The sequence below is a fragment of the Nocardioides okcheonensis genome (assembly GCF_020991065.1).
GTDB lineage: Bacteria > Actinomycetota > Actinomycetes > Propionibacteriales > Nocardioidaceae > Nocardioides > Nocardioides okcheonensis.
The window spans coordinates 4,065,007-4,120,349 of record NZ_CP087710.1 but is presented as its reverse complement, the minus strand read 5'-3'; the positions used below and the strand labels follow the sequence as shown (position 1 = coordinate 4,120,349).

The 55,343-nt window shown below is 72.4% G+C and carries 57 protein-coding genes, 1 tRNA gene and 2 pseudogenes (2 of these 60 only partly in view); 21 read left to right on the top strand and 39 right to left on the bottom strand.

Translation table 11 applies throughout. The annotated features are described in order from the left end of the window. From atpD to argS, 20 genes are all read right to left on the bottom strand, one after another. Positions 1-1,205 carry the 5' portion of a F0F1 ATP synthase subunit beta gene (gene atpD, locus LN652_RS20065; protein ID WP_230442345.1) on the bottom strand. It extends 247 nt beyond the left edge of the window, so only the first 1,205 of its 1,452 coding nucleotides appear in the window; the start codon lies at positions 1,203-1,205; its stop codon lies off the left edge, out of view. 2 nt (positions 1,206-1,207) lie between these two features. Next, positions 1,208-2,125, bottom strand: a complete 918-nt coding sequence (locus LN652_RS20060; protein ID WP_230442344.1) for a F0F1 ATP synthase subunit gamma — start codon at positions 2,123-2,125, stop codon at positions 1,208-1,210. Positions 2,126-2,129: 4 nt separating this feature from the next. Then, a complete protein-coding gene (gene atpA, locus LN652_RS20055) occupies positions 2,130-3,770 on the bottom strand; it encodes a F0F1 ATP synthase subunit alpha (RefSeq protein ID WP_230442343.1) in 1,641 nt (546 codons plus the stop codon). Positions 3,771-3,845: 75 nt separating this feature from the next. Beyond that, positions 3,846-4,640: a F0F1 ATP synthase subunit delta gene (locus tag LN652_RS20050; RefSeq protein WP_230442342.1), complete on the bottom strand. Its 795-nt coding sequence runs from the start codon at positions 4,638-4,640 to the stop codon at positions 3,846-3,848. Continuing rightward, the gene (locus LN652_RS20045; RefSeq protein ID WP_230442341.1) at positions 4,640-5,197 is read right to left on the bottom strand and encodes a F0F1 ATP synthase subunit B; all 558 of its coding nucleotides are present in this window, start codon (positions 5,195-5,197) and stop codon (positions 4,640-4,642) included. The genes LN652_RS20050 and LN652_RS20045 overlap by 1 nt, the downstream gene beginning before the upstream one ends. Positions 5,198-5,238: 41 nt before the next feature. Further along, positions 5,239-5,448: an ATP synthase F0 subunit C gene (atpE, locus tag LN652_RS20040; RefSeq protein ID WP_030482691.1), complete on the bottom strand. Its 210-nt coding sequence runs from the start codon at positions 5,446-5,448 to the stop codon at positions 5,239-5,241. 94 nt (positions 5,449-5,542) lie between these two features. After that, positions 5,543-6,331: a F0F1 ATP synthase subunit A gene (atpB, locus tag LN652_RS20035; protein WP_230442340.1), complete on the bottom strand. Its 789-nt coding sequence runs from the start codon at positions 6,329-6,331 to the stop codon at positions 5,543-5,545. Next, a complete protein-coding gene (locus tag LN652_RS20030) occupies positions 6,328-6,585 on the bottom strand; it encodes a hypothetical protein (protein WP_230442339.1) in 258 nt (85 codons plus the stop codon). Before LN652_RS20030 ends, atpB begins: the two co-directional genes overlap by 4 nt. A gap of 29 nt (positions 6,586-6,614) precedes the next feature. Next, entirely contained in the window at positions 6,615-7,085 is a 471-nt protein-coding gene (locus LN652_RS20025; RefSeq protein WP_230442338.1) for a hypothetical protein, read from the bottom strand. A 49-nt stretch (positions 7,086-7,134) separates the two neighbouring features. Beyond that, positions 7,135-8,349, bottom strand: a complete 1,215-nt coding sequence (locus LN652_RS20020; RefSeq protein ID WP_230442337.1) for an MraY family glycosyltransferase — start codon at positions 8,347-8,349, stop codon at positions 7,135-7,137. 6 nt (positions 8,350-8,355) lie between these two features. Beyond that, positions 8,356-9,003 (bottom strand): L-threonylcarbamoyladenylate synthase, encoded by a 648-nt coding sequence (locus LN652_RS20015; RefSeq protein ID WP_230444780.1) that lies wholly within the window; start codon positions 9,001-9,003, stop codon positions 8,356-8,358. A 454-nt stretch (positions 9,004-9,457) separates the two neighbouring features. After that, complete coding sequence (gene prmC / locus LN652_RS20010; RefSeq protein WP_230442336.1) at positions 9,458-10,306, bottom strand: peptide chain release factor N(5)-glutamine methyltransferase; 849 nt, start codon at positions 10,304-10,306, stop codon at positions 9,458-9,460. Between the two features lie 10 nt (positions 10,307-10,316). Then, complete coding sequence (prfA, locus tag LN652_RS20005; RefSeq protein ID WP_230442335.1) at positions 10,317-11,390, bottom strand: peptide chain release factor 1; 1,074 nt, start codon at positions 11,388-11,390, stop codon at positions 10,317-10,319. An 87-nt stretch (positions 11,391-11,477) separates the two neighbouring features. Then, positions 11,478-11,702 (bottom strand): 50S ribosomal protein L31, encoded by a 225-nt coding sequence (gene rpmE / locus LN652_RS20000; RefSeq protein ID WP_121140724.1) that lies wholly within the window; start codon positions 11,700-11,702, stop codon positions 11,478-11,480. Positions 11,703-11,838: 136 nt separating this feature from the next. Beyond that, a complete protein-coding gene (rho, locus tag LN652_RS19995; protein WP_230442334.1) occupies positions 11,839-13,734 on the bottom strand; it encodes a transcription termination factor Rho in 1,896 nt (631 codons plus the stop codon). A 173-nt stretch (positions 13,735-13,907) separates the two neighbouring features. Then, a complete protein-coding gene (gene thrB / locus LN652_RS19990) occupies positions 13,908-14,804 on the bottom strand; it encodes a homoserine kinase (RefSeq protein ID WP_230442333.1) in 897 nt (298 codons plus the stop codon). A gap of 2 nt (positions 14,805-14,806) precedes the next feature. Beyond that, positions 14,807-15,883 (bottom strand): threonine synthase, encoded by a 1,077-nt coding sequence (thrC, locus tag LN652_RS19985; protein WP_230442332.1) that lies wholly within the window; start codon positions 15,881-15,883, stop codon positions 14,807-14,809. Continuing rightward, complete coding sequence (locus LN652_RS19980) at positions 15,880-17,178, bottom strand: homoserine dehydrogenase (RefSeq protein ID WP_230442331.1); 1,299 nt, start codon at positions 17,176-17,178, stop codon at positions 15,880-15,882. Before LN652_RS19980 ends, thrC begins: the two co-directional genes overlap by 4 nt. Beyond that, positions 17,178-18,602, bottom strand: a complete 1,425-nt coding sequence (lysA, locus tag LN652_RS19975; RefSeq protein ID WP_230442330.1) for a diaminopimelate decarboxylase — start codon at positions 18,600-18,602, stop codon at positions 17,178-17,180. Before lysA ends, LN652_RS19980 begins: the two co-directional genes overlap by 1 nt. A gap of 7 nt (positions 18,603-18,609) precedes the next feature. Next, positions 18,610-20,265, bottom strand: coding sequence for an arginine--tRNA ligase (argS, locus tag LN652_RS19970; RefSeq protein ID WP_230442329.1), 1,656 nt, complete (start codon positions 20,263-20,265; stop codon positions 18,610-18,612). 61 nt (positions 20,266-20,326) lie between these two features. Between argS and LN652_RS19965 the strand changes: the two genes are divergently transcribed. From LN652_RS19965 to LN652_RS19955, 3 genes are all read left to right on the top strand, one after another. Continuing rightward, complete coding sequence (locus LN652_RS19965; protein ID WP_230442328.1) at positions 20,327-20,824, top strand: thioesterase family protein; 498 nt, start codon at positions 20,327-20,329, stop codon at positions 20,822-20,824. A 71-nt stretch (positions 20,825-20,895) separates the two neighbouring features. Next, positions 20,896-20,968, top strand: a tRNA-Arg gene (locus LN652_RS19960). Between the two features lie 94 nt (positions 20,969-21,062). Further along, a complete protein-coding gene (locus tag LN652_RS19955; RefSeq protein WP_230442327.1) occupies positions 21,063-22,457 on the top strand; it encodes a choice-of-anchor P family protein in 1,395 nt (464 codons plus the stop codon). Positions 22,458-22,542: 85 nt separating this feature from the next. Here the strand turns inward: LN652_RS19955 and LN652_RS19950 are convergent, their stop codons facing one another. After that, positions 22,543-23,460 (bottom strand): LCP family protein, encoded by a 918-nt coding sequence (locus LN652_RS19950; RefSeq protein WP_230442326.1) that lies wholly within the window; start codon positions 23,458-23,460, stop codon positions 22,543-22,545. After that, on the bottom strand, positions 23,457-24,077 hold the full coding sequence (locus LN652_RS19945; protein WP_230442325.1) for a hypothetical protein: 621 nt from the start codon (positions 24,075-24,077) through the stop codon (positions 23,457-23,459). Before LN652_RS19945 ends, LN652_RS19950 begins: the two co-directional genes overlap by 4 nt. A 192-nt stretch (positions 24,078-24,269) precedes the next feature. On the opposite strand from LN652_RS19945, the gene LN652_RS19940 reads away from it, so the two are divergent. Both LN652_RS19940 and LN652_RS19935 read left to right on the top strand, forming a co-directional pair. Beyond that, entirely contained in the window at positions 24,270-28,043 is a 3,774-nt protein-coding gene (locus LN652_RS19940) for a multifunctional oxoglutarate decarboxylase/oxoglutarate dehydrogenase thiamine pyrophosphate-binding subunit/dihydrolipoyllysine-residue succinyltransferase subunit (RefSeq protein WP_268932201.1), read from the top strand. Positions 28,044-28,055: 12 nt separating this feature from the next. Further along, positions 28,056-28,232 (top strand): DUF6104 family protein, encoded by a 177-nt coding sequence (locus LN652_RS19935; RefSeq protein ID WP_183079702.1) that lies wholly within the window; start codon positions 28,056-28,058, stop codon positions 28,230-28,232. A 119-nt stretch (positions 28,233-28,351) separates the two neighbouring features. Here LN652_RS19935 and LN652_RS19930 read toward each other — a convergent pair. Both LN652_RS19930 and LN652_RS19925 read right to left on the bottom strand, forming a co-directional pair. After that, positions 28,352-29,041 (bottom strand): annotated as a pseudogene (locus tag LN652_RS19930) (fatty acid desaturase family protein); the annotation flags it as partial. A 236-nt stretch (positions 29,042-29,277) separates the two neighbouring features. Next, entirely contained in the window at positions 29,278-30,363 is a 1,086-nt protein-coding gene (locus LN652_RS19925; RefSeq protein ID WP_230442324.1) for a flavin reductase family protein, read from the bottom strand. 105 nt (positions 30,364-30,468) lie between these two features. Here LN652_RS19925 and LN652_RS19920 point away from each other — a divergent pair, with 105 nt between their 5' ends. Continuing rightward, the gene (locus tag LN652_RS19920) at positions 30,469-31,098 is read left to right on the top strand and encodes a TetR family transcriptional regulator (RefSeq protein WP_230442323.1); all 630 of its coding nucleotides are present in this window, start codon (positions 30,469-30,471) and stop codon (positions 31,096-31,098) included. Positions 31,099-31,101: 3 nt separating this feature from the next. On the opposite strand, the gene LN652_RS19915 is transcribed toward LN652_RS19920, so the two are convergent. Together LN652_RS19915 and LN652_RS19910 are read right to left on the bottom strand one after the other, a co-directional pair. After that, on the bottom strand, positions 31,102-31,782 hold the full coding sequence (locus LN652_RS19915; RefSeq protein WP_230442322.1) for an SDR family oxidoreductase: 681 nt from the start codon (positions 31,780-31,782) through the stop codon (positions 31,102-31,104). After that, entirely contained in the window at positions 31,779-32,747 is a 969-nt protein-coding gene (locus LN652_RS19910) for a zinc-binding dehydrogenase (RefSeq protein WP_230442321.1), read from the bottom strand. The genes LN652_RS19915 and LN652_RS19910 overlap by 4 nt, the downstream gene beginning before the upstream one ends. Positions 32,748-32,782: 35 nt before the next feature. Here LN652_RS19910 and LN652_RS19905 point away from each other — a divergent pair, with 35 nt between their 5' ends. From LN652_RS19905 to LN652_RS19890, 4 genes are all read left to right on the top strand, one after another. Next, positions 32,783-33,037 (top strand): hypothetical protein, encoded by a 255-nt coding sequence (locus tag LN652_RS19905; RefSeq protein ID WP_230442320.1) that lies wholly within the window; start codon positions 32,783-32,785, stop codon positions 33,035-33,037. Positions 33,038-33,084: 47 nt separating this feature from the next. Beyond that, positions 33,085-33,693 carry a flavin reductase family protein gene (locus LN652_RS19900; RefSeq protein WP_230442319.1) on the top strand — a complete coding sequence of 203 codons (609 nt, stop codon included), beginning with the start codon at positions 33,085-33,087 and terminating at the stop codon, positions 33,691-33,693. 81 nt (positions 33,694-33,774) lie between these two features. Beyond that, positions 33,775-35,313, top strand: coding sequence for a hypothetical protein (locus LN652_RS19895; protein WP_230442318.1), 1,539 nt, complete (start codon positions 33,775-33,777; stop codon positions 35,311-35,313). Between the two features lie 52 nt (positions 35,314-35,365). Further along, entirely contained in the window at positions 35,366-36,577 is a 1,212-nt protein-coding gene (locus LN652_RS19890) for a D-arabinono-1,4-lactone oxidase (RefSeq protein ID WP_230442317.1), read from the top strand. Positions 36,578-36,584: 7 nt separating this feature from the next. On the opposite strand, the gene LN652_RS19885 is transcribed toward LN652_RS19890, so the two are convergent. From LN652_RS19885 to LN652_RS19875, 3 genes are read right to left on the bottom strand one after another with little or no spacing between them, the layout of a single operon-like run. After that, a complete protein-coding gene (locus tag LN652_RS19885; RefSeq protein ID WP_230442316.1) occupies positions 36,585-38,192 on the bottom strand; it encodes an alpha-amylase family glycosyl hydrolase in 1,608 nt (535 codons plus the stop codon). Then, positions 38,192-39,364: an NAD(P)-dependent malic enzyme gene (locus tag LN652_RS19880; protein ID WP_230442315.1), complete on the bottom strand. Its 1,173-nt coding sequence runs from the start codon at positions 39,362-39,364 to the stop codon at positions 38,192-38,194. The genes LN652_RS19885 and LN652_RS19880 overlap by 1 nt, the downstream gene beginning before the upstream one ends. 20 nt (positions 39,365-39,384) lie before the next feature. Continuing rightward, a complete protein-coding gene (locus tag LN652_RS19875) occupies positions 39,385-39,693 on the bottom strand; it encodes a S24/S26 family peptidase (RefSeq protein WP_230442314.1) in 309 nt (102 codons plus the stop codon). 125 nt (positions 39,694-39,818) lie between these two features. On the opposite strand from LN652_RS19875, the gene sodN reads away from it, so the two are divergent. The 4 genes from sodN to LN652_RS19855 all read left to right on the top strand — a co-directional run bounded on the left by sodN (position 39,819) and on the right by LN652_RS19855 (position 42,309). Continuing rightward, positions 39,819-40,220 (top strand): superoxide dismutase, Ni, encoded by a 402-nt coding sequence (sodN, locus tag LN652_RS19870; protein WP_230442313.1) that lies wholly within the window; start codon positions 39,819-39,821, stop codon positions 40,218-40,220. A gap of 141 nt (positions 40,221-40,361) precedes the next feature. Next, the gene (locus LN652_RS19865) at positions 40,362-40,994 is read left to right on the top strand and encodes a GNAT family N-acetyltransferase (protein ID WP_230442312.1); all 633 of its coding nucleotides are present in this window, start codon (positions 40,362-40,364) and stop codon (positions 40,992-40,994) included. Positions 40,995-41,069: 75 nt separating this feature from the next. Further along, positions 41,070-41,483 (top strand): ATP-binding protein, encoded by a 414-nt coding sequence (locus LN652_RS19860; RefSeq protein ID WP_230442311.1) that lies wholly within the window; start codon positions 41,070-41,072, stop codon positions 41,481-41,483. Further along, positions 41,470-42,309 carry an RNA polymerase sigma factor SigF gene (locus LN652_RS19855; RefSeq protein WP_230442310.1) on the top strand — a complete coding sequence of 280 codons (840 nt, stop codon included), beginning with the start codon at positions 41,470-41,472 and terminating at the stop codon, positions 42,307-42,309. The genes LN652_RS19860 and LN652_RS19855 overlap by 14 nt, the downstream gene beginning before the upstream one ends. Before the next feature lie 5 nt (positions 42,310-42,314). Here the strand turns inward: LN652_RS19855 and LN652_RS19850 are convergent, their stop codons facing one another. Then, positions 42,315-42,710 (bottom strand): hypothetical protein, encoded by a 396-nt coding sequence (locus LN652_RS19850; RefSeq protein ID WP_230442309.1) that lies wholly within the window; start codon positions 42,708-42,710, stop codon positions 42,315-42,317. A 185-nt stretch (positions 42,711-42,895) separates the two neighbouring features. On the opposite strand from LN652_RS19850, the gene LN652_RS19845 reads away from it, so the two are divergent. Next, entirely contained in the window at positions 42,896-43,147 is a 252-nt protein-coding gene (locus LN652_RS19845; protein WP_056601527.1) for a WhiB family transcriptional regulator, read from the top strand. Between the two features lie 20 nt (positions 43,148-43,167). Here the strand turns inward: LN652_RS19845 and LN652_RS19840 are convergent, their stop codons facing one another. Next, the gene (locus tag LN652_RS19840; protein WP_230442308.1) at positions 43,168-44,646 is read right to left on the bottom strand and encodes a sensor histidine kinase; all 1,479 of its coding nucleotides are present in this window, start codon (positions 44,644-44,646) and stop codon (positions 43,168-43,170) included. A gap of 38 nt (positions 44,647-44,684) precedes the next feature. Here LN652_RS19840 and LN652_RS19835 point away from each other — a divergent pair, with 38 nt between their 5' ends. From LN652_RS19835 to LN652_RS19825, 3 genes are read left to right on the top strand one after another with little or no spacing between them, the layout of a single operon-like run. Further along, positions 44,685-45,524 (top strand): DUF2785 domain-containing protein, encoded by an 840-nt coding sequence (locus tag LN652_RS19835; protein WP_230442307.1) that lies wholly within the window; start codon positions 44,685-44,687, stop codon positions 45,522-45,524. Positions 45,525-45,544: 20 nt separating this feature from the next. Beyond that, positions 45,545-47,215, top strand: coding sequence for an acetolactate synthase (locus LN652_RS19830; RefSeq protein ID WP_230442306.1), 1,671 nt, complete (start codon positions 45,545-45,547; stop codon positions 47,213-47,215). 2 nt (positions 47,216-47,217) lie between these two features. Next, positions 47,218-47,697: a GNAT family N-acetyltransferase gene (locus tag LN652_RS19825; protein ID WP_230442305.1), complete on the top strand. Its 480-nt coding sequence runs from the start codon at positions 47,218-47,220 to the stop codon at positions 47,695-47,697. A gap of 2 nt (positions 47,698-47,699) precedes the next feature. Here the strand turns inward: LN652_RS19825 and LN652_RS19820 are convergent, their stop codons facing one another. After that, entirely contained in the window at positions 47,700-49,109 is a 1,410-nt protein-coding gene (locus LN652_RS19820; RefSeq protein WP_230442304.1) for a hypothetical protein, read from the bottom strand. Beyond that, positions 49,106-49,642 carry a SigE family RNA polymerase sigma factor gene (locus LN652_RS19815; RefSeq protein ID WP_230442303.1) on the bottom strand — a complete coding sequence of 179 codons (537 nt, stop codon included), beginning with the start codon at positions 49,640-49,642 and terminating at the stop codon, positions 49,106-49,108. The genes LN652_RS19820 and LN652_RS19815 overlap by 4 nt, the downstream gene beginning before the upstream one ends. Positions 49,643-49,710: 68 nt before the next feature. Here LN652_RS19815 and LN652_RS19810 point away from each other — a divergent pair, with 68 nt between their 5' ends. After that, complete coding sequence (locus LN652_RS19810; RefSeq protein ID WP_230442302.1) at positions 49,711-50,085, top strand: thioesterase family protein; 375 nt, start codon at positions 49,711-49,713, stop codon at positions 50,083-50,085. Between the two features lie 81 nt (positions 50,086-50,166). Here LN652_RS19810 and LN652_RS22195 read toward each other — a convergent pair whose 3' ends face one another. The 6 genes from LN652_RS22195 to LN652_RS19785 all read right to left on the bottom strand — a co-directional run bounded on the left by LN652_RS22195 (position 50,167) and on the right by LN652_RS19785 (position 53,439). Further along, positions 50,167-50,241 carry a 50S ribosomal protein bL37 gene (locus tag LN652_RS22195; RefSeq protein WP_369759046.1) on the bottom strand — a complete coding sequence of 25 codons (75 nt, stop codon included), beginning with the start codon at positions 50,239-50,241 and terminating at the stop codon, positions 50,167-50,169. A 75-nt stretch (positions 50,242-50,316) separates the two neighbouring features. Then, positions 50,317-50,607 (bottom strand): mycothiol system anti-sigma-R factor, encoded by a 291-nt coding sequence (rsrA, locus tag LN652_RS19805; RefSeq protein ID WP_230442301.1) that lies wholly within the window; start codon positions 50,605-50,607, stop codon positions 50,317-50,319. Beyond that, positions 50,604-51,263: a sigma-70 family RNA polymerase sigma factor gene (locus tag LN652_RS19800; RefSeq protein ID WP_230442300.1), complete on the bottom strand. Its 660-nt coding sequence runs from the start codon at positions 51,261-51,263 to the stop codon at positions 50,604-50,606. The genes rsrA and LN652_RS19800 overlap by 4 nt, the downstream gene beginning before the upstream one ends. 96 nt (positions 51,264-51,359) lie before the next feature. Continuing rightward, a complete protein-coding gene (locus LN652_RS19795; RefSeq protein ID WP_230442299.1) occupies positions 51,360-51,827 on the bottom strand; it encodes an alpha/beta hydrolase family protein in 468 nt (155 codons plus the stop codon). 190 nt (positions 51,828-52,017) lie between these two features. Next, positions 52,018-52,776, bottom strand: coding sequence for an SOS response-associated peptidase (locus tag LN652_RS19790; protein ID WP_230442298.1), 759 nt, complete (start codon positions 52,774-52,776; stop codon positions 52,018-52,020). Positions 52,777-52,785: 9 nt separating this feature from the next. Continuing rightward, the gene (locus tag LN652_RS19785; protein WP_230442297.1) at positions 52,786-53,439 is read right to left on the bottom strand and encodes a hypothetical protein; all 654 of its coding nucleotides are present in this window, start codon (positions 53,437-53,439) and stop codon (positions 52,786-52,788) included. A gap of 260 nt (positions 53,440-53,699) precedes the next feature. Here LN652_RS19785 and LN652_RS22190 point away from each other — a divergent pair. Together LN652_RS22190 and LN652_RS19775 are read left to right on the top strand one after the other, a co-directional pair. Further along, positions 53,700-54,329, top strand: a pseudogene (locus LN652_RS22190) (RNA polymerase sigma factor); the annotation flags it as partial. Between the two features lie 845 nt (positions 54,330-55,174). Beyond that, positions 55,175-55,343: the 5' portion of a hypothetical protein gene (locus LN652_RS19775; protein WP_230442295.1), read on the top strand. It continues 137 nt past the right edge of the window; only the first 169 of its 306 coding nucleotides appear in the window; it begins with the start codon at positions 55,175-55,177; its stop codon lies beyond the right edge, outside the window.

Here is a 55,343-nt window from a genome sequence, read left to right as displayed (position 1 = left end):
AGCTCGTCGACACCGAGGATCGCGATGATGTCCTGGAGCTCCTTGTTGCGCTGGAGGATCTGCTTGATCCGGACCGCGCAGCGGTAGTGCTCGTCGCCGATGTACTGCGGGTCGAGGATGCGCGAGGTCGACGTCAGCGGGTCCACCGCCGGGTAGATGCCGAGCGAGGCGATCTCTCGCGAGAGCTCGGTGGTGGCGTCGAGGTGCGCGAACGTGGTCGCCGGAGCCGGGTCGGTGTAGTCGTCGGCGGGGACGTAGATCGCCTGGAGCGACGTGATCGAGTGACCACGCGTCGAGGTGATGCGCTCCTGCAGCTGACCCATCTCGTCGGCCAGGTTGGGCTGGTAGCCCACCGCGGACGGCATCCGGCCGAGCAGCGTGGAGACCTCGGAGCCGGCCTGGGTGAAGCGGAAGATGTTGTCGATGAAGAGCAGCACGTCCTGCTTCTGCACGTCGCGGAAGTACTCCGCCATGGTCAGGGCCGACAGGGCGACGCGCAGGCGGGTGCCCGGCGGCTCGTCCATCTGGCCGAAGACGAGGGCGGTCTGGCCGAGGACGCCGGCCTCCTCCATCTCGACGATGAGGTCGTTGCCCTCACGGGTGCGCTCGCCGACACCGGCGAACACCGACACACCACCGTGGTCCTTGGCGACACGGGCGATCATCTCCTGGATGAGCACCGTCTTGCCGACGCCGGCACCACCGAACAGGCCGATCTTGCCGCCCTGGACGTAGGGGGTGAGCAGGTCGATGACCTTGATGCCGGTCTCGAACATCTGAGTCTTCGACTCGAGCTGGTCGAACGCGGGCGCCTTGCGGTGGATGCCCCAGCGCTCGGCCGGCTCGAAGGACTCGCCCTCGGCGAGGTTGAGCACGTCGCCGGTGGTGTTGAACACCTTGCCGAGCGTCGCGTCGCCCACGGGCACCGTGATCGACTCGCCGGTGTCGGTGACCTGGCCGCCACGGACCAGGCCGTCGGTCGGCTTCATCGAGATGGCGCGGACCATACCGTCGCCGATGTGCTGGGCGACCTCGAGGATGATCGACTTGGTCTCGCCGCTGAGCTGGAAGTCGCAGGTCAGGGCGTTGTAGATCGGGGGCATCGAGTCGGTCGGGAACTCGATGTCCACGACCGGGCCGATGACCCGGGCGATACGCCCGACGGCGCCGCCGCGGGTGGTCGTCTCTTCAACAGTGGCAGTCATGTTCACTCACTCCCGGCTTGTGCGTCGGCAAGGGCGTTGACGCCACCGACGATCTCGCTGATTTCCTGGGTAATGCCAGCCTGGCGGGCCTGGTTGGCGATGCGCTTGTACTTCTTGATGAGCTCGTCGGCGTTGTCCGTGGCGGACTTCATCGCCTTCTGCCGGGCGGCCAGCTCGGAGGCAGCCGCCTGCAGCAGGGCGAAGAAGATCCGGCTCTGGACGTAGCGCGGGAGCAGGGAGTCGAGCACCTCCGAGGGGGACGGCTCGAACTCGTAGAGCGGCAGCAGGTCGCCCTGCTCGGGAGGCTCGGTGCCCTCGACGACCTCCAGCGGGAGGAGCCGCACCGCGGTGGGCTCCTGGCTGAGCATCGACCGGAACCGGGTGTAGACCACGTGGACCTCGTCGACCGCCGTCTTCTCGACGTCGGCGTCGGCGAGGAACGCCTCGATCAGCGTGGCGCCGATCTCGGCCGCCACGTCGTAGGTCGGCTGGTCGGAGAACCCGGTCCAGGACTTCACCACGGCGCGCTGGCGGAACTTGAAGTAGGCCTCGCCCTTGCGACCGCTGGTGTAGAGGTCGACGTCCTTGCCCTCGCCCTTGAGCTTCTCCACGAGGCGCTCGGCCTCCTTGAGCACGCTCGAGGAGTAGGCACCCGCCAGACCGCGGTCGGAGGTGACGATGAGGACCGCGGCCTTCTTCGGGTTCTCCGGCTCGGTGGTCAGCGCGTGGTCGACGTTGGAGAACGTCGCCACGGCCGACACCGCGCGGGTGAGCTCACGGGCGTACGGCGCTGCCGCCTGGGCCCGCTGCTGCGCCTTGATGATGCGGGACGCCGCGATGAGCTCCATGGCACGCGTGATCTTCTTCATCGACTCCGTCGACCTGATCCGCGCGCGGTACTCGCGTACCGAGAGAGCCATGACGTCAGCCCCGCTTCTGCTTGACGATCTGCTCCTGCTCGACGTCCTCGTCCTCGAGGGCGACGTGCTCTTCCTTGCCGGCCTTGATGCTCTGGCCGTCGGAGGTCTCGAACTGGTCGAGGAAGGAGTCGTAGGCAGCGGCGAGCTGGTCCTCGGTGGAGTCCTCGAACTTCAGCGACTCGCGGATGCCGGCGAGGATGCCCTCGTGGCTGCGGCGCAGGTAGTCGAGGAACTCGTTCTCGAAGCGCAGCACGTCGTCGGTCGGGACCTTGTCGAGGCGACCCGAGGTGCCGGTCCACAGGGAGACGGTCATCTCCTCGACCGGGTACGGCGAGTACTGCGGCTGCTTGAGCAGCGCCATCAGGCGCTGGCCGCGGTCGAGCTGCTGGCGCGAGGCGGCGTCGAGGTCGGAGGCGAACATCGCGAACGCCTCCATGGCGCGGAACTGCGCCAGGTCGACCTTGAGCGAGCCGGTGACGTTCTTCATCGCCTTCGTCATCGCCGAGCCACCCACGCGCGAGACCGAGACACCCACGTCGATGGCGGGGCGCTGGTTGGCCGCGAACAGGTCCGACTGGAGGAAGATCTGGCCGTCGGTGATCGAGATGACGTTGGTCGGGATGAACGCCGACACGTCGTTGGCCTTGGTCTCGATGATCGGCAGGCCGGTCATCGAGCCCTTGCCCATGTCGTCGGAGAGCTTCGCGCAGCGCTCGAGCAGCCGGCTGTGCAGGTAGAACACGTCGCCCGGGTAGGCCTCGCGGCCCGGCGGGCGGCGCAGCAGCAGCGACACGGCGCGGTAGGCCTCGGCCTGCTTGGTGAGGTCGTCGAAGACGATCAGGACGTGCTTGCCGTCGTACATCCAGTGCTGGCCGATGGCCGAGCCGGTGTAGGGGGCGAGGTACTTGAAGCCGGCGGAGTCGGACGCCGGGGAGGCCACGATGGTCGTGTACTCCAGGGCGCCGGCCTCCTCGAGGGCGCCACGCACCGAGGCGATGGTCGAGCCCTTCTGGCCGATCGCGACGTAGATGCAGCGCACCTGCTTGTCCGGGTCGCCGGACTCCCAGTTGGCCTTCTGGTTGATGATCGTGTCGATCGCGATGGTGGTCTTGCCCGTCGCGCGGTCACCGATGATGAGCTGGCGCTGGCCGCGGCCGATCGGCGTCAGGGCGTCGATGGCCTTGATGCCGGTGGCGAGCGGCTCGTGCACCGACTTGCGCACCATCACGCCGGGAGCCTGGAGCTCGAGCGCGCGCCGCTCGTCGGAGGCGATGTCGCCGAGGCCGTCGATCGGGGTGCCGAGCGGGTCGACCACGCGGCCGAGGTAGCCCTCGCCGACGGGGACCGAGAGGATCTCGCCGGTGCGGCGGACCGTCTGGCCCTCCTCGATCTTGTCGAAGTCACCGAGGACCACGACACCGACCTCGCGGGTGTCGAGGTTGAGCGCGAGGCCGAGCGTGCCGTCCTCGAACTCGAGCAGCTCGTTGGCCATCACGGAGGGCAGGCCGGAGACACGGGCGATGCCGTCCGCGGCCTCGGCCACGGTGCCGACCTCTTCGGTCGTCGCCGACTCGGGCTTGTAGTCCGACACGAAGCGCTGAAGAGCGTCGCGGATCTCGTCCGGACGGATGGACAGCTCCGTCATTTCATCTCACCTGTTCTCTGCTGTGCCGCATGGGATGGGGCTGGAAGAAGTTGTGCTGGGTCTGGGTGGTCGGGGTCAGCCGGCGAGCCTGCGCCCGGCGTCGTCGAGCCGGCTGGAGACCGTCCCGTCGATGACGTCGTCGCCGATCTCGACCCGGATGCCGCCGATGACCGCGGGGTCGACGACGACGTTGAGGTGGACCTCTCGACCGTACGTCCGCGACAGCGTCGCGGCCAGGCGCTCGCGGTCGGCGGCGGCCAGCGGACGGGCGACGCGCACGGTGGCGACGCCCTGGTCGCGGACCTCGGCGGCCACCTTCTGGTACTCGGTCAGCGCGACCGTGATCGTCCGGTGGGTGCCGGAGAGCGCCTGGCCGACGAGCGCGAGCGTCGCCGGGAGCACCTTGTCGGCCAGCAGCCCGCGCACGAGCGCGGTCTTGTCGGCCCGGCTGCGCGCCGGGTCGGACAGCGCCTGGCGCAGCCCGTCGTCGTGCTGCACGAGCTGGCCGACCGCGAACAGCTCGTCCTCGAGACGTCCCGCGTCGCTGCTCGTGGAGCGCACGAGGGCGACCACGCCGAGCTGCTCGAGGGCGTCGGGCAGGTCACGCGTGGCGGTCCACCGCCGCGACACGGCGGTGGTCACCACCTCGAGCGCCTCGGGCGAGACCTTGCCCGACAGCACGTCGCGGACCAGGCCGGCCTTCGCCTCGGCCGGAACCGAGACGTCGGTGGCGACCCGGCGAAGGCCCGCCTCGGCGCGGAGCAGGTCCGCGGTGCCGAAGAGGTCCTGGGCGACCGTGCCGAGGTCACCGGACCCGGGGAGGGAACCGGCGGCTGCGGCGTAGGCGTCGGCGGACGCACCTCGCATCATCAGTTGACGCTCCCCGTCGTGGAGCCCTGTGCCTCGAGGTCGGCGAGGAAGCGCTCGACGACGCGGCTCTGACGGGCCTCGTCCTCCAGGCTCTCGCCCACGATGCGACCGGCCAGGCCGGTCGCGAGCGTGCCCACCTCGGCACGGAGCGAGGTGACCGCCTGCTGGCGCTCGGCCTCGATCTGCGCCTTGCCGTGCTCGACGATGCGGGTGGACTCGGCCTGGGCCTGCTCCCGCATCTCGGCGACGATCTGGGCACCCTGCTCGCGCGCCTCCTCGCGGATGCGCGCCGCCTCGTGCCGGGCGTCGGCGAGCTGCTTCTCGAGCTCGGCGAGCTTGGCGTCGGCCTCGGCCTGCTTGGACTCGGCCGCGCTCAGACCACCTTCGATGGCCTGGGTGCGCTCGGCGAACGTCTTCTCGAAGTTCGGGACGACGAACTTGCGCATGAGCACGAAGAGGATCGCGAAGACGATCAGGGCGAGGATGACCTCTGACCAGACCGGCAGAACCGGGCTGTGGGTCTCCCCCTCCGCCGCCGCCAGGACGATGTGGTCCATGAGTCGAACTCCTACGGTCTAGAGCTGGGCTGCGGTGGTCGTCAGAGAGGCAGGACGAACGCGAGCGCGACGGTGATGATGAAGAGCGCCTCGGCGAGGACGAAGCCAAGGATGGCGATCGACTGCAGGCGGCTCTGGGCCTCGGGCTGGCGAGCAACACCGGAGATGAAGGCGGCGAAGATCAGGCCGATACCGACACCGGGACCGATGGCGGACAGGCCGAGACCGACCAGGTTGATGGAGCCTTCCACGGCTTTTTCCTTTCGTCGTTCGGCACCGCTGGTGGTGCCGACTTTTCTGGCGAAACTTGTGGGTGGTGCGGGGTGGTACGGGTGCGGGTGCGTCTCAGTGCTCGTCGGCGAGGGCCTCGCCGATGTACATCGAGGACAGCAGGGTGAAGACGTAGGCCTGCAGGAACATGACCAGCATCTCGAGGAAGCTGACGCCGATGCCGAGGCCGAAGGAGAGCACCCCGACGGCTCCGTAGAGCACGTTGCCGCTGGTGAGCAGCGCGGCGCCGCCGGTGGCGAACAGGATCAGCAGCAGGTGGCCGGCGAACATGTTGCCGAACAGACGCAGCGTGAGCGTGACGGGCCGGATGATGATGTTGGAGAAGAACTCCAGCGGCACGAGCAGCAGCAGGATCGGGCCCTTGACGCCGCCGGGCATGGTGGCGTGCTTGAGGTAGCCGAGGGGGCCGTGCTTCCAGATGCCGGCACCGACGTAGATGCCCCAGCTGAGCAGCGCCAGCGGGACGATGAAGCCGATGCGCGAGAAGCTCGGGAACTGCAGGAACGGGATCACGCCGTAGTAGTTGTTCACCAGGATGAAGGTGAACAGCGTGAAGAGGTACGGCACGAACTTCATGTAGTGCTCGGACCCGATGTTGTCGCGCGCCATGTTGTTGCGCACGAAGCCGTAGACCATCTCGCCGGCGAACTGCAGGCGGCCCGGGACGAGCGAGGCGTTGCGCGAGGCGAGGTAGAAGAAGCCGAACACGATCACGGCCGACAGCGCCAGCAGCGCCATGGGCTTGGTGACGTCACCGAAGATCGGCGGCAGCTCGAAGCTTCCGGGACCGGGGGCGTGGAAGCCCGAACCGCCCTCTGCCGCAACAGGCTGGGTGATGCTCACTCCGACTCCTCGTTCGTGTTCTGGGTGTTCGTGGACGGCAGGTCCGCGGCCGTCTGCCGCCGGAGCTGCACGATCATCATGTAGGTGCCGAGCCCACCGCCCAGCAGGACCCCCACCGCCACGAGGAAGCGGGTGCCCAGCCACTGGTCCAGGAGCCATCCGACCGCCCCGTAGAACAGCACACCGGCCACCAGGTAGCTGGGGGCACCGTTGCTGCGCGGGGGCGTGGAGGAAGTCGCGCTGGACTCGGCCATGGCGCTGCGGACTCTAGCAGTCGACGTGGTCACGACTCACCCCCGGGCGGGAGGTCGAAGTAGGGGGTCCGGGCGCGCGCCGTGAGGACCAGGTGCGCGGTGGTCCACACGAGCGTGGCGAGCACCATCGACGCGGCCAGCCAGCCCCGCGCCTGCTCGTCGGCGAACACGTCCCCCCGGCTGATGGCCAGGAAGACCAGCATCACGACGGCGAGCTGGGTGAGGTAGGTGACCAGGGCGACCAGCAGCGACGCCCGCGGCATCACGCTCGCCACCAGGTGGAGGGCGACCGTGCCGAAGGAGACGACGGCGACGACCATCGCCGCGCCGACGGCAGCGGCGGCGGCCGGCTCGGCGCCGTGCACGAGCGCGGCGGCCAGCACGACCAGTGCGCCGACGGCCGCGGTGAGGCCGGCGGAGCGCCCGACGACCCGCATCCCCCACGCCCCGGGAAGGGGCTGGGCCCCGGTCCGGGGGTGGTGCTGCGACTCGGTCGTCATGGCGGCGGCCTGTTCGTCGTGGGGTCTGTCTGACTGCTCGTGAAAACTATCACAAAGTCCTGCCGGGGCCCGAAACGGGGCCCTCCTCCAGCACCTCGGGAGCCCCCTCGCGGCCCTCGACGGCGGCGTTCTCGGGCAGTCCGGTGTCCCCCAGCCCGGTCTTGCGGGGGCGGTGCACCTTGGGCAGCACGAAGGTCATCGCGACGGTGAGGACCAGCATCGCAGCCAGCCCGCCCCAGACGAGCGGGCTGGTCGACAGGCTCACGCCGACGGCGCCCGTGGCGATGGTGAACGCCCACATCCACATGATCAGCACCGCCCGGCGCTGGGAGTGGCCGATCTCGAGCAGCCGGTGGTGCAGATGCTGCTTGTCGGCGCTCATCGGCGAGCGCCCCGCCCGCGTGCGGCGCACGACCGCGAGCACCAGGTCGACGATCGGCACCATCAGCAGCGAGATCGGCAGCAGCACCGGGAGCACCGTGACGAAGAGGCTGTTGCCCCCGGTCGCCGGCATCCCCACGAACTGGCCGGTGAGGGTGAGCGCGCTGGCCGAGAGCACCAGGCCCAGGAGCATCGAGCCCGAGTCGCCCATGAACAGGCGTGCGGGGTGGAAGTTGTGCGGCAGGAAGCCGGCGCACGACCCGGCGAGGGCGGCGCTCAGCAGCGCCCCCGTGGTGGCGAGCGTGAGGTTGCTCTGGGCCGACGCCGAGTAGCAGTAGAGGAAGAACGCCGCGGCGCCGATGCCGACGACGCCCGCGGCGAGGCCGTCGAGCCCGTCGACGAAGTTGACCGCGTTCATCGTGCCGATCACCACGACCAGCGTCAGCACGCTGCCCTGGGCGTCGTCGAGGACGAACTGGGTGCCGTCCGCGCCCGGGAAGAACCAGAACCTCACCCCGAGCGCCACCAGCAGCCCGGCCGCCAGCACCTGGCCGCCGAGCTTGGTCAGCGCGTCCAGCTCGAAGATGTCGTCGATGACGCCCACGGCGCACACCAGCGCGCCCGCGAGCAGCACGACCCCGGCGTCGTCGAAGACGACCGGGTCGCTGCGGGACAGGAAGGGCAGCCGCTGCGCGACGAGGTAGGCGGCGCACAGGCCGCCGAGCATGGCGAGACCGCCGAGGTACGGGATCGGCTCCGCGTGCACGTCACGGTCACGCACCTGCGCGACCGCCCCTGTGCGGAGCGCGATCTCCCGGGCGACGACGGTGAGCAGGTAGGTCACCGACAGCGCCACCAGGAAGACGAGGAGGTACTCCCGCATGCGGTGCTATTCCTGCTCGGCGAGCACCACGCCGTGCTCGGCGAGGGCCTCGTTGAGCACCTCGAGGGACAGGGCGCCGAGGCGCAGCACGCGTCCCTCGGGCACGGTGGTGTCGACGATGGTCGACGCCTCGCCACCGGGCGAGGTGCCGGCGTCGACGATGACGGCCACCCGGTCGCCGAGCATCTCCTCGGCGGAGGCGGCGTCGGTGGCGGCCGGACGGCCCGTCAGGTTGGCGGAGCTCACCGCGAGGGGGCCGGTGCGCTCGAGGACGGCGAGCGCCACCTCGTCGTCGGGCATCCGCACCGCGACCGTTCCACGGGTCTCGCCGAGGTCCCACATGAGGGAGCCCTGCTGGCGGCAGACCACCGTCAGCGGACCCGGCCAGAAGCGCTCGACCAGGGTCCGCGCCCACGCGGGGACCCCCTCGGCCAGGGCGTCGAGGGTGGTCGCGGCCGACACCAGCACCGGCGGCGGCATCTCGCGCCCGCGGCCCTTGGCGTCGAGGAGGTCCTGCACGGCGTCGTGGGAGAACGCGTCCGCGGCGATGCCGTAGACGGTGTCGGTGGGGATCACCACCAGCTCCCCGCGGCGTACGGCGGCAGCGGCGGCGGTCACCGCCGCCTCGCGCTCCTCGGGCGTCGACGTGTGCATCAGGTCCACGCCGCTCATCGTGCCAGCCGCGCGGTCAGGTAACGAGCCCGACCCACGAGAAAGACGATGTGGGTGGCCCCGCATCGCGCGGGGCCACCCACTCAGATCAGCACTCGCGTGCGTAGTCGGCCGTGGGGCTTGCGATGCCGCCGGTTCGGTATGTGCGAGTCCCGTACGAGCCGATGTAGGCACAATTGGTGTCGTTCCAATTGTTCACGACGACCTGAGCCGTGATCTCTCGTCCACACTGGTTCTTCACGACTGCGTACTTGGTCACGCCCTCCGTGTAGGTGCGGGTTAGCACAGCGCAACCTGCGGCCGACGCGGCCGAGCCGGAAGCGACTACGATCATGCTCGAACTCGCAACCGCGATCGCGACGAGCGACGAAACCCTCTTCATGGGTGGTTCCTTCCGAGATGTGCGGCCCCCGTTGACCGCAAGCGGACAGTCTCACTAGCGGAGATGCGCGTCAAGACGGCGCGCGGTCAGGTAACGAGCCCGACCCGCGAGGTCGCGGTGGTCGGCCACCTCGGACCAGCGGCCCGTGGCCGCGAAGACGGCCGGGGCGGACTCCCCCTGGACGTCGGCGTGCTCGGCCCCGACCACTCCCCCAGGCCGCAGCAGCGCGGCGGCGCGGCGCTCGAGGACGCGCATCGCGTCGAGGCCGTCCTGGCCGGAGAACAGGGCGAGGTGCGGGTCGTGGTCGCGGGCCTCGGTCGCCACCGACTCCCAGGCCTCGAGCGGGACGTAGGGCGGGTTGCACACCACCACGTCGACGGTGCCGACGAGGTCCTCGCAGGCGGTCGCGAGGTCGCCGTGGCGCAGGTCCACGCCGGTGCCGGCCATGTTGCGCTCGGCCCACGCCAGCGCCCCCTCGTCGAGCTCGACGGCGTGGACCAGCGCGTCCGGGACCTCGTCGGCGACGGCCTTGGCGATCGCCCCCGAGCCGGTGCAGAGGTCGACGACCACGGCGGGGCGGCCCAGCGCGCGGGCGGCGTCGACCGCCCAGCCGGCGAGCAGCTCGGTCTCCGGCCGCGGGACGAAGACGCCCGGGCCGACGGCCAGCTCGACGTGGCGGAACGCCGCCGAGCCGGTGAGGTGCTGGAGCGGCTCGCGGGCCGCGCGGCGCGCGAGCAGGGCGTCGTACGTCTCCTGCTGGGCGTCGTCGAGGCGGTCCACCAGCGGCAACCGGCCGAGCGGCACGTCGAGGACGTGGGCGAGCAGCAGGTCGGCGTCGCGCTCGGGCGAGGCCACCCCGGCGGCACGCAGCCGCTCCGCCGCGCTGCGGCGCACCTCCCTCATGAGTCGGTCCTCACGACTCGAGGGCCGCGAGCCGCGCGGCCATGTCGGTCTCCACGCAGGAGTCGAGGACCGGCTGGAGGTCGCCGTCGAGCACCTGGTCGAGGTTGTAGGACTTGTAGCCGGTGCGGTGGTCGGAGATCCGGTTCTCGGGGAAGTTGTACGTGCGGATCCGCTCGGAGCGGTCGACCGTGCGCACCTGCGAGCGGCGGGCGTCGCTCGCCTCGGCGTCTGCGGCGTCCTGGGCCGCCTGGAGCAGCCGCGAGCGCAGGATGCGCAGCGCGGACTCCTTGTTCTGCAGCTGGCTCTTCTCGTTCTGGCAGCTCGCCACGATGCCGGTGGGCAGGTGGGTGATGCGCACGGCGGAGTCGGTCGTGTTGACGCTCTGGCCGCCGGGTCCGCTGGAGCGGTAGACGTCGATGCGCAGGTCGTTGTCGTCGATCGTGACGTCGACCGGCTCCGCCTCGGGCGACACCAGCACCCCGGCGGCCGAGGTGTGCACGCGCCCCTGCGACTCCGTCACCGGGACCCGCTGCACCCGGTGGACGCCGCCCTCGAACTTGAGCAGCGCGTAGGGGGCCTGACCGGGCTCGACCGTGCCGCGCGCCTTGACGGCCGCGGTCACGGACTTGTAGCCGCCGAGGTCGGACTCCGTCGCGTCGAGGACCTCCACGGCCCAGCCGCGGGCCTCGGCGAACCGGGAGTACATCCGCAGCAGGTCGCCGGCGAAGAGCGCCGACTCCTCGCCGCCCTCCCCCGACTTGATCTCGAGCAGGGCGTCCTTGCCGTCGGCGGGGTCGCGCGGGACCAGCAGCCGGCGCAGCCGCTCGGCCGCCACCTCGCGGCGCGCGGCCAGCTCCTCGGCCTCCTGGGCGAAGACCGGGTCGTCGGCGGCGAGCTCGCGGGCCGCCTCGACGTCGTCGCCGAGCGTGCGCCAGTCCTGCCACGTCGTGACGACGGCGCTCAGCTCGGCGTAGCGCTGGTTGAGCTGCTTGGCCAGGCGCTGGTCGGCGTGGGTCTCCGGGAGCGCCAGGCGCTGCTCGAGCTCGGCGTGCTCCTCGCGCATGCCCTCGACGGCCTCGAACATCGTGCTCCTGCTTCCTGTGTGACGACCCCCGGCAGACGACAAGGCGCCGGCCACCCGCGTGAGCGGGCGACCGGCGCCTGACGTGGACTACTTGCTCTCGGCAGCAGCCTTCTTGCCGTAGCGGGACTCGAACCGGGCGACGCGGCCGCCGGTGTCGAGGATCTTCTGCTTGCCGGTGTAGAACGGGTGGCACTGCGAGCAGACGTCGGCGTGGATCGAGCCGGAGGTCGCGGTGCTGCGGGTCGTGAACGACGCGCCGCACGTGCAGGTCACGGCCGTCTCGACGTACTCGGGGTGGGTGTCCTTCTTCATGGGTGTCCTCTCGAAGTGTTCCGGGTCGCCCGCGTGGATCGCGTGATGACGTGAACCGGAACCGGCGCACAAGTGTGCCACCGGTGTGAACAGCGGCGCCAATCCGGGCATTCCCGGGTGTGCCGGCGCCCGGGGATCAGCGCGAGCCGAAGACCTTCGCGACGGCCTGCGGCGTCTCGGCGGCCGCGAGCTGGGTGCGGAGGTCTCCGACGACCGCGCCCTCGGCCGGCGCGAGCAGCCGGTCCTCGTGCCGGGTGCCGGAGGCGGCGACGTCGACGGCGGGCACGATGCCCTTCGCCGCCTTCTCCGCGCTCAGCACGAGCTCGAGGTTCTCGGTGCCGGCGAGCTCCTCGAGGAAGAACTCGTCGGTCGCCGAGCCGCTGCCCACGGCGACGGTGGCGAGGATGGTCAGCGAGCCGCCGTCCTCGACCTTGCGGGCGGCACCGAAGAACTCCTTGACCGGGTGCACCGCGGAGGCGTCCACGAGCCCGCCCAGGACCCGGCCGCTCGCCGGGGCGGCGAGGTTGTAGGCCCGGCCCAGGCGGGTGAGCGAGTCGATCAGCACGACGACGTCGTGACCCAGCTCGACGAGCCGCTTGGCCCGCTCGATGGCGAGCTCGGCGACGAGGGTGTGGTCGGCCGGCTGCCGGTCGAACGTGGACGCGACGACCTCGCCCTTGACCGCGCGCTGGAAGTCGGTGACCTCCTCGGGGCGGGCGTCGACCAGCACCACCATCACGTGGCACTCGGGGTTGTTGGTCGTGACCGACTGGGCCACCGACTGCAGCAGGGACGTCGCCCCGGTCCGCGGCGGCGTCAGGACCAGGCCGCGCTGGCCCTTGCCGACGGGCGCCGCGATGTCGATCACCTTGCCGACGAGGTCCGTGTCGGTGGCCAGCCGCAGCCGCTGGTGCGGGTGGACCGGGGTCGCGGCGCCGAACTCCGGGCGCTCCTTGGCGCCCTCGGCCTCGGTGCCGTTGACGCTGTCGATGCGGACCATCGGGTTGAACTTCTCGCGGCGCTCGCCCTCGCGGGGCTGGCGCACCTGCCCGACGACGGCGTCGCCGCGACGCAGGTGGTACTTGCGGACCATCGAGAGCGACAGGTAGACGTCCTCGGTGCCGGGGAGGTAGCCGGAGGTGCGCACGAAGGCGCAGTTCTCCAGCACGTCGAGGATGCCGGCGGCCGGCACCAGGACGTCGTCCTCGAGGATCGTGGTGTCGGGCTCGTTGCGCCCGCCCGTGCGCACCGCGGTGCGGTCGCGGCCCCGGCGCCGGCGGTTGCGGCGGCTGCCGCCCTCGCCGTCCTCGTCGTCGTCGAACTGCTGCTGGGACTGCTGCTGGGACTGCTGCTGGGCCTGCTTCTGGTCCTGCTGCTGGCGGTCCTGCTGGCGGTCCTGCTGCCGGTCCTGCTGCTGGCGGTCCTGCTGCCGGTCCTGCTGCCGGTCCTGCTGCCGGTCCTGCTGCCGGTCCTGCTGCCGGTCCTGCTGCCGGTCCTGCTGCTTGCCCTGCTTCTGCTTCTGGTCCTGCTGCTTGCGGTCCTGCTTCTGGTCCTGCTGCTTCTGGTCCTGCTGCTTCTGGTCCTGCTTGTCGCCCTTGCGGTCCTGCTGCTCGGACTTCTGCTCGGACTTCTGCTCAGCCTGCTCGCGCGCCGGCTCGGCGGACTCGCCCGCCTGCTCGGCCTGGCGCTGGCGCCGGGTGCGGGTGCGGACGGTGGTCCGGGTGACCGGCTCGTCCTCCTGCGGGGCCTTCTCCGGGGCCTTCTCCGGGGCCTTCTCCGGAGCCTTCTCCTGGGGCGCCTCGCGGCGCTCGGCCTGCTTCGGCCCGCCGGACTGCGCGGCCTTGATCGCCTCGACCAGCTGGGCCTTCTTCATCGAGCCGGCGCCGGCGACCCCGAGGCCGGCGGCCATCGACTTCAGGTCGGCGAGCAGCATCGAGCTCAGCCCGCCGGACTTCCTGGCGGCCTTCCTGGCCGGGCCGTCGGGGGTGGTGGAGTCAACGTTCTCCGCCGGAGCAGAGGGAGTCTCGGTCACGTGGGTCCTTCGCACGTCGCGTCGCCTGCGGGTCACCGTCGAACGGTCCGCGGGGCGGATGGTGGGCGCCCGTCCACGCGGTCACGGACCGGGACGGGCAGGTGCGCCGTACGGCGCGCCGTCAGGTTAGCAGGCACACCCGGCGCCGGAGCCGCAACCGCGCGGTTGCCGGCTCAGGCGAGCAGCGCACCAGCCGGGTCCACGGCCAGCGCGTGGCACGTCCAGCCCTGCGGGCAGCGACCGGCCAGCGCGGCGGGGTCGCCGGTCCCGAACGCCAGCACCGTCGGGCCCGCACCGGACACGATCGCCGGCACGCCCTCCGCCCGCAGCCGGCGCACCAGCGCCAGCGTCTCCGGCATCGCCGGCTCCCGCTGGTCCTGGTGGAGCCAGTCGCGGGTCGCGGCGAGCAGGTGCTCGGGCTGTCCGGTGAGCGCGGCGACGAGCAGGGCTGCCCGCCCGGCGTTGGCCGCCGCGTCGGCGTGCGGCACGACCGCGGGCAGCAGTCCCCGGGCGACCTTCGTCTCCACCCCGCCCGGCGGGACGAAGACCACCGCGGCGATGCGCGGGTCGACGCCGGCACGCACGGCGTACCAGCGCTCGTCCTCGCGCCCGGAGATCACGAAGCCGCCGTAGAAGGCCGGCGCGACGTTGTCGGGGTGTCCCTCGAGGTCGGCCGCGAGCTCGAACAGCGCGTCGTCCGAGGCGAGCAGCTGCCCACCCGCGACGAGCCCGCGGGCCAGCACGACGCCCGCCACGATCGCCGCCGACGACGAGCCGAGCCCGCGTGCGTGCGGGATCCGGTTGTGGCAGGTCAGCCGCAGGCCCGGGGGCTGCTCCCCCATCAGCTCGAAGGCGGCGCGCATCGACCGCACCACCAGGTGGGTCTCGTCGCGCGGCACGCCGTCGGCACCGCTGCCCTCGACGTCGACGACGAGCCCGTCGGCCAGCACCTCGGCCTCGAGCTCGTCGCGCAGCGACAGCGCCAGGCCGAGCGAGTCGAACCCCGGACCGAGGTTGGCGGACGTGGCCGGCACGGTGACCCGCACCGGCCCGTCGACGAAGGTGGCCATGCTCAGACGAGCCCGGCCGCGGCCGCGGCCGCGTCGACGTCGGCGTCGACGACCGTGTTGACGACGTCGCCGAACGACTCGAGAGCGGTGGCGGTGTCCTTGAGCCCGTGCCCGGTCACCGTGATCGCCACGGTCGCGCCGGCGTAGGACTCCCCCGCCGCGAGCTCGGCGAGCAGCCCGGCGATGCCGGCGGCCGACGCGGGCTCGACGAAGACGCCGTCGTGGCGGGCGAGCTCGACCTGCGCGGCGAGGATCTGCGCGTCGCTGACGGCGGCGAACCGGCCGCCGGACTCGTGCGCCGCGGCCTCGGCGAGCTTCCACGAGGCCGGGTTGCCGATCCGGATCGCGGTCGCCTTCGTCTCCGGGTCGGGGAACGGCTCACCGGTGACCAGCGGAGAGGCGCCCTCGGCCTGGAAGCCCCGCATCACGGGCCGCTTGCTGGCCCGGCCGAGGTCGGCGTACTGCTCGTAGCCCATCCAGTACGCCGAGATGTTGCCGGCGTTGCCCACGGGCAGGAGGTGGTAGTCGGGGGCGTCGCCGAGGAAGTCGCAGATCTCGAACGCCGCGGTCTTCTGCCCCTGCAGCCGCACGGGGTTGACCGAGTTGACCAGCGCCACCGGGTAGCTCCACGCGAGGCCCTTGGCCATCTGGAGGCAGTGGTCGAAGTTGCCGCGGACCATGATGATCTGGGCGCCGTGCACGACCGCCTGCGCCATCTTGCCGGCGGCGATCTTGCCCTCGGGGACGAGCACGAGCGGCTTGAGGCCGGCCTTCGCGGCGTAGGCCGCCATCGACGCCGACGTGTTGCCGGTGGAGGCGCAGACGACCGCCTCGGCACCCTCGTGCTTCGCCACCGAGATCGCGGTGGTCATCCCGCGGTCCTTGAACGAGCCGGTCGGGTTGTCGCCCTCCACCTTGAGCCAGACCTGGCCGCCGGTGAGCGAGGAGAGCCAGCCGGAGTGCACCAGCGGCGTCCCGCCCTCGCGCAGGGTGACCGCCTCGAGGCCGTCGGGCAGCAGGTCGATGAGGTCGCGGTACTCCTCGATCAGGCCGCGCCACTGGTGGGTCGCCGGGCTCATTCGTCGCCGCCCTCCACGCGCATCACCGAGGTGACCTCGCGAACGATGTCCATCTCGCGCAGCTGCCGGACGGTGGCGCTCAGCGCGGCGTCGGGCGCGGCGTGCGAGACGACGACGAGCTGCGCGTCGGCCCCACGGCCCTCCTGCCGCACGGTCTGGATGGACACGTCGTGGTCGGCGAACGCGTTGGCCACCGCCGCGAGCACGCCGGCGCGGTCGTCGACGTCGATCGCCACGTGGTAGCGGGTGCGGGTCTCCCCCATCGGCTGCACGGCGCGGTCGGCGTAGGCCGACTCCCCCGCGCCGCGGGTCCCGGCGAGGCGGTTGCGGGCGACCGTCACCAGGTCGCCGAGGACGGCGCTCGCCGTGGGCGCACCGCCGGCGCCGGGGCCGTAGAACATCAGCTGGCCGGCTGCCTCGGACTCGACGAACACCGCGTTGTAGGCGCCGCGCACGCTCGCCAGCGGGTGGGACCGCGGGATCATCGCGGGGTGCACGCGGGCCGCGACCTGGTCGCCGCGCAGCTCGCAGATCGCGAGCAGCTTGACCACGGCGCCCATGTCGCGGGCGCTGGCGACGTCGGCGGCGGTCACCTCCGCGATGCCCTCGCGGTGCACGTCGGAGGCGGTCACCCGCGAGTGGAAGGCCAGGCTCGCCAGGATCGCGGCCTTGGCGGCGGCGTCGAAGCCCTCGACGTCGGCGGTGGGGTCGGCCTCGGCGTAGCCGAGCTCCTGGGCCTCCTGCAGCGCCTCGGAGAAGCCGGCGCCGGACGTGTCCATCTTGTCGAGGATGAAGTTGGTGGTGCCGTTGACGATGCCGAGCACCCGGGTCACCTTGTCGCCGGCGAGCGACTCGCGCAGCGGGCGCAGGATCGGGATGGCGCCGGCGACCGCCGCCTCGTAGTAGAGGTCGCGCTCGGCCTTCGCCGCGGCCTCGAACAGCGTCGGGCCGTCCTCGGCGAGCAACGCCTTGTTGGCGGTGACCACGCTCGCACCGTTCTCCAGCGCCGAGAGGATCAGCCCGCGCGCCGGCTCGATGCCGCCGATCACCTCGACGACCAGGTCGACGTCGTCGCGGGTGACCAGCCCGGCCGCGTCCGTGGTCAGCAGTCCCTCGGGCACCTCGACCTCGCGGGGGGCGTCCAGGCGGCGCACCGCGACGCCCACCAGCTCGACCGACGCGCCGACCCGTGCGGCCAGGTCGTCGCGCTGCTCGCTGAGCAGCCGCACCACCTGGGAGCCGACCGCACCGCAGCCCAGCACGGCCACCCGCAGTCGCTTGTCACCGTCAGTCATCAGAGAACACCCACATCGGTCGCCAACAGGTCGGCCTCAGTCTCTCGTCGCAGGACGGTGAAAGTCCTCCCGTCCCGAACTCCGATCACCGGAGGACGCAGCGCGTGGTTGTAGTTCGACGCCATGGATCTGCAGTACGCGCCCGTGCCGGGCACCGCGACGAGGTCGCCGGGACGCACGTCGCCGGGCAGGAACTCGTCCTTGACGACGATGTCGCCGGCCTCGCAGTGCTTGCCGACCACCCGCGCCAGGGTCGCGCCCGCGTCCGAGCCGCGCGAGGCGAGGGTGGCGGAGTAGTCCGCGTCGTAGAGGGCGGTGCGGATGTTGTCGCTCATCCCGCCGTCGACCGAGACGTACGAGCGCCGCGCGCCGCCGTCGAGGGCGACCTCCTTGACGGTGCCGACCTCGTAGACGGTGCACATCGACGGCCCGACGATCGCGCGGCCGGGCTCGATCGACAGCCGCGGGCGGGCGATGCCGAGCGCCCGGCACTCGTGCTCGACGATCGCGGTGATCCCGTCGGCCAGCGCCTGCGGCTCGGACGGGTCGTCCTGGGTGGTGTAGGCGATGCCGAAACCCCCGCCGAGGTCCATCTCGGGCATCTCGACGCCGAGCTCCTCGCGCACCCGGGCGTGCAGCGCCAGCACCCGGCGGGCCGCGACCTCGAAGCCCGAGGTGTCGAAGATCTGGCTGCCGATGTGGGAGTGCAGGCCGAGCAGCCGCAGCCCGGGGGCGGCGTGCACCCGGCGGACCGCCTCCAGCGCGTCTCCGCTCGCGATCGAGAACCCGAACTTCTGGTCCTCGTGGGCGGTGGCGATGTACTCGTGGGTGTGGGCCTCGACGCCGGCCGTCACCCGGACCATCACGCCGATGCCCTCGGTGGTCGAGGTGCGAGCGCCAGCGAGCCTCGAGACCACCTCCGCCAGCCGCTCCACCTCGTCGAAGGAGTCGACGATGACCCGGCCGACCCCGAGCGCGACCGCCCGCTCGAGCTCGGCGAGGGTCTTGTTGTTGCCGTGGAAGCCGACCCGCGCCATCGGGAAGCCGGCCCGCTCGGCGACGGTGAGCTCGCCGCCCGAGCAGACGTCGAGGCTCAGGCCGTCCTCGGCCAGCCAGCGCGCGACCGTCGTGCAGAGAAATGCCTTGCCGGCGTAGAACACGTCGTAGCCGTCGAAGGCGTCACGGAAGGCCGTGGCCCGGGCGCGGAAGTCGGCCTCGTCGAGGACGTACGCCGGTGAGCCGTGCTCACGGACCAGGTCGGGCAGCGCGACGCCGCCGACCGCCAGCACGCCGTCGGTCTTGGCGGCCGTGCGCGACCAGAGGTGCGGCACGAGGGCGTTGGGGTCGGCCGGCTCGCGCAGCCAGTGCGGGCCGCGCAGCGCGCCGTCGGCGTGCGCCCAGCCGGACGGGTGGGCGGTCGGCACGGGCCCCTCACATCCTCTCGGGCGCCGAGACGCCGAGCAGCGCCAGGCCGTTGGCCAGCACCACGCGGGTCGCGTCGACCAGGACCAGGCGCGCCCGGTGCAGGTCGGAGGTCTCCTCGTCGCCGCGCGGCAGCACCCGGCAGCTGTCGTAGAAACGGTGGTAGGTGCCGGCGAGCTCCTCGAGGTAGCGCGCGACCCGGTGCGGCTCGCGCAGCTCTGCGGCGGCCTTGATGACGCGCGGGAACTCCGCCAGCGCCCGCAGCAGCTCGCCCTCCTTCTCGTGGGTGAGCAGCTCGGGGTGCGACTCGGCGACGACGCCGAGGTCGGCGGCGTTGCGCATCAGGCTCGACACCCGGGCGTGGGCGTACTGCACCGTGTAGACCGGGTTGTCGTTGGTCGCCCGCGACCACAGGTCGAGGTCGATGTCGATCGGGCTGTCGCTGTGGTAGCGCGCCAGGGCGTAGCGGGCGGCGTCGACGCCGATCGCGTCGACGAGGTCGTCGATGCTGACGATCGTGCCGTTGCGCTTGGACATCCGCATCGGCTCGCCGTCGCGGAGCAGGTTGACCATCTGGCCGATGAGGATCTCGAGGTTCTTGCCCGGCTCGTCGCCGAAGGCGCTGCACATCGCGTTCATCCGGCCGACGTAGCCGTGGTGGTCGGCTCCCAGCATGATGAAGCAGCGGTCGAAGCCGCGCTCGCGCTTGTCGAGGTAGTAGCCGAGGTCGCCGGAGATGTAGGCGGGCGTGCCGTTGGACCGGATGATCACCCGGTCCTTGTCGTCGCCGTACTTCTCGGTGCGCAGCCACAGCGCGCCGTCGGCCTCGTAGGTGTTGCCCATCTCGGTCAGCCGCGCGATCGCGCGCTCGACCGCGCCGCTGTCGTGCAGCGACTTCTCGTGGAAGTAGACGTCGAAGTCGACGCCGAAGTCGTGCAGCGACGTCTTGATCTCCTCGAACATCATGTCGACGCCGACCTCGCGGAAGACCTCCTGCGCACGGGCGTCGTCGAGGTCCTTGACGTCGGGGCGCTTCTCGACGACCGCCGCCGCGATGTCGTGGATGTACTGCCCGCCGTAGCCGTCCTCGGGGGCGGGCTCGCCCTTCGCGCTGGCGAGCAGCGAGGAGCTGAACCGGTCGATCTGGGCGCCGTGGTCGTTGAAGTAGTACTCGCGGGTGACGTCCGCGCCGGTCTTGGTGAAGATCCGCCCGAGCGCGTCGCCGACCGCGGCCCAGCGCACGCCGCCGAGGTGCAGCGGGCCGGTGGGGTTGGCGGAGACGAACTCGAGGTTGATCTTCTCCCCGGCGAAGGCGTCGGACGAGCCGTAGGCCTCCCCCGCCGCGACGACGTCGGCCGCGACCTGGCCCTGCGCGCCGGCCTCGACCGTCACGTTGAGGAAGCCCGGACCGGCGACCTCGACGTCGGCGATGCCGTCGGAGGCGCGCAGCCGCTCGGCCACCAGGTCGGCGAAGGCGCGGGGGTTCGTGCCGGCCTTCTTGGCCAGCTGGAGCGCCACGTTGGTGGCGTAGTCGCCGTGGCCCTTCTGCCGGGGTCGCTCCACCGTGACCTGGGAGGGCACGCCGTCGGGCAGCGTGACCGCTCCGTCGGCCACGAGGGCCGTCAGGACGTCGACGATGGTCTCGGAGAGCTGATCGGGGTTCACCCGCCAAGCCTATCGGCGGGCGGACCGGCGGGCCGAACCGGTTTCACCTAGGGTTCGGCCTGTGACGACGCACCCCACCTACGACCAGCTCATCGACCTGCCGGCCTACGTCGAGCAGCCCGTGCCGATGCCCTTCGAGGACATCAACGGCCACCTCAACGTGCGCCACTACATCGGCATCGCCAGCGAGGGCCTCGACGAGTCGCTCGTCGAGGTCGGCATCCCGACGATGTGGCCGCTCACCGACGGCCAGGCGTGCTTCACCGCCGAGCACCACGTCACCTACCTCAACGAGCTGCGCACCGGCGACACCATGTCGGCGCGCGTGCGGCTGCTCGGGCGCTCCGAGCGGGCCGCGCACGTGCTGGTCTACCTGCTCGACGAGACCCACCAGCAGGTGGCCTGCGTCGTCGAGGAGATCTTCCTGCACATCGACCTGTCGACGCGCCGGACGGCCCCGTGGCCGGCCGACATCGCTGCGAAGATCGACGCCCGGGTCGCCGAGCACGCCGCCCTCCCCTTCCCGGCGGACACGTCCGGGTCGCTCGCGCTGCGCTGATCGCCGAGTCGGTTTCACGACCTCGTCGAACGCCCGGTAGTGTTCGGCGCGCACCGGCCCGGCCGGTGCGGGCCTCCGTAGCTCAGGGGATAGAGCACTGGTTTCCGGTACCAGGTGCCGCAGGTTCGAATCCTGCCGGAGGCGCAGACGACGGCGGCACCCACGCGGGTGCCGCCGTCCGGCATTTCGCTCCCGGCGCCCGAGCGTGACCCTCGCCACCGTCCGTCGTTGAGGGGTCATGCGCGACCACACCCGCCGCCGTCTCGCGGCCACCGTCACCACCGGTCTCGTCGCCGGCCTCGCCCTCGTCGCCGGACCGACGGCCCCGGCACGGGCCGACGACGACGCGAAGCGCCTGACCGACTTCGGCTACCGCGGCGACGTCTACGGCGTGAAGCTGGTGACCGACAGCGTCGAGGCCCTCGACCTCAAGGACGCGCACGCCCAGCAGCTGTGCACCCGCGCCGTCGGCCAGACCGTCGAGCGCCAGTCCGCCGTGTCGGTGCCCGACAACCCGCTGATCCGGGTCTCGGCCAGCACCAGCCGGACCGAGACCTACGCCGACGGCAGCACCCACGGCGTGCGCGGCACCAACACCATCGGCGACGTCACCGTCGGCGGCACCGTCGGCCCGCTCACCACGCCGAAGCTGGTGATCAAGGGGCTCCAGACAACCGCCGACGCCTTCAACACGCCGCAGGGCTACGGCCACGACGAGGGCTTCACCTTCGCCAGCATCTCGCTCGAGCTGCTCCCCGAGACCGTCGTGGGCAACCTGCCGCCCGAGCTCCAGGAGCTCCTCGAGCCGCTGGACCAGGTCACCGGCACCGTCTTCACCGGCACCCAGGCCGCCGCGCAGCAGGTGTTCGAGGTGCTCGGCGACGTGACCAGGCCGATCGAGATCCCCGGCCTCGGCAGCATCTCGCTCGGCTACGAGAAGGGCCGCGCCACCGCGCACGCCGCCCAGTCGCAGGCGTCGGCGCTGCGCATCGAGGTGACCGCCGGCGACCGGCGCCAGCTCGTCGAGCTCGGCACCGCGCGGGTGCGGATGGGTGGCCCCGCGCCCGTCGGCGTGTTCCGCGCCGGCGGCACCGCCATGGACTACCAGGTCCTCGACGGTGCGCTGCGCTTCGGCAACGTCGAGCACAAGGCGCTGGCGTGCCAGGGCTCGCGCGGCCGGACCCAGACCTTCACGGTCCCCCACGCCAGCCAGCTGCTGCCCGTCCCGGTGCTGCTCGACGACGTCGTCTACCAGGTCGACGGCGACCAGCGGCGGGCCAGGAAGGTCGCCAAGGGGTGGTCCCGCACGGCCATCGGCACGGTGACCGTGCCGTCCGCCCAGCTCGTCATCAGCGACGTGTCGTCGCGCGCGGCGATGCGGCAGAAGGCCGGCAAGCGGGTGGGGTCGAAGGTCAGCACCGCCGTCGGGTCGATCACCGTCGCCGGACAGCCGCTCGAGGTCCCGGCGCCCGGCGGGGTCGTGGAGCTGCCGAACGGTGCCGGCGTGATCCAGCGCCAGCTCGTCGACACCGGCTACCGCGGGTCGCAGGTGATCGGCCTGCGGATCACGCTCTTCTCGGAGGCCGTGGTCATCGACCTGGCCCGCACCGCGGGCCGGATCTACGCGCGCTGAGGTCAGCGACACGCCCCCCTCGCGTCGGTACGCTTCGGAGCAGCGGCGTCGGGCCGGCCATGGGGTTCGGCCCGATGCCGCGTCCTCAGCAGCGGCGCAGCGTCGCGTCCGCCCGCGACTCGCGACCGAGGCGACGAGCCTGCGACACGTCCGGGAACACCACGCTCGCGGCCCCGACGTAGCCGACCCGGCCCTGCACCACGCAGGTCGTGATCCGGCGCGGGTCGACCTGCGCGACGGCCTGCGCGAGCTCGTAGAGCTCCTGCGGGGACGCGTCGGTGGCCATGTGGGCCATCACGGTCATCACGCCGCGCTCGATGAACCCCGGGCGGTCGGCCTGGGACCGGATCCGGGCGTGGATGCCGCGCAGGGTGCGCTGCTGGTTGGCCGACCGGTCGAAGTCGCCGCCGGCCAGGCCCTTGCGGATGCGCGAGAACGCCATCGCGTCGTATCCGCCGAGGTGGATCCGCCCGCGGGAGAAGCCCTCCTTCTTGAGGTAGGGGTCGGAGAACCGGCGGGGGTTGGTGACCGTGATCCCGCCGATGTCGTCGACCATGTCCTCGAAGAACGGGAACCGGGTGACCATGACGTAGTCCGGCTCGATCCCGACGAGGTTGCGCATCGCGCCCGCCATGCCGCGCGGACCGGCGAAGTAGAGCGCCGAGTTGATCTTCTCCCGGCCGTGGCCCGGGATCGCGACCCACGAGTCGCGCGGCACGCCGATGGCGGTGGCGGCTCCGGTGCGGGTGTTGATGCCGACCATCTGCAGCGCGTCGCCGCGCGAGCGGGTCATGTCCTGGCCCGGGCGGGCGTCGGAGCCGACCGCGAGGATCCAGACCACGTCGGCACCACCGACCTCGACGCCCTCGGCGTGCCGGATCCGGGTCAGCGAGACCTCGGTCGACTGCACCGCGGACTGCGGCACGACCAGCGCGGTGACGGCGAGCACCGCGGCCAGCGTCACCGCCCGCACCACCCGCACCGGGCCTCGTCCCGTCCTCATCGCTGCGCTCCCTTCGAGACGTCGTAGCCGAACACCTTCCACGTGCCCGCCCGGCGGGTCAGGAAGAGCCGGCCGCGCACCGTCGTGGTGCCGGCCTTCTCCCCCGTGGTCTCGAACCGCAGCACCACGTGCGCGGTGACCGTGCGGGCCTGCCCGCCGGTGGCGAGGACGTCGACGACGACCGACCGGTGCTTGGCGGTGACCGAGTCGATCGACGGCCCCTGGGTCTCGTTGGTGAGCAGCGCCTTGTCGGCGCGGGCCCGCTGCTCGGCGCCGCGGGTGAACCCCGGGAACGCCGCGGGGAAGCTGCTGCGCGGGTAGCTGCCGCCGAGGTAGGCCGCCTCCCACCAGCCGTCCACGACCGCCCCGACCTCGGCCCGGACGGCCTTGCGCCGGCGGTCGGGCAGCCGGCCGAAGACCCGGTGGATCCTGGTCTTCGTCTCCACGCCGTGCGAGGCGAGCTCGACGCCCGCGTCACCGCGGGACAGCCGCTCCGGCGCGGCCGTCGGAGCGGCGCCCGACTGGCACCCGACGAGCGTGGTCGGGAGGAGCAGGACGAGCGGGACGGCGGCGAGGCGGCGGGTCCACGGGCGGGGGCCCGACGAGGCGCGTGGCATGACGACTCCAGCGGGGTGACAGGCGGTGCGAGGCAGGGGTGGGAGGGGATACCGACCGGTAGCGACCGGTGTGGGCGACACCATGCCTCAAAGGCCCTCCCCGCCCCTGCATTTGCGTGCGTGTGGGACTAGCCTTGACAGCGACTTTGGTCCAACCCTCGCGCGAAGAGATCTGGAAGAGGCGAAACAAGCGTGGCGCAGTCCCCGAACGGGCAGTCCAGCAACCACTCCTCGGTTGCCCCATCATCCGACCTGGGAGCCAACGAGTGGCTCGTGGAGGAGATGAAGGAGCAGTACGACAAGGACCCGGCCAGCGTGGCGCCCGAGTGGGCCAGCTACTTCGGCAACGGGTCCGCCGGCGGGGCCTCGACGGCGCAGGCCGCGCCGAAGGCGGCCGCCGCCGCACCCGCGAAGGCTCCCGCGGCTCCCGCGAAGCCCGCCGCCGCGCCCGCGGCGAAGCCGGCCGCCCCGGCCCAGCAGGCCCCGAAGTCCACCCCGCGCCCGGCCGCCCCGGCCGACGAGCCGGCCAAGGGCACCAGCACCCCGGTCGCCAAGGACCCGAAGCCCGCGGCCCCGAGCCAGGCCAGCGACGAGCCGACCTACACGGTCCTGCGCGGCGCCCCGGCCCGTACGGCCGCCAACATGGACGCGTCGCTGTCCGTGCCGACCGCGACCTCCGTGCGCTCGGTCCCGGTGAAGCTGCTGTGGGACAACCGCACGGTCATCAACAACCACCTCGCCCGCGCCCGCGGCGGCAAGGTGTCGTTCACCCACATCATCGGCTACGCGCTGGTGAAGGCCCTGAAGTCGATGCCGGAGATGAACGTCGGCTACGAGGTCGTCGACGGCAAGCCCAACCTGATCACCCCGGCCCACATCAACCTCGGCCTGGCGATCGACATGCAGAAGCCCGACGGCACCCGCCAGCTCCTCGTGCCCAACATCAAGGGCGCCGAGACCATGGACTTCGCCGCCTTCTGGACCGCCTACGAGGAGATGGTCCGCAAGGCACGCGACAACAAGCTGACCGTCGCCGACTTCCAGGGCACCACGATGTCCCTGACCAACCCCGGCGGCATCGGCACGGTCCACTCGGTGCCGCGCCTGATGGCCGGGCAGGGCGCGATCATCGGCGTCGGCGCGATGGAGTACCCGCCGGAGTGGCAGGGCGCCTCCGACGAGGCGATCAACCGCAACGCCATCAGCAAGGCGATGACGCTGACCTCGACCTACGACCACCGCGTCATCCAGGGCGCGCAGTCGGGTGAGTTCCTCAAGCGCGTGCACGGCCTGCTGCTCGGCGAGAACGACTTCTTCGACGAGATCTTCCGCTCGCTGCGCATCCCCTACGAGCCGATCCGCTGGGCCCGCGACATCGTCGCGAGCCACGACGACGACATCGTCAAGCAGGCGCGCATCCTCGAGCTGATCCACGCCTACCGGGTCCGCGGCCACCTGATGGCCGACACCGACCCGCTGGAGTACCGCCAGCGCAGCCACCCCGACCTCGAGGTCGAGTCGCACGGGCTGACCCTGTGGGACCTCGACCGCGAGTTCGCCACCGGCTCGTTCGGCGGCGAGGGCCGGCGCTTCATGAAGCTGCGCAACATCCTCGGCATCCTGCGCGACTCCTACTGCCGCACCACCGGCATCGAGTACATGCACATCATGGATCCCGAGCAGCGCAAGTGGATCCAGGAGCGCGTCGAGCAGCCGCACGTGAAGCCGCCGCGCGAGGAGCAGCTGCGGATCCTGCTCAAGCTCAACCAGGCCGAGGCCTTCGAGACGTTCCTGCAGACCAAGTTCGTCGGCCAGAAGCGCTTCAGCCTGGAGGGCGGCGAGACCACGATCCCGCTCGTCGACGAGATCTGCGAGGCGGCCGCCGAGGCCGGCCTCGACGAGGTCACCATCGGCATGGCCCACCGCGGCCGGCTCAACATGCTCGCCAACATCGTCGGCAAGAAGTACAGCCAGATCTTCCGCGAGTTCGAGGGCAACATCGACCCGCGCACGGTCCAGGGCTCGGGTGACGTGAAGTACCACCTCGGCGCCGAGGGCGAGTTCGTCGCCGGCTCCGGCGACAAGATCAAGGTGTCGGTCGCGGCCAACCCCTCGCACCTCGAGGCGGTCAACCCGGTGCTCGAGGGCATCGCCCGCGCCAAGCAGGACATCCTCGACCAGGGCGAGAAGTTCCCGGTCCTGCCCCTGCTGGTCCACGGCGACGCGGCCTTCGCCGGCCAGGGCGTGGTGGCGGAGACGCTCAACCTCTCCCAGCTGCGCGGCTACCGCACCGGCGGCACCGTCCACGTCGTGATCAACAACCAGGTCGGCTTCACCACCGCGCCCGGCTCGTCGCGCTCCTCGCTCTACGCCACCGACGTGGCGCGGATGGTGCAGGCGCCGATCTTCCACGTCAACGGCGACGACCCCGAGGCCTGCATCCGCGTGGCCAGGCTCGCCTTCGACTACCGCCAGGCGTTCAACAAGGACGTCGTCATCGACCTCGTGTGCTACCGCCGTCGCGGCCACAACGAGGGCGACGACCCGTCGTACACGCAGCCCCTGATGTACGACCTGATCGAGCAGAAGCGCTCGGTGCGCAAGCTCTACACGGAGTCGCTCATCGGTCGTGGCGACATCACGATCGAGGAGGCCGAGCAGGTCCTCAAGGACTACCAGCAGCAGCTCGAGCGGGTCTTCACCGAGGTGCGCGAGGCCAGCTCCGAGGCGCCCACCGAGTGGACCACCGTCCCGGACTACCCGGACAAGCCGGCCGGCGAGTTCGCCACCGCCGTCTCCCCGGAGGTGCTCAAGCGGATCGCCGACAGCTACGTCACGCCGCCGGAGGGCTTCACCGTCCACCCGAAGGTGATGCCGCAGCTGCAGCGTCGCTCCGCGGCGATCACGGAGGGCCCGATCGACTGGGGCACCGGCGAGATCCTCGCCTTCGGCTCGCTGCTGATGGACGGCCGCCCCGTGCGCCTGGCCGGCCAGGACTCGCGCCGCGGCACCTTCGTGCAGCGCTTCGCGACGATCATCGACCGGACCAACGCCGACGAGTGGACCCCGCTGACCAACCTCACCGAGGACCAGGCGAAGTTCCACGTCTACGACTCGCTGCTCTCCGAGTACGCCGCGCTCGGCTTCGAGTACGGCTACTCCGTGGCCCGTCCCGAGGCGCTGGTGCTGTGGGAGGCGCAGTTCGGTGACTTCGTCAACGGCGCGCAGACCGTCATCGACGAGTTCATCTCCGCCGGCCAGACCAAGTGGCGCCAGCAGTCCGGCGTCGTCCTGCTGCTCCCCCACGGCTACGAGGGCCAGGGACCGGACCACTCGTCGGCCCGCATCGAGCGCTTCCTCACCATGTCGGCGGAGGACGCGATGGTCGTCGCGCAGCCGTCGACGCCCGCGTCGTACTTCCACCTCCTGCGCCGGCACTCGCTCGGCGAGGAGCACCGCCCGCTGATCGTCTTCACCCCGAAGTCGATGCTCAAGCGCAAGGAGGCGGCGTCGCGGCCCGAGGACTTCGTCGGCGACACGACCTTCCGGCCGTTCATCGGCGACGACGCCGCCGACCCGGCCAAGGTCGAGACGCTGATCATGTGCTCGGGTCGAGTGACCTGGGACCTGATGGTCGAGCGCGGCAAGCGCGAGAACGGCGAGAAGTTCGCCATCGGCCGCGTCGAGCGCCTCTACCCGAACCCGGTCGAGGAGATCAAGGCCGAGGTCGCGAAGTACCCGAACCTCAAGGCGGTCCGCTGGGTGCAGGACGAGCCCCGCAACATGGGCCCGTGGCCGCACTACCAGCTCAACGTGTGGCCCGAGCTCGACCTGGTCGTCGAGCCGGTCACCCGCCCCGCGTCGGCCTCGCCGTCGGTCGGCACCGTGAAGCGCCACACCGAGGAGCAGAAGACCCTCCTCGACACGGCGTTCGCGGAGCCGCGCACCGCCGGTCACGACTACTGAGGAGCGCCCGGGGTGTACTTCACCGATCGCGGGCTCGAGGAGCTGGAGAAGCGCCGGGGTGACGAGGAGGTCACCCTGGCGTGGCTCGCCGATCAGATGCAGGCGTTCGTCGACACCCACCCGGAGTTCGAGACGGCCGTCGAGCGGCTGGCCACCTGGCTGGCGCGGCTCGACGACCCGGAGGACTGAGGCAGCGCGAGGCGGCAGATCTTGCGCGCCACGCTGCCGAGCTGGCGGCGCAGCGGGCCGGTCGTGTACTCGATCCCGTAGCGCTCGCAGATCTCGCGCACCTCGGACGCGATCATCGGGTAGCGCCGGGCCGGCAGGTCGGGGAACAGGTGGTGCTCGACCTGGTGGCTGAGGTTGCCGGACAGGACGTGGAACAGCGGGCTGCCGGAGATGTTCGCCGACCCGAGCACCTGCCGGTGGTACCAGTGCCCGCGTGACTCGTCGGCGCACTCCTCCTCGCTGAAGGTCTCGGCCCCGGCCGGGAAGTGGCCGCAGAAGATGATGTTGAAGGCCCACACGTTGCGCACCAGGTTGGCCGTGGCGTTGCCGGCGAGGGTGAGCGGGAACAGCGGTCCGGTGAGCGCCGGGAACAGGACGTAGTCCTTGAGCGCCTGGCGGCGCACCTTGCGCATGATCCCGGCGTGCAGCGCCCGGTTCTCCTCCAGCCGCCGGGTGCCGTTGACGATGTTCTCCACCTCGAGGTCGTGCATCGCCACGCCCCACTCGAAGAACACCATCAGCAGGAACGCGTAGAGCGGGTTGCCGAGGTAGTAGGGGTGCCACGGCTGGTCCTCGTCCATCCGCAGGATGCCGTAGCCGATGTCGCGGTCCTTGCCGAGGATGTTCGTGAACGTGTGGTGCACGTAGTTGTGGGAGTACTTCCACTGCTCGCTCGGGCACACGTTGTCCCACTCGTAGACGCGTGAGCTGAGGTGCGGGTCGCCCATCCAGTCGTACTGCCCGTGCATCACGTTGTGGCCGATCTCCATGTTCTCGAGGATCTTGGAGAGCGAGAGCGCCGCGACGGCGAGCGGCCAGGCGGGCGGGAGGTAGAACAGCGCGCGGCCCAGCACCTCCAGCTGCTGCTGGCGCTTCACGACGCCGCGGATGTAGGCCGCGTCGTCCTCGCCGAGGTCGGCCAGGACGCGGCGGCGCAGGGCGTCCATCTCCTCGCCGAACGCGTCGAGCTGGTCGGGGGTCAGGTGGGGCTTCATGGGTGGTCCTCTCAGAGGTCGACGACGCAGTCGCCGACGGGGGCGGAGACGCAGATCCGGACGTCCTCGTCGGGCAGCGAGGACTCCGCGCCGGAGAGCACGTCGCGCACGGTGCCCTCGGTCTTGCGGGTGGTGCAGGTGAGGCAGATGCCCATCCGGCAGCCGAACTCCGGGGCCAGCCCGGCGCGCTCGGCCTGCTCGAGCACCGACGTGCCGTCGTTGGCGACGCTCCGGCCGGTGCGTTCGAAGGTCAGCCGGCCGCCTGCCGTGCCGCTGGGTGCGGCGGGCGCCCTGAACCGCTCGGTGCGCAGCCGCGGGCTGTCCCCGTAGACCTCGCGGACGACGTCCATCATCGGCCCCGGCCCGCACAGCCAGGTGTCGGTGTCGCGGAAGCGTGGCGCGTACCGGCGCAGGTCGAGCTCGCTGACCCTGGTGCCGTGGCGCAGGTGGACCGTCACGTCGTTGTCGGCGGCCGCGATCCGCGCGAGCTCGGTCGCGTAGACCTGGTCGTCGGCGGAGCGGGCGTAGTGCAGGAACGTCACCGGGCGCCCGGCGCGGCCGTCGTAGCCGTCGCGCAGCAGGGTGCGCAGCATCGACATCGCCGGCGTGATGCCGGAGCCTCCGGTGACGAACAGCAGCGGGTCGATGCCGGGCGTGGCCGGGCTGACCGGCAGCGTGAAGTCGCCCTGGGCCTGCGAGAGGTGCAGCACGAGCCCGGACTCGGCGTCGACGAGGTGCCGGCTCACCCGGCCGTCCGCGTGGGCGCGGACGGTGAGGGTGATCTGCTCCCCCGGCCGCGACGCGGCGGAGGAGATCGTGAAGCACCGGGTGGTGCGGCGCGCCGAGCCGGGCAGGTCGAGGCCGACCTGGACGTACTGGCCGGCGCGGTGGCCGCGCCACGTCGCGGTCGGCTGCAACGTCAGCGTGGCGACCGGCGCGCCGGGCGTGTCGGTCTCGCGGCGTACGTCGACCACGCGCGCCCGCACCTCGCGCGCGGCCCACATCGGGTTGACCCGCGCGAGGTAGTGGTCGACCCCGTGCGGCGACGCGAGTGCCGCGACGGTGCGCGAGCGGGCGATCCGGGAGAGCTTGCCCATCCCGTCCTCCGATCCCTTGGGTGAACGTCTGTTCACTCAAATATGGGCGCGGGCCCGGCGACCGTCAAGGGCACCGGCGCGTGACGCAACGCATACGATCGCCGGGTGCCAGACGAGCCGGAGACGGGGACCGAGTCGCGTGCGGAGCGCAAGGAGCGCACCCGTCGGGCCATCCTCGACGCCGCGCTCGCCCTCGCCGCCGACTCCAACCTCGCGGCGATCTCGCTGCGCCAGGTCGCCAAGCAGGTCGGCGTGGTGCCCACCGCGTTCTACCGCCACTTCGGGTCGCTCGAGCTGCTCGGGCTGGCGCTCGTCGACGAGAGCTTCCGGTCGTTGCGGGCGATGCTGCTCGACGTGTGGCGCCACGCCCCGGAGTACCGCGACGTCATCGACGGCTCCCTGCCGATCGTCGCCCAGCACGTCCGGGAGAACCGGTCCCACTACGCGTTCATCGCCCGCGAGCGCACCGCCGGGCCGCCGCGCGTGCGGGAGGCGATCGGCCGCGAGATCGACCTGATCACCCGCGAGCTGTCGACCGACATCGCCCGCAGCGGCGCGGCCGAGCAGTACTCCGACGAGGACATCGCACTGCTGGCCGACCTCGTCGTGTCGTTCGTGGTGACCATGGCCGAGCGGCTCGTCGAGGACCCCGACTCCGAGGACCGGGTCCTCGCCGACGCCCGGACCCAGCTGCGGATGCTGCTGGTGGGGGCGGTCAACTGGCGCTCGCGCTGAGCCTCAGGCCCCCGGGCGGACCGTGACGTCCGGGATCGTGGCGTCGGCCGGCAGGTCGATGACGTGGACGATCGTCTCGACGAGGGTGTCGACGCTGATCCACTGCGAGGCGTCGTAGTCCCGGCCCTCCTGCTCGTGGACCTTCACCTGCATCGGCGTGGCGGTGCGGCTGGGGTAGACGGTGCTGACCCGCACGCCGTGCTCGGCCTCCTCGGCGCGCAGCGCGTCGGCCAGGGCGCGCAGGCCGAACTTGGAGGCGGCGTAGGCCGACCACCGGGCGTTGGCGGTGAGCCCGGCCGAGGAGTTCACGAAGACGACGGTGCCGCGGGCGGCGCGCAGGTGCGGCAGCAGCTCGCGGGTGAGCACCGCGGGGGCGGTGAGGTTGACGGTGAGCTGCTCCTCCCACTGCGCGAGGCGCAGCGAGGAGACCGGGCTTAGGTCGACGACGCCGGCGACGTGGACCAGCGTGTCCACTCCCCCGTCGACCTCGCGGCCGAGGCCGTTGAGGGTGCCCGGGTCGCCGAGGTCGGCGACGAGCACCTGGGCCTGCGGGAACGTACGCCCGAGGTCGGCGCCGCGCGCCTGGTTGCGCGCGAGGAGCACGAGCTCGTCGCCGCGGTCGGTCAGCCGGCGCGCCAGGGCGTGGCCGATCCCCGACCCGGCGCCGGTGACGACGTGCTTCACCGGGTGAACACGATCTTGCCGAAGACGTCGCCGTCAGCCATCGCCGCGAAGCCGTCGCGCGCCTGCTCCATCGGCAGGGTGCGGTCGAGCAGCGGGCGGGTGCCGGTCGCGTCGAGGAACTTCACGAGCCCGTCGAGCTCGTGCCGGGTGCCCATCGTGGAGCCGATGACCGAGAGCTGGAGGAAGAAGATCCGGGTGAGCTCGGCGTCGTCGAGCTTCGGACCCGACGTGGTGCCGCTGATGACGATGCGGCCGCCGGGGCGCAGCGAGCGGATCGAGTGGCTCCACGTCGCGCGTCCCACCGTCTCCATCACCGCGTCGACCTTCACCGGCAGCCGCGCGCCCGACTCGTACGCCTCGTGGGCGCCGAGCTCGACCGCGCGGGCACGCTTCGCCTCGTCGCGGCTGGTGGCGAGCACGCGCAGGCCGGCGGCCCGGCCGAGCACGATGAGCGCCGTGGCGACGCCGCCGCCGGCGCCCTGCACGAGCACGGTCTCGCCGGGCGTGAGCCGGCCCTGGGTGAAGAGCATCCGGTAGGCGGTGAGCCAGGCGGTCGGGAGACAGGCCGCCTCCTCGAAGGACAGCGACGCCGGCTTGGGCACGAGGTTGCGCCGCGGCACGACGACCTTCTCGGCGAAGGTGCCCTGGTGCTTCTCCGACAGCAGCGAGCGCTTGGGGTCGTAGGTCTCGTCGCCGCCCCACGACGGGTCGCCGATGACGGCGTGGACGACGACCTCGTTGCCGTCCTCGTCGAGACCGGCGGCGTCGCAGCCCAGGATCATCGGCAGCGACTCCTCGCGCAGGCCGACGCCGCGCAGCGACCACAGGTCGTGGTGGTTGAGGCTGGCCGCCTTCACGGTCACCGTGGCCCAGCCGTCCGGGACCTCGGGGTCGGGGCGCTCCCCCACCACCAGGCCGCTCAGCGGGTCGTCGGAGGAGAAGGACTCGGCGTAGACGGCGAACATGCGTCCGACCCTAGCGAGTGCCCTAGCCTCTGCCCGTGCACGTCTTCGTCCGGCCCACCCAGCGCTTCCTGTCCTGCCACGTCTGCGAGGGACTGCTCTTCGACCGCAGGGAGGTGAAGATGACGACCACCGGCATGACGTTCTTCGACCTCGACTGGCTCAACGCCTCGGCCACCGGCGTCATCTGCGTGCGCTGCGGCTTCGTGCACACGTTCATGGGCAGCGCGTTCCAGTTCGTGCCTCCGGAGGAGGTCAAGCCCGGGGACCTGCCGGTGGATCCGCTGGCGTAGACCCGCCCCTCTGCCGGGCTCGTCGGGGGCTCTGGTGTCATGCGTAGGTGAGCGAACACTTCTACCGCCCTGCGGACGGCCACCGGCTGCGGCACGACCCCTTCAACTCGATCGTTGCCCCCCGCCCGATCGGCTGGATCGCGACGCTGGATGCGCACGGCCGTCGCAACCTGGCGCCGTACAGCTTCTTCAACGCCCTGAACTACGTCCCACCGCTGGTGGGCTTCAGCAGCATCGGCTGGAAGGGGACGGTGGCCAACGCGGAGGCGACGGGCGAGTTCACCTGGAACCTCGCCACCCGCTCGCTGGCTGAGCAGATGAACGCAACGTCCACCGGTGAGGATGTCGACGAGTTCGAGGCAGCCGGGCTCGAGGCCGTCGCGTCGGTCGAGGTCGAGGCGCCCCGAGTTGCTGCGGCGCCGGTGACCTTCGAGTGTCGGGTCACCCAGATCGTCGAGCTGCAGACCGTGACGGGTGAGGCCAGCGGCTCGTGGTTCACGGTCGGCGAGGTGGTCGGCGTGCACATCGACGAGGACCTGCTGGTCGACGGCGTCTACGACACCGCTCGGGCGCAGCCGATCCTGCGGGCGGGCGGGCCGACGGCCTACTTCGGCATCGACACGAGCAACCGGTTCGACATGCGCCGCCCCCAGTGACGGGGGCGACCGGGCCACACGCGTTTCCACATTCCCCACCAATGTCGTTGCTGTTCGAACATCTGTTCGATAAACTGAGGCATGGTTCAGTCCCCCACCACCCTCCAGCCGCCGCCGGCGGCCGATGAGGCGACGTCGGAGGAGCTGCTGGGCCTGGCATCGACCGCGCTGCGCACCCGGCGCCTGGGCGAGGTCGAGGAGATCCGGCTCGCGGTCCAGTGGGCGATCGTCCACGGCGAACCGCGTCCGGTCGAGGCGGGGCGGATCGATGCCAGGCGGGACCCGATGGTCACCCCGGGCGGGGACGGCACGCCGCCGGTGCGCGAGCACGCCATCGCCGAGCTCGCGTTCGCCCGCCAGACGCACCCCGCCACCACCCGCGCCCTGATCGCCGACGGCCTCGACCTCGCCCACCGCCTCCCCCGCACCTGGGCCATCGTCGAGGCCGGCGACTGCGAACCCTGGGTCGCCCGCAAGGTCGCCGTCCTGTCGCGTGCCCTGCTCACCGAGCAGGTGTGGGTCGTCGACGCCGCCGTCTCCCGCGCGATCGCCGGACACGCCCCCTCCACCGTCCTGGAGATCGCCCGCGCCAAGGTCATCGAGGCCGACCCCGACACCCACCGTGCCGAGCAGGAACGGATCCGCCACGAACGCTACGTCCGGCTCTCCCGCTCCGACGAGCACGGCTACCGCCACCTCATCGCCCGCACCACCCTCGGCGACGCCGCCACCATCGACGCCATGCTCGACCGCGTCGCCGACATCCTCGCCACCAGCCCCGACCACGCCATGGGTGCGGACCACAACCACGACGAGCTCCGCTCGCTGGCCCTCGGCTGGCTCGCCCGCCCCACCGACCTCCTCCAGCTCCTCCTCACCCACACCGAGACAGACCCCGACACAGACCCCGAGACAGACCCCGCCGAGACGGACGTACCGGCCGACCAACAGGCCGACGACCAGCGCCCGGTGTGGGCGCCCGCCCACCTCGACCGCCTCCTCGGCCATCTCGCCGCCATGTCCACCCGCCAGCTCGCCGCCCTGCGCCCCCGCGCCCGGCTCTTCGTCCACATCACCGACGAGACGCTGCGCACGCTGCTCACCGGAGAAGGCACCGGCGTGGCCCGCGTCGAAGGCCTCGGCCCGATCGACGCCCGCCAGCTCGCCGAGGTCCTCGGCGCCACCGACCTCCACCTCACCCCCGTCCTCGACCTACGCCAACGCCGACGGGTCGACGCCTACGAGCACCCAGAGACCATCAAGGACCACGCCTGGAACCAGACCGGCGGCGACTGCTACCCGTTCAGCCCCCGATCAGCCACCCGCGACGGCGTCGACTACGACCACGCCACCCCCTACGACACAGGTCCACCGGGTCAGGCCGGACCACCCGGCCAGACCGGCACCCACAACTGCGGACCCCTGCGCCGCAGCCACCACCGCACCAAGACCCACTCCGGCCTCACCACCCACGTCGTCGGACCCGGCCGCCACCTCTGGACCACACCCCACGGCCAAGCCCTCCTCGTCGACCACCGCGGCACCACCCACCTCACCCGCGAACAAGCCGACTCCATGACCGACGCCATCACCGACGGGGTCGAGCTCTACTGGACCTGACCACGCTGGACACCCGTTGACGCCGCACGACGTGCTGGTCACGCTGAGGCGCATGACCTGGACGAACTGGGTGGGCAACCAGACCTTCACGCCGGCCGCGACCGCCACGCCCCGCGACGAGGAGGAGGTCGTCCGACTGGTCAGCAGCGCGGCGAGGCGCGGGCAGGGCGTCCGGGTCGCCGGAGCCGGCCACTCGTTCACCCCCGTGGTGCAGTGCGACGGGCTCCTCCTCGACATGAACGCCCTGCGCGGCGTCGTCGCCACCGACCCGGCACGACGCCGGGCCACCGCGCTCCCCGCGACCCGGATCCACGACTTCTACGAGCCGCTGTGGGAGGCCGGGCTCGCGCTGCGCAACCAGGGCGACATCGACACCCAGCAGATCGCGGGCGCGGTCGCGACCGGGACGCACGGGTCCGGCGTACGCCACACCAGCCTGTCCGGTGCGGTGCGCGGCGTGCGCCTGGTGACCGCGTCGGGCGAGGTGCGCGACATCGGCGAGGACGAGCCCGGCCTGCTCCACGCCGCCCAGGTGTCGGTCGGGATGCTCGGCGTCGTGACGCAGCTCGAGCTCGAGGTGACCGAGGCCTACCGGCTGCGCGAGGACGTCGGCCTGCGGTCGTGGGACGATGTCCTCGAGCACTGGGACCAGCTCGTCGCGGACCACCGCCACTTCGGGATGTTCTGGCTGCCGACCGAGGAGTCCGGCGCGCTCTACAACCTCGACGGCCACGGCGCGCGGCTGCAGGACCAGTGCTACGTCAAGGTCTACGACGAGGTCGGTGCCGACGTGCCCGACGACGAGACCGTCGGCCACCGCGTCGACCGCTGCTACCGGATCTACCCGATGGTCTACGACCCCAACTTCCACGAGCTGGAGTACTTCGTCGCGCTCGACCGCGCCCCCGAGGCGCTGCGCGCCATGCGCGAGCTGATGCTCCGCAGCCTGCCGGACTCGATCTACCCGCTCGAGGTCCGCACGGTCGGGCCGGACGAGGCCTTCCTGTCCTCGCAGTACGGCACGCCCACCGTCGTCATCTCCGTCTCGGGCACCCCCGGCACCGACTACTGGGGCTACCTCCGCTCGGTCGACGCGCTGCTGGCCGACTTCGACGCCCGCGTCCACTGGGGCAAGCTCCACTTCCTGACCCGCGAGCGGCTGCTCGCGCTCTACCCGCGGGCCGAGGAGTTCATCGCCCTGCGCCGCGAGCTCGACCCGCAGGGCATGTTCCTCAACGACCACCTGCGGCCGCTGTTCGAGTGAGGCTGCGTCAGCCGAGCTCGAGCACGCCGTAGCCGAAGCCGTCGACCCGCAGCCCGCTCGCGGACACCTCGACGCCCTGCCCCAGCAGCAGCCGGGCCCCGGCGAGTCCGTCGACCTCCACCGACGCCGGCTCCCGTCGCGGGTTGACCACCACGACGTGCGAGTCGCCGCGGCGCCAGGTGAAGGGGTACCCCTCGTGCAGCACGGTCGTCGGGGCGCGTCCGCCGAGGGCCGGGGTGGCGCGCCGCAGCGCGACCAGGCGGCGTACGAGGTGCAGGGTGGAGCCGGGGTCCTGCTCCTGCGCCGCGACCGTCGGCCGGTCCTCGGCAGGGTCGATCGGGAGGTAGAGGTCGGACGGTGCGGCGCTCGAGAACCCCGCGTTGGCCGAGTCGTCCCACTGCATCGGCGTGCGACAGCCCGAGCGGTTGTAGCCCGGGTTGCAGATCGAGCCCTCCTTGTCGGGGAGGCCGGGCAGGTAGCGCATGCCGATCTCGTCGCCGTAGTAGATCGACGGGACGGTGCCCCACGTCAGCAGGAAGGTCAGCGCCGCGCCCAGCTCCTCGGGCGTACGCGGATCGGTGCGCAGCCGGCTGAAGTCGTGGTCGGCGGTGCCGAGCAGCACCGGCCGCGCCGGGTCGTCCGCCTTCGCCGCCGCCCACCCGTCGAGGAAGGTGCGGGTCGAGCCGAGCCCGTCGGCGTGGAAGAACGCGTCGCCCGGCGGCTGGAACGGCAGCACGCCCGCCCCGCCGTTGTCGAACAGGCTCGCGTGCTCGGGGTGGATGACGAGCATGAAGTCGGCGTCGAAGCCCATCGCCGCACCGGTGCGCGGCTCCTTGCCCTCCGGGATCAGCACGGCGTCCGGGTGGGCGGTGGCGAGCCACGCCTGGAGCTCTCGCCACACCTGTGTCGCCGCGGCGGCGCCCGCGTTCTTGCCCTGGTCGTCCTTCACGAGGGAGAACGCCATGTCGACGCGGAAGCCGGCGACTCCCCTGCCGAGCCAGAAGTCGAGCACGTCCTGCAGCATCCGCCGGTTGCGCCTCGGCCCGGGGTCGTCGAAGCCGTCGCGCCACGGCTCGTCGGCCGGCGTCTCGGTCCAGCCGAAGTTGAGGGCGGGCTGCTCGTCGTAGAAGTTCTTGAGGTACCAGCCCGGACGCGGCCCCGGCGAGCGCACCCACGCGGGCGTTCCCGGGAGGTCGGAGTCCCACGCCCACGCCGGCAGCTCCTCGCACCAGACGTACCGGTCGCCCTCGGGGCTCGGGCCATCGGCGTGCAGCTCGGCCTGGAACCACGGGTGCTCGATCGAGGTGTGCCCGGCGACGAGGTCCAGCAGCACCCGGATGCCGCGCTCACGCGCCGCCTCGACGAGGTCGGCGAGGTCGTCGTTGGTGCCGTAGCGCGGGGCGACGCGCAGGTAGTCGGACACGTCGTAGCCCGCGTCGACGAACGGTGACTCGAAGCACGGGTTGAACCAGATCGTGTCGACGCCCAGCGACGCGACGTGGTCGAGGTGGTCGATCACCCCGCGCAGGTCGCCGACCCCGTCGCCGTCGGAGTCCGCGAAGGACTGCGGGTAGATCTCGTAGACGACCGCGTCGGCCAGCCAGTCCCCGGCCATCAGCGGCGCGCGACCCCGTCGGCCCGGGCGGCGGCGGCCACGGCCTCGCGCACCGCGCCCGGCACCCGCGGGTCGAACGGCGACGGGATCACCAGGTCCTCGCGCAGTTCGTCGCCGACCAGCTCGGCGAGCGCGGTCGCGGCGGCGACCTTCATGCCCTCGGTGATCGCCGTGGCGTGCACGTCGAACGCCCCGCGGAAGATGCCGGGGAAGGCGAGCACGTTGTTGATCTGGTTCGGGAAGTCCGAGCGGCCGGTGGCCACCACGCGGGCGTACTTGTGGGCGAGGTCCGGGTGCACCTCGGGCGTGGGGTTCGCGAGGCCGAAGATGATCGCCTCGGGCGCCATCGAGGCGACGATCTCCTCGGGCACCTGGCCTCCGGAGACGCCGATGTAGACGTCGGCGCCGGCCATCACGTCGGCGAGGCTGCCGCGCCGCCCGTGGCGGTCGGCGGTGTCGCGGGCCAGCGCCGCCTTGACCGGCGTCAGGTCGGAGCGCTCCGAGTTGAGCACGCCCTGGCGGTCGAGCACGGCGATGTCGCCGATGCCGGCCTCGAGCAGGATCCGCGCGACGGCGACACCAGCCGCGCCCGCACCCTGCACGACCACCCGCACGGTCGCGGGGTCGCGCCCCGTGAGCCGCAGCGCGTTGGTGAGCGCGGCGAGGGCGACGACGGCGGTGCCGTGCTGGTCGTCGTGGAAGACGGGGATGTCGAGGCGCTCCTTGAGCCGCGCCTCGATCTCGAAGCACCGCGGCGCCGAGATGTCCTCGAGGTTGATCCCGCCGAAGCTCGGCGCGAGCCGGACGACGGTCTCGATGATCTCCTCGGTGTCGGTGGTGTCGAGGCAGATCGGCACGGCGTCGACGCCGCCGAACTGCTTGAACAGCACGGCCTTGCCCTCCATCACGGGCATCGCGGCCGCCGGCCCGATGTCACCGAGGCCGAGGACCGCGGTGCCGTCGGTGACGACGGCGACCGTGTTGGGCACCCACGTGTAGTGCTGGGTCATCGTCGGGTCGGCCGCGATCGCCTCGCACACCCGCGCCACGCCCGGCGTGTAGGCGAGGGAGAGCTCCTCGGGCCCGGTGAGCGCGGCCGTCGAGAGGATCTCCATCTTGCCGCCGAGGTGCAGGTCGAACACCGGGTCGCCAGCGTGCGGATGCGTTGCCATGCCGGCGATACTGGCACAGCTCAACGACTCCGCAGCCGCCGTCCCACGCGTGGCGAAGGCCACAGCCGGAGGCGTACGACGCCCAGCACGTCGTCGGTCGCGACCGGTCCGCGGTGGCGGGAGTCGACCCCCTCGCCGGGGTTGTCGCTGAGCAGCCACCAGCCCGCGCGGCCGTCGCGCAGCCCACGCTGCTCGACCGCCCGCTTGACCGCCAGCGTGCCGTCGACGAAACGGGCGACGACGAGGTCGCCGGGCCGCACCCGGGCGGCGTACCGCACCAGCAGCAGGTCTCCCTCGCGCAGCGCCGGCAGCATCGAGCGGCCCCGCACCCGCGCGGTCCCGAAGGGGGGTCGCGGACCCCCACCCTGTGGGGCGAGACCCCGCTGCCGACGCCGGTGCACGCGGAGTAGTGTCGCAGCCAGATGCAGTCCCCTGTCTGACCGAGAGGAACACGATGCTTCGCCACCTGCTTGCCCCGACCGTCGAGGTCTCCGCCCACTGCGACCTGCCCTGCGGCGTCTACGACCCCGCCCAGGCGCGCATCGAGGCCGAGTCCATCAAGGCGATCATCGCCAAGGTCGCCGACAACGACGACCCGGACTTCCGCACCCGCGCGATCGTGATCAAGGAGCAGCGCTCCGAGCTGGTCAAGCACCACCTGTGGGTGCTGTGGACCGACTACTTCAAGCCCCCGCACTTCGAGAAGTACCCGCAGCTGCACACGCTGGTCAACGAGGCCACCAAGCTCGCGGGCGCCTCCGGCACCAAGGGCGAGCTCGACGCGGCCAAGGCCGACGAGCTGCTCGCCAAGATCGACGAGATCGCCACGATCTTCTGGGAGACGAAGAAGGCCTGAACGGACGCGACGCAGTCGCGGTCGCTCAGGCCTTCTTCTGAGCGGCTTGCCGCTACGCGTCCCCCCGGACAGGCTCCGTCTGCTCCGTCCCGACGCCCCGGTCCCAGCGACCGGGGCGTCGTCGTACCCGAGGAGGGCACCGTGATCGAGGAGGTCGTGCTGCCCGACGGCACGGACGCCGTCGTCGTGCCCCTGCTCCCCGGCGACCGCGAGCAGCTGAGCGCCGCGTTCGACGAGCTGTCGCCCGAGTCGCGCCGCAGCCGGTTCCTCGCTCCCGTCCGCCGCCTCACGCCGGTCATGCTGCAGCACCTCGTCGACGAGGTGGACGGCGTCGACCACGTGGCGCTCGTGCTGTGCGTCGAGACCGCACCGGGCACCTTCGACCCCGTCGCGCTGGGGCGGATCGTCCGCTACGCCGACGTGACGGACGCGGCGGACCTCGCGGTGACGGTGAAGGACGCCTGGCAGGGTCGCGGCGTCGCGACGACGCTGCTCGAGGTGCTCGTGCGCCACCGCCCGGTCGGGGTCACCCGCATCGAGACCGAGGTGCTCAAGGACAACCCGGCGTCGCTGGCGATGCTGCGCCGCCTCGGACCGGTCACGCTGCGCGACGAGGGCGACGCGGTCGACGGGGTGGTGGTCGACCTCGAGCCGGCCCCGGCCGGGGCGACGCCGCCGGCTGCCTCGCCCGCACGGACCGCGCCGCTGCTGCGCGACCCGCGCCACCGGCACGCGCTGCGGGTGCGCGACCAGGTGTGCCCCTGGTTCGCGTGAGCCGGCGCGACGGCGGCAGGCGACGGTTAGGGTGTGCCCAGCACTCGAGCTCGGAGGACGGAGACGTTGACTCAGATGGCAGATCACCACGGGGGCCGCGCCGACGTCGAGCTCCGGCTCCCTGCCGAGGGTGCGTACGCCTCGGTCGTCCGCACCACGGCCGCGGGCCTGGCCGCGCGGCTGGACTTCACCATCGACGACATCGAGGACCTGCGGATCGCGATCGGTGAGGCGAGTGCCCTGGTGATCCCGGAGGCCGATCCCGGCACCGACCTGGTCGCGCGCTTCTACTTCGGGACCGGCTCGCTCACCGTCACCCTCGAGACCGAGGCGATGGACAACCCCCCGCTCGACACCGAGAGCTTCGCCTGGCAGGTGTTGGACACGATGGCGCAGGACGCTGCTGCCGGACCCGAGGACGGCCGCTTCCGCGTCCGGTTCACGGTGACGTCGCAGGTCGCTGCGGGAACGACAGGTGCCGAGCTCTGACATGGGCGACGTCACGGGGGACGACACAGTGGGCATCACGAGTGGCACGGTCGAGGCACCGAGCGCGCTGGACCACGTCCGCGCGCGCAGCGCCGACCTGTTCGCGGTGCTGCGCGACCCGACCGCCGGCGAGGCGGAGCGGGCCGCGGCACGCGACGACCTCGTGCACCTGCACCTCTCCCTGGTCGAGCACTGCGCGCGCCGCTTCCGCAACCGCGGCGAGCCCTTCGAGGACCTCGTCCAGGTCGGCACCATCGGCCTGATCAAGGCGGTCGACCGGTTCGAGACCGACCGCGGCGTCGAGTTCTCCACCTACGCGACGCCGACCGTGATCGGCGAGATCAAGCGGCACTTCCGCGACAAGGGATGGGCGATCCGCGTGCCGCGGCGCCTGCAGGAGCTGCGGATGCAGATCGGCGGCGCCACCGGCGAGCTGACCCAGAAGCTGGGCCGCTCGCCGACGCCGCGCGAGCTCGCCGAGGTGATCGGGTGCAGCGTCGAGGAGGTGATGGAGGGCATCGAGTCCTCGCACGCCTACGCGACGCTCTCCCTCGACGCCTCCGACGACTCCGACGACGGCCCGCCCGCCATGCTCGCCTCCCTGGGCGTCGAGGACGCCAACATCGAGCACGTCGAGATCCGGGAGTCGATCAAGCCGCTCCTCGAGGGCCTCGGCGAGCGGGAGAAGCGGATCCTGCTGCTGCGCTTCTTCAAGAACATGACCCAGTCGCAGATCGCCGACGAGATCGGCGTCTCGCAGATGCACGTCTCGCGGCTGCTCACCCGCACGCTCACCCAGCTGCGGACCTCGCTCGAGCAGGACTGAGCCGGCTAGAGCACCCGGTCCGGGTCGTCGACCTCCAGCACGCGCGTCGACGCGGGGTGGAGGAGCCCGACGATGGTCACCAGCCCGACGACGGCGAGGGCGACCGACAGCAGCCGGGTGGGTGCGGCCCACAGGTTCCAGGCGAGGCCGAGGACAATCAGCTGCGACATCACCACCGGTCCGCGCGCCCACCGGCGCGCACGCCACAGCGACCACGCGCACCACCCGAGCCCGGCCGCCGCGGCGAGGAAGAACGCCGTCGTGGTCACGCCCATGGTGAGCCGGATCGAGCGCAGGTTGGCCAGCTCGAGCACGCCCAGCCCGGCCATCACGACGGCCTCGACCGCCGTCAGCGAGGCGGCGACCGCCAGCGGTGGTGGGACACGGGTCGGCTCGGGCACGCGCCAACCCTAGTTGTGCGAACGTTGTGACGGACACGACCACCCTCGGGGGTTGTGTGAACGATCAAGTCTTGCAACTCTTGTCGCTGCGCCGCGTGCTCCCCCGCACGTCCGTGGCGCCCGGGCCAGCTGATCGTCCGCAAACAGCACCAGCCTGTGACGTAGAAAGAGGGATCCCCCACCCCATGGATTGGCGCAGCCGCTCTGCATGCCTCGACGAGGACCCTGAGCTGTTCTTCCCGATCGGCAACACCGGTCCCGCGATCCTCCAGATCGAGGAGGCGAAGCAGGTGTGCCGTCGGTGCGAGGTGCGCGAGCAGTGCCTCGCCTGGGCCCTCGAGGCCGGCCAGGACCACGGCGTCTGGGGTGGCCTCAGCGAGGACGAGCGCCGCGCGCTGAAGCGCCGCAACGCCCGCGCCCGCATCCGCACCGCCTGAGTCGCACCGCCCGAGGGCGGTCAGTCCAGCGGCAGGTCCGCCTGCACCCGCGTGCCGCGCACGCCCGGCCCGATCTCGAGGACTCCCCCGAGCTCGGACTCCACCAGCGTGCGGACGATCGACAGGCCCAGCTGCGTCGAGGCGTCCACGTCGAACCCGGGCGGCAGCCCCTGCCCGTCGTCCTCCACGACGACGTGCAGGCGACCGACGATCCGGCGCGCGGTGACCACGACGCGCCCGCTCTCCGGGCGGGCCCCGGTGGCGTCCGGCGCGTAGCCGTGCTCGACGGCGTTCTGCAGGACCTCGGTCAGCACCATCGCCAGCGGCGTCGCGGCCTCGGCCGGCAGGTGCCCGAAGGTGCCCTCCCGGGCGACCTGCACCGGGACCTCGACGCCGCTGACGTCGACCACCATCGACCCGAGGCGGTCGGCGATGGCGTCGAAGTCGACGGTCTCCTCGACGGCGTGGCTGAGCGTCTCGTGCACGATCGCGATCGAGCCCACCCGGCGCACCGCCTCCTCGAGGGCCGCCTTCGCGTCCTCCGCCGACGTACGCCGCGCCTGGAGCCGCAGCAGCGCCGCGACGGTCTGCAGGTTGTTCTTCACCCGGTGATGGATCTCGCGGATGGTGACGTCCTTGGTCACCAGCTCGCGGTCACGCCGGCGCAGCTCGGTCACGTCGCGCACCAGCAGCAGCGCACCGCTGCGCTCGCCCAGCGGCCGCAGCGGGATGCTGCGCACGATCAGCGTCACCTCCTCGGTGCCGACCTCGGTCTCGCGACCGTCCCGGCCGCCGAGCACCGCGCTGAGCGTCTCCTCGTCCGGACGCCGGCGCGGCGGCACCAGGTCGCGGGTGAGGTCGGCCAGCACGAGGCCGGACAGGTCGCCCTGGAGGCCGAGGCGGCGGTAGGCCGAGAGGCCGTTGGGGCTGGCGTAGGTGACGCGCCCCGCGGCGTCGAGGCGTACGAAGCCGTCCCCCACCCGCGGCGAGTCGGCGTGGTCGCTGCGCTGGCCCGAGAGCGGGAAGTGGCCGGCGGCGATCATCTGGGTGAGCTCGGCCGCGGTCTGGAGATAGCTGAGCTCGAGCCGGCTCGGCGTGCGGACGCCGAGCAGGTTGGTGTTGCGGGCGACCAGCGCGATCACCTTCCCCGCGCGCCGCACCGGGATCACCTCGACCCGCACCGGCACGTCGTCGCGCCACTCCGGGTCGCCCTCGCGGACCAGCCGCCCCGAGACCAGCGCCTCGTCGAGCATCCGCCGCCGTCCCTGCGGGATGAAGGTGCCCAGCACGTCGTCCACCAGCGCGGTCGGGCCGGTCGTGGGACGCATCTGCCCGCCCGCCCAGTAGCCCCGCCCCTCGCGGTCGGGCAGCCACAGCACCAGGTCGGCAAACGACAGGTCGGCGAGGATCTGCCAGTCCGCCATCAGCAGCTGCAGCCACGCGACGTCGTCCTCGACGAGGTCGGTGTGGGCTCGCACGAGCTCATGCAGGGAGGGCACGCAGGCAGCCTAGGGCGCTGGCTGGCAGGATGGGCGGCATGTCGATCGGGTACTGGAGCCAGGTGCAGGCCGCCGGGTTCGAGGTCCCCTCGGACCGGCCGCTCGACGACCTCACGGCCGAGCTGACCACCATGCTGGGCTCCACGGACGCCGCGGTCCGCGACGGCACCGCCTATCCCGCGCTCGCGACCTGGATCGAGCGCGGCGTCTACGACGACCTGCTCATCGGGCTGGGCGACGGCATGGTGGCCGGCCTGGGCGTCGGGCTCGGCGAGCGCGGCACCGACACGGTCTTCCGGCGCAGCTTCAGCTCGCTGATCCTCGCCGAGTGCCTCGTCCGCGACAACGAGCACCACCTGCTCCCCGCCGCCAAGGTGATGGAGTGGGGCGACCGGATCGCGGTCTGGTTCCTCGACGAGCGCGACACCCGCGGCTTCGTCCCCGGCAAGGGCTGGGCCCACGCGGTCGCCCACGGCGCCGACACGATCGGCGCGCTCGCCGGGTCGCCGCACCTCGCCGGCCCGGAGCACGCCGTGCTGCTCGACGTGCTCGCGGAGCGCCTGCTCCAGCAGCCCGCCGACGAGCCGCTGGTGTCCGGCGAGCCGGACCGCGTCGCGTCGGCGACGATGAAGGTGCTGCGCCGCAACACCCTCGGCACCGACGTGCTCGAGCCGTGGATCCACCGCCTCGCCGCGGCCGGGAACCCCTTCCGCGGCCCGGTCGACGACGACCCGTTCGCCCCGACGGCCACCGCCCAGGCCTTCCTGCGGGCGCTGTTCGTCCACCTGTCGCTGGCGCCCGAGCCGCCGGCGGTGCGTCCCGACCTGCTGCTGGTGCTGATCGACGCGCTCCGGATGTCGAACGCCCCGTACCTCTGAGCAGCCGTTAGCCTGCGGGCATGACCGAGATCACGGGGCACAGCGGCGAGCTCGCCGTCCACGTCGCCCGCGCGCACGGCGTCGAGACGATGTTCACCCTGTCGGGGGCCCACGTCTTCCCGATGTACGACGGCGCGGTGAAGACGCAGCAGGAGGGACAGGGGCCGGCCGTGCGCCTGCTCGACGTGCGCCACGAGCAGACGGCGGCGTTCGCGGCCGAGGCGACCGGCAAGCTCACCCGCGTCCCGGGCCTGGCCGTGCTGACCGCCGGTCCCGGCGTCACCAACGGCATCAGCGCGATCGCCCAGGCCCAGTTCGCCGGGTCGCCGATGGTCGTCGTGGGCGGACGCGCCCCGCAGAACCGGTGGGGCACCGGCTCCCTGCAGGAGCTCGACCAGCCCCCGATCATCGCGCCCGTCGCGAAGTCGGCGCGCACCCTCATGACCGCCGCCGACGTCGCGCCCGGCATGGACGAGGCGTTCACGCTCGCCCGCTCCAGCCACCGCGGACCGGTCTTCGTCGACGTCCCGATGGACGAGTTCTTCGCCCCCGCGTCGGGCGAGGTCCGCGAGGGCCGCGGCGAGCGGATCGAGCCCGACCCCGACGCGATCGCGGCCGTCGCCCGGCTGCTCGCGGAGGCGCGGCGCCCGGTGCTGGTGCTCGGCACCGACGTCTGGGCCGACCACGCGGAGCAGGCGGCGCTCCGCCTCGTGGAGGACCTGGGCGTCCCGACCCTCACCAACGGCATGGGCCGAGGCATCGTCCCCGGCGGCCACCGCTCGCTGGTCACCAAGGCCCGCGGGGCCGCGCTCGCCGGCGCCGACCTGGTCGTCGTGGTCGGCACCCCGCTCGACTTCCGGCTCGGCTACGGCGTCTTCGGCGGCCCGGAGAAGAACCCCGAGGGCGCGTTCGCGCGGGTCGTGCACGTCGCCGACTCCCCCGCCCAGGTGTCCGGCCACGCCGACCTGGCCGGGTCGGTGTCGGGCGACCTCATCACCGTGCTGGAGGGCCTGCAGGCGGCGGTCGAGCGCGGCGCGAAGCCCGACTGGTCCGACTGGGCCACCCACCTCGCCGACCTGGTCGCCGCCGCCACCGAGCGCGACGCCGCGCTGCTCACCGCGGAGGCCGACCCGATCCACCCCGCCCGCATCTACGGCGAGCTCGTCCCCCGCCTCGCCGACGACTCGGTCGTGATCGGCGACGGCGGCGACTTCGTGTCCTTCGCCGGCAAGTACGTCGAGCCCCAGCGTCCCGGCGGCTGGCTCGACCCCGGACCGTACGGCTGCCTCGGCGCCGGTCTCGGCGCGGCGATCGCGGCCCGCATCGCCCGTCCGAGCGCGCAGGTGACGCTGCTCCTCGGCGACGGTGCTGCCGGCTTCTCGCTGATGGACGTCGACACCCTCGTCCGCCACGACCTGCCGGTCGTCATGGTGATGGGCAACAACTCCGCCTGGGGCCTGGAGAAGGGCCCGATGCAGATGCTCTACGGCTACGACGTGGTCGCCGACCTCGCGCAGCGCACGCCCTACGACGAGGTCGTGCGGGCCCTCGGCGGCGCGGGCGAGACGGTCACCGACCCCAAGCAGATCGGCCCGGCCCTCGACCGCGCCTACGCCGCGGGCGTCCCCTACCTCGTCAACGTGATCACCGACGTCGAGGCCGCCTACCCGCGCAGCACCTTCGGGATCTGAGCGTGCAGGTCAGGCTCGCCCGTCCCGAGGAGCACGACCGGGTCGGCGAGCTGACCGTGCGGGCCTACGCCGCGTTCACCCTCGGACCCGCCGACCCCTACGTCGCGGTCCTGCGCGACGCGGCCGCACGGGCCGCGGGCGGCGAGCTCTGGGTCGCGGTCGACGGTGACCTGCTGCTCGGCAACGTCACCTACTGCCCGCCGGGTTCGGCCTACCGCGAGGTCAGCCGCGACGACGAGGGCGAGTTCCGGATGCTCGCGGTCGACCCCGAGGCCCGCGGCCGGGGCGCGGGCACCGCCCTCGCCCGGCTCTGCGAGGACCGGGCCCGCACGCACGGCGCGGTCGCGATGGCGCTCTCCACGCTGGCGGAGATGACCGACGCGCACCGCATCTACCGCCGCCTGGGCTACGACCGGGACCCGTCACGCGACTGGTCGCCGCTGCCGGGGGTCGAGCTGCTCGCCTTCGGCAAGCGGCTCTGACCTCAGCAGCCGCGCGCGGTGGTCGGGTCGTCGACGTCGTCGAAGCAGACGGTGGTGCCCGGCAGCGCGACGACGCGGTCACGGCCCGTCATGGTCCAGGACCAGAGCTGCCAGGACCCGTCCTCCGTCGCCGTGGCCGACACCACCTGGCCCGCGGCAGTCAGCCACGTGCGGTTGTCGTCGGCGTCCTCCAGCGGCACCTCGCCGACCGGCTCGAGCGCCACGATCCGGTCCTCGCGCTGCACGAGCAGCCGGACGAGGGTGGGGTCGGAGGCGGACGTGACCACGAGCGCCTCGCCGTCGGAGAAGATGCTCTCCGGCTGCACGGTCGCGACCCGCGGGTCCGCGACGTCGAGCTCGTGCTCGAGGGTCCGCCCGTCCTGCCCCTCGACGACCAGCACCGGCGGATCGCCCGCCTCGACCCGCATCGAGAACGGGTAGCCGTCGGTGACCTCGGCGCCCTCGCCCACCCCGATCGACCCGGTCGCGGGCGTGAGGTCGGGGACCTGGTCACCCGAGTCCGGACCACAGTCCTGGATGTCGAAGACCAGCTCCTTGCAGCCGGCCGGCTCGGGGCGGAGCACGCCGTCGTCGCCGAGGCGCCACGACCAGGTGTCGAGCACGGTCCCGGGGAGCTGCGTCGAGGTCATCCCGGTCCGGGCGAAGGACTCCCGCGACTGCCCGGAGAAGAGCGTGCCGCCGTCGATCCAGTACTGGTGGGTCCGGTAGAGGTCGTAGAACTCGGTCTGGCTGCCCGGCACCTGCAGGTCGCCGCGGAGCAGCAGGTCGGGCTCCTCCGCGACCGCCTGCACCAGCAGTCCGTCGCGGAGGTCGAAGACGAGCGGTGCCCCTCCCGCCCCGTCGTCGAGGGAACCGTCGAACACCACCAGCTCCTGGTCGCCGTCACCGTCGGCGTCGATGACCCCCTCGGCCGCCATCCCGATGGTCGACGCGACGTCCGCGACGCCGTAGGCCTCCTCGCCGGTGCTGCTGAGCGTGGTCTGCAGGCGGATCCGGCCGTCGAAGGTGCCGTTGTCCTCGGCGAGGAACTCGACCCTCTCCTTCGTCCCGTCTCCGTCGAGGTCGACCCGTGCCGGCGTGGACTCGAGGCCCGTCCCCCAGTCCCGGCCCACGTCCGCGGGGAGGGTGACTCGTGGGCCGTCCGGCTGCGGGGCGACGTCGTCGTCCGAGCGCGGCCGGCCGCCGACGCCCTGGACCACCACGCCCAGGACCAGCAGGACGACCGCGGCCGCCGCCAGCAGGGTCCACGGCGAGCGCCACGCGGGACGCAGCGCGACGACGGACGTCGACGCCAGGGGCTCGAGGTCCTCGGGGCGGACGAGGTCGGCGCGTGCGGCCAGCGCGGCGCGGAGGCGCTCCTCGAGCTCGGGGACCGTGTCGTGGGCGCTCATCGCTGCTCCTTCCCCGAGGTCGTGGTGGTCGTGGTCATGGCCTTCTCCAGCGCCGCCAGCGCGCGGCTGGCGGTGGACTTCACGGTGCCCTGGCTGATCCCGAGCGTCCGGGCGATCTCGGCCTCGGACAGGTTCGACCAGTAGCGCAGCACCAGCACCTCACGCTGCCGCGGCGCGAGGGTCTGCAGCGCGGCGATCACCTCGCGGTGCTCCTCGGCCAGCACCGCGCTGTCCTCGGGCGTCGGTGGCGACAGCTCGTGGGGTGGTGAGTACGCCCGAGCGGTGCGGCGGCGGCGCAGCGCGGAGCGGGCGGTGTTGACCACCGACGTCCGCAGGTAGGCGAGCGCCTTCGACGGGTCGCGCACGGCGTCCGGGCGTCGGGCGAGCGCCGCGAACGCGTCCTGCACGACGTCCTCGGCGGAGGCGAAGTCGTCGACCAGCAGCACCGCGAGCCGCACCAGCGGCAGCCGGTGGGCAGCGTAGAGCTCGGTGATCTCCACCGTCGGCACCATCGGGAGGGTCCTCGCGCTCATGTCTGGTAGACGTGTCTGCGACCCTCAGGTTGCCCCACCGCCGCGCTTTTGTTGAGGAAGGCCCCACCATGTCGCAGCTCGAGCCCGCCACGCTGACCTTCGTCGTCGGCGACGACGACACCGCCCTGGCCGTGGGCAGCGGGTCGCTGCCGGTGCTCGGCACGCCCCGGCTGCTCGCCTGGCTCGAGGCGGCCACCTGCGCCTGCGTGGCACCCGTCGTGCCGGAGGGGTCGACCAGCGTCGGCACCCGCGTCCAGGTCGAGCACCTCGCTGCCAGCCGGGTCGGCGCCGAGGTCGAGGTCACCGCGTCCAGCGCCTACGTCGACGGCCGGCTGCGCCGCTTCACCGTCAGCGCCCGCGACACGGGCTCGGGCAAGGTCCTCGCCGCGGGCGAGGTCACCCGGGTCGTCGTCGACGCGGAGCGCTTCCTGTCGCGGCTGTGACCCGACGTCACGACCGGCGTCCGGACGTGCAAAAGTCCCCGCCGCTGGCGGGGACTCTCACGATTGACGTGCGGGAGCGCGTCAGGCGTTGGGGCGCTTGCCGTGGTTCGCGCCCTTCTTCTTGCGAGCGCGGCGCTTGCGTCCGGTCTTGCCCATGTCGTCCTCCTGGAATCGGTGCTCGGGGCAGTCTGTCAAAGCCACCCCGTGGGGGGCGAATCGGGCGGGCGTCGGTCAGTCGACGCGACGCTCGGTGATCTGCACGCTCACCTCGCGCAGCTGCAGCCGCACGCGGTCGCGCAGGGACTCCGGCGCAGCCTCCGAGCACGAGCGCTGGACCAGCTGCTTGACCGCGCGCTGCAGGTCGTAGCGCTCGAGGCAGGGGCCGCACTCGCGCAGGTGCATCTCCACCACGGCGCAGTCGGCCTGGTCGAGCTCGTTGTCGAGGAGGTAGACGATGCGCTCGATGTAGTCGACGCAGTCGTCGCGCCCGTGCTCGTGGGAGCCGTGCTCGTGCTGGCTCATGCCTTCTTCCCCCCCTCGGTGGCCGCGTCGACGGCGGACGCCGGCAGCAGGTCGTTGGCGCGGACGTAGTCGGCGAGCATGTCGCGCAGCTGGCGCCGTCCCCGGTGCAGCCGCGACATCACGGTGCCGATCGGGGTGTCCATGATCTCCGCGATCTCCTTGTAGGGGAACCCCTCGACATCGGCGAGGTAGACCGCGAGCCGGAACTCCTCGGGCAGGCGCTGGAGCGCGTCCTTGACCTCGGAGTCGGGCAGGTGCTCGAGCGCCTCCATCTCCGCGGAGCGCAGACCGGTCGAGGAGTGCGACTCGGCGCGGGCGAGCTGCCAGTCCTCGACGTCCTCGGACATCGACTGCTGCGGCTGGCGCTGCTTCTTGCGGTAGGAGTTGATGTAGGTGTTGGTCAGGATCCGGTAGAGCCAGGCCTTGAGGTTGGTGCCGGGCTTGAACTGGTGGAAGGCGCTGTAGGCCTTCGCGAAGGTCTCCTGCACCAGGTCCTCGGCGTCGGCGGGGTTGCGGGTCATCCGCATCGCCGCGCCGTAGAGCTGGTCGAGGAAGGGGAGCGCGTCGCGCTCGAAGCGTGCCGAGCGCTCCTCGGAGGACTCCTCCTCCAGGGGCTTCTCGGTGGCGGACGTGTCGTCCGTGAGCGATTCAGTCATCGCGTCCCACAGTAGCGCTGTGGACGCAGCGTCGACGCCGCGCTCCCGGCCTCCGGGTCGTTCGAGGATCAGTGACTGCACACAGGTCCCAACACGTCACCCCCGTGAACGATTCCCGGCCACCTCCCGCACCAGCCACTCGAGCGTCGACTCCACGACGATGCCCATCGCCTCGTCCTGGGTGACCTCGCCCTGCGCCGGGACCTTGAGGCCGTGGTCGCCGCCCGGGACGACCACCAGGTCGAGGTCCCTGGCGTCGTCGGGGAACTCCTCCGGGCGACCCATCGGGTCCCGCTCCCCCTGCACGACGAGGGTGGGCAGGCCGACGCCCAGCAGCTCCGGCAGCCGGGTCGCCTCGGTCCGCCCGGGCGGGTGCAGCGGGAAAGACAGCGCCAGGCAGCCGCTCGCCCCCAGCGACCTCGCCGTGCGGGCCGCCGACCGGGCGCCCGCCGAACGACCGCCGACGACGAGGGCGTACGCACCCGCATCACGTCGGCGGCACGGCGCAGCGCCGCGTCGAGGGTCGGCGGCGCGGTCGCGACCTTGCGCCCGGCGACCCGCCACGGCTGCTCGAACAGCACGACGCTCACGCCCTGGGCGGGCAGGGCGTCGGCCAGCGCCCAGAGGTCGCGCGACTCGACGCCACCCCCGGCGCCGTGGCTCAGCAGCAGCGTCGCGATCGGCCGCGGCGACCGTCGCGTGTGCAGCCGGCCCTCCCCGTGCGGGGTGTCGACGCTGCGGACCGTCGCCCGCCTCACCGGTCCGCCTCGGGACCGTCAGGCTCGAGCGGCAGCGGCTCGACGAGCTCGGGACCGTTGTTGCGGACGTTGCTGACCAGGCGCGGCACGGCGTAGGCCTCGAGCCGACCCGGCGCGGCCGGCACCAGCAGCGAGGTGTCTCCGGGCGTGGTCGGGTCGAGCCACGCCGCCCAGCGGTCCCGCTCCACCATCAGCGGCATCCGGTCGTGGATGTGGCCCAGCGAGTCCTCGGCCTCGGTGGTGAGCACGGTGCACGTCCAGCGGAAGCGGTCGGGGTCGTCCTCGGCCTTCGACGGGTCGCGCCAGATCTCGTAGAGCCCCGCCATCGCGAGCACGCCGCCGTCCTTCGGGCGGATGAAGAAGGGCTGCTTGACCGGCTTGCCCTTCGCGTCCGTGCGCTCGGTCGGGTACCACTCGAAGTAGCCGTCGGCGGGCAGCAGCGCCCGACGGGTGGCGAACGCCTTGCGGTAGGCGGGCTTGTCCGCGACCGTCTCCATCCGGGCGTTGATCATCCGGTTGCCGATCGAGGGGTCCTTGGCCCACGACGGCACCAGGCCCCACGTCAGGACCCGCAGCTGGCGCTGCGGCGGTTCGTCCGAGCCGCGCGACGGCGGCCGCTCGACGACCGCGTAGACCTCCTTGGTCGGCGCGACGTTGTAGTCCGCGGCGAGCGGGGCCGCGACCCGGCTCTCGACGACCTCGAACTCGTCCACCAGGTCGTCGGCCTCGCGCGAGGATGCGTAGCGTCCGCACATGCCCCGACCCTAGCCGCGGGCGAGCCGGTCCAGCAGCAGGCCTGTCGTCTCGTCGGTCGCCGGGATCCCCTCCACCCAGGTCCGGACGGCGGCGCCCGTCCCCGGGGCGGCACCGACCAGCGTCCCCAGCAGCCGCACCCGCCGCTCGAGCCGGTCGTCGCGCCGGGCGAGCACCGCCACCCGGTGGCTGCCCAGCCGGGCGACGGTCTCGTCGCGGGCGAACACGGTCCGGGCCATCTCGCCGGTGCGGGCCAGCCGCATCGCCCGGGTGAAGTGGTCCACGGGCTCGTCCGACGGGTCGCCGAGCGGCGGCGCGCACACGACGAGGACGTGACCGGGCGGGACGTCCCCGCCGACCCGGTGCAGCTCGGACAGCCGGCTGCGCAGGTGGGCCTGGCTGGAGAGCCCGGTGAGCGGGTCGTCGCACGAGAGCTGGTTGAGGTAGCCGAGGGTGGTCTCGCCCCACGCGTTGACCACCGCGGACACCACGTCGTAGGGCGGGTCCTGGCCCGTCACCCCACGCGTGGTCTCCCTCAGCCCCTCCAGCACCTCGTGCAGCGACGCACCGTCCCTCGCCAGGTCGCGTCCCACCGCGGCGCAGGCGTCGAGAACCCCCGCTCCCGAGGCGAGCGCCTCCCCCACGGCCCGGAACCGGTGCGGCAACCCCGACCGCGTCCCCGGAGCACCAGGCCCGCTCGCCCCAGGAGCGGGTGCCGCGGTCCGACGCCACCGTCCGGCGAAGATCCTCACGGCTCACCCCCCACTGGGTCTCGTTCTCCCCGGTGTGACGGCGCCCGGCCGCAGTCATGACGCGGACCAGACCGATTTTCTCCACTTCTTGCGACGCAGTCCCCGCAGCGCCCCGCGAGGTCTAGAGTCGCCAGCACCCGGCACGCCGGTGCCGGGTGCGTCCTGGAGCGGCCATGAGCACTGCCACGAGCGTGGAGCTGCCGGGGGACGCCGAGCTCATCTCGGCGGTCCGCGGTGGGGACGTCGACGCCTACGGGGTGCTGTTCGAGCGCCACGTCGAGGCGGCGCGCCGGCTCGCGCGCCAGCTCGTCCCGGCCGGTGACGTCGAGGACCTCGTGTCCGACGCCTTCATCAAGGTCCTCGGCGTGCTGCGGCGCGGCGGCGGACCCGACGTCGCGTTCCGCGCGTACCTCCTGACCGCGCTGCGCCGGCTGCAGGTCGACCGGTTCCGGTCCGGCTCCCGGCTGCAGACCACCGACGAGATCGAGGCCTTCGACCCGGGCGTCCCGTTCCGCGACACGGCCGTCGAGGGCTTCGAGAGCACCGCGGCCGCCGCCGCCTTCGCCTCGCTCCCCGAGCGGTGGCAGCTGGTGCTCTGGCACACCGAGGTCGAGGGCGACAAGCCGGCCGACATCGCCCCGCTGCTCGGGATGACCCCCAACTCGGTGTCCGCCCTGGCCTACCGCGCCCGCGAGGGCCTGCGCCAGGCCTACCTCACCCAGCACGCCGCCGCCCTCGACGACGACACGTGCCGCTGGACCCACGACCAGCTCGGCGCCTACGTCCGCAACGCGACCTCGCGGCGCGACGCGGCCAAGGTCGAGCACCACCTCGCGGAGTGCCGTCCCTGCACGGCCGTCTACCTCGAGCTCACCGAGGTCAACTCCCACCTCGGTGCGCTGCTCGCGCCGCTGCTGCTCGGGTCCGCCGGTGCGGCGTACGTCGCGGGCGCCGCCAGCGGAGCGGCGGTGCCCGTCGGCCTCGGGCTGCTGCTCGGGCGGGTCAGGGACACCGTGGTCGCCAACGCCGGCACCGCGGCCGTGGCCGGCGTCGCCGCCAGCGTGGCGGTCGTCGGCGGCGCGGTGGCGATCGGCCTGCGGCACGCCGACCGCGCGGTCACCGACGTCTCGGCCGGCCAGCAGCCGGGCGCCACCGCACCCGCGGTCCCGGACCCGACGGCACGACCACCGAGCGGCGCGCCCCCCGGCGGCCGGGAGACCCCGTCGCCCTCGCGCCGACCCCGACGTCCTCCGTCCCCGTCCCATCGTCCGACCCGCCCACCTCGCCCGGGGCCGCGCCGACCCCGGAGCCGACGTCCGCTCCGACGCCGGAGCCGACGTCCTCGCCCACGGACCAGCCGACGGACGAGCCGACGGACGAGCCGACGTCCAGCCCGACGCCGACCCCCACTCCGACGCCCGCCCCCACTCCGACCCCGACGCCGACGCCGACGCCGACGCCGCCGGTCACCCCCACCCCGACCCCGGAACCCACCCCCACGCCCACTCCGGAACCCACCCCGACGCCCACTCCCACGCCCACCCCGACGCCGACCCCGACGCCCACGCCCACCCCGACGCCGACCCCGACGCCCACGCCCACCCCGACGCCGACTCCCGACCCCGACCCCGACCCCGACCCGGTCGACGTGGCCGTCACGGGCTCGCTCGCCGGCTCGGTCCCCTTCGTGCGGGCGAGCATCTCCGTCGCCGGGCTGGCCGCCGACGCGACCGGGCAGCTCGAGGTCGAGCTGCGCGGGGTGCTGGCCGCGTTCGACGTCGACGAGCGCTGCGACGTCCGGCGCACCGGGCTGACCT

Bases quoted from the DNA above. Each gene is read 5' to 3' on its own strand.
- LN652_RS20060 (WP_230442344.1), bottom strand. From the start codon at position 2,125: ATGGCTCTCTCGGTACGCGAGTACCGCGCGCGGATCAGGTCGACGGAG.
- LN652_RS20030 (WP_230442339.1), bottom strand. From the start codon at position 6,585: ATGGCCGAGTCCAGCGCGACTTCCTCCACGCCCCCGCGCAGCAACGGT.
- LN652_RS19910 (WP_230442321.1), bottom strand. From the start codon at position 32,747: ATGTTCGCCGTCTACGCCGAGTCCTTCTCCTCCGACGACCCGCTGAGC.
- atpA (WP_230442343.1), bottom strand. From the start codon at position 3,770: ATGACGGAGCTGTCCATCCGTCCGGACGAGATCCGCGACGCTCTTCAG.
- prmC (WP_230442336.1), bottom strand. From the start codon at position 10,306: ATGAGGGAGGTGCGCCGCAGCGCGGCGGAGCGGCTGCGTGCCGCCGGG.
- LN652_RS20025 (WP_230442338.1), bottom strand. From the start codon at position 7,085: ATGACGACCGAGTCGCAGCACCACCCCCGGACCGGGGCCCAGCCCCTT.
- LN652_RS19815 (WP_230442303.1), bottom strand. From the start codon at position 49,642: ATGAGCGCGAGGACCCTCCCGATGGTGCCGACGGTGGAGATCACCGAG.
- LN652_RS20020 (WP_230442337.1), bottom strand. From the start codon at position 8,349: ATGCGGGAGTACCTCCTCGTCTTCCTGGTGGCGCTGTCGGTGACCTAC.
- rsrA (WP_230442301.1), bottom strand. From the start codon at position 50,607: ATGAGCCAGCACGAGCACGGCTCCCACGAGCACGGGCGCGACGACTGC.
- LN652_RS19860 (WP_230442311.1), top strand. From the start codon at position 41,070: ATGGCAGATCACCACGGGGGCCGCGCCGACGTCGAGCTCCGGCTCCCT.
- LN652_RS20050 (WP_230442342.1), bottom strand. From the start codon at position 4,640: ATGATGCGAGGTGCGTCCGCCGACGCCTACGCCGCAGCCGCCGGTTCC.
- LN652_RS19800 (WP_230442300.1), bottom strand. From the start codon at position 51,263: ATGACTGAATCGCTCACGGACGACACGTCCGCCACCGAGAAGCCCCTG.
- LN652_RS19950 (WP_230442326.1), bottom strand. From the start codon at position 23,460: ATGAGGACGGGACGAGGCCCGGTGCGGGTGGTGCGGGCGGTGACGCTG.
- LN652_RS19835 (WP_230442307.1), top strand. From the start codon at position 44,685: ATGTCGATCGGGTACTGGAGCCAGGTGCAGGCCGCCGGGTTCGAGGTC.
- prfA (WP_230442335.1), bottom strand. From the start codon at position 11,390: ATGTTCGAGGCCGTCGAGGGCATGCGCGAGGAGCACGCCGAGCTCGAG.
- LN652_RS20045 (WP_230442341.1), bottom strand. From the start codon at position 5,197: ATGGACCACATCGTCCTGGCGGCGGCGGAGGGGGAGACCCACAGCCCG.
- sodN (WP_230442313.1), top strand. From the start codon at position 39,819: ATGCTTCGCCACCTGCTTGCCCCGACCGTCGAGGTCTCCGCCCACTGC.
- LN652_RS19980 (WP_230442331.1), bottom strand. From the start codon at position 17,178: ATGACTGACGGTGACAAGCGACTGCGGGTGGCCGTGCTGGGCTGCGGT.
- LN652_RS19880 (WP_230442315.1), bottom strand. From the start codon at position 39,364: ATGGCAACGCATCCGCACGCTGGCGACCCGGTGTTCGACCTGCACCTC.
- LN652_RS19945 (WP_230442325.1), bottom strand. From the start codon at position 24,077: ATGCCACGCGCCTCGTCGGGCCCCCGCCCGTGGACCCGCCGCCTCGCC.
- LN652_RS19925 (WP_230442324.1), bottom strand. From the start codon at position 30,363: ATGGGCAAGCTCTCCCGGATCGCCCGCTCGCGCACCGTCGCGGCACTC.
- LN652_RS19885 (WP_230442316.1), bottom strand. From the start codon at position 38,192: ATGGCCGGGGACTGGCTGGCCGACGCGGTCGTCTACGAGATCTACCCG.
- LN652_RS20015 (WP_230444780.1), bottom strand. From the start codon at position 9,003: ATGCACACGTCGACGCCCGAGGAGCGCGAGGCGGCGGTGACCGCCGCC.
- LN652_RS19790 (WP_230442298.1), bottom strand. From the start codon at position 52,776: ATGTGCGGACGCTACGCATCCTCGCGCGAGGCCGACGACCTGGTGGAC.
- rpmE (WP_121140724.1), bottom strand. From the start codon at position 11,702: ATGAAGAAGGACACCCACCCCGAGTACGTCGAGACGGCCGTGACCTGC.
- LN652_RS19830 (WP_230442306.1), top strand. From the start codon at position 45,545: ATGACCGAGATCACGGGGCACAGCGGCGAGCTCGCCGTCCACGTCGCC.
- LN652_RS19810 (WP_230442302.1), top strand. From the start codon at position 49,711: ATGTCGCAGCTCGAGCCCGCCACGCTGACCTTCGTCGTCGGCGACGAC.
- LN652_RS19955 (WP_230442327.1), top strand. From the start codon at position 21,063: ATGCGCGACCACACCCGCCGCCGTCTCGCGGCCACCGTCACCACCGGT.
- LN652_RS19845 (WP_056601527.1), top strand. From the start codon at position 42,896: ATGGATTGGCGCAGCCGCTCTGCATGCCTCGACGAGGACCCTGAGCTG.
- LN652_RS19895 (WP_230442318.1), top strand. From the start codon at position 33,775: ATGGTTCAGTCCCCCACCACCCTCCAGCCGCCGCCGGCGGCCGATGAG.
- thrB (WP_230442333.1), bottom strand. From the start codon at position 14,804: ATGGCCACCTTCGTCGACGGGCCGGTGCGGGTCACCGTGCCGGCCACG.
- LN652_RS19890 (WP_230442317.1), top strand. From the start codon at position 35,366: ATGACCTGGACGAACTGGGTGGGCAACCAGACCTTCACGCCGGCCGCG.
- LN652_RS19820 (WP_230442304.1), bottom strand. From the start codon at position 49,109: ATGAGCGCCCACGACACGGTCCCCGAGCTCGAGGAGCGCCTCCGCGCC.
- thrC (WP_230442332.1), bottom strand. From the start codon at position 15,883: ATGAGCCCGGCGACCCACCAGTGGCGCGGCCTGATCGAGGAGTACCGC.